Genomic DNA, 57,671 nt, shown 5'->3' with positions numbered 1-57,671 from the left:
CGCTGATGAATTTTTGCTGCTTCCTTCGGATTTCCTGACTCATACAGCTTAACCATCTCTTGCATTTCATTCCCAATAATGTGAGAGGCAACAGAAATAATACCAGTTCCTCCAATTGCTAGTACCGGTAGTGTTAAACCATCATCACCGCTGTATAAAGCAAAATCATCGCTTGTTTGTGCGATAATAGCTGTCATTGCGTCAAGATCTCCGCTTGCATCTTTTAACGCTACAACATTTGGCAGTTCAGCTAGGCGTACAATTGTATCAACAGACATATTGATCACGGATCGCCCTGGAATATTGTATAACATGACAGGCAGCTCTGTACTTTCAGCAATTGTTTTAAAATGCTGATATAAGCCTTCCTGATTCGGCTTGTTGTAATAAGGTGCTACAATCATAATCGCATCTACGCCGATTTCTTCTGCCTTTTTCGTTAATTCAATTGATGCATACGTATTGTTGCTTCCTGTACCAGCCACAACAGGTACACGGCCGTCTACTACCTTTACTGAGTGGCGGAACAGCGCCAGCTTTTCTTCTGTTGAAAGCGTAGGAGATTCACCCGTTGTTCCTGCAATAACCAACGCATCCGAACCGTTGCTGATTAAATAATTAATAAGCTGCGTTGTTTTTTCAAAATCAATATTTCCTTTATGATCAAAAGGCGTTACCATCGCTGTTGCGACTTTCCCAAAATCAATCATGTTTTCACTCCTTGAAATTGCATTATCCCTATTCATGTAATGAACCGTTAGCTTATAGCTAACGGAACATGTAGTTTATCTCTTTTGCGGTGCTTTTGACAAGTCAAAGGCGCCATGAAGAGCATTAACGGCTTTCTTTAAATCCTCTTCTTTTACAAGCACCCAAATCGTCGTATGGCTGTCAGCAGATTGTAAAATCTGAATACCTTCGCCAGAAAGAGCTGTAACAATTTTAGATGTAACACCAGGCACCCCTGCAATTCCTGCTCCAACCGTTGACACTTTGGCACAGTTGCGAATAACAGCCGGCTCATACCCTAGCGCATGAAGCACATCAATCGCTTTGTCAGTTGCTTCATCTGTTACCGTATATACAACACCCTTCGGTGAAATATTAATAAAATCTACGCTGATTTTTTCTTGTGCCATTGCTTTGAATACTTCTGCTTGCGTATCATAATGGCCTTCTTTACTAAAAACTTTAATTTGAGTGACGTTGGATACGTGCGCGATGCCTGTTACAAGGCGTTCTTGCACATCGCTTCCACGCTGCTGGGCTTCACCTTGAGATGTAACGAGCGTACCTGTTGAATCAGCATACGTGGAACGGACGCGCATCGGCACTTTGGCTTGCATGGCAATCTCTACGGCACGTGGGTGAACTACTTTTGCACCTTGATAAGCCATGTTGCATATTTCGTTATATGTGACAACGGATAGCGGTCTTGCATCTTCTACAATACGTGGGTCCGCTGTCATCACACCTTCTACATCTGTGAAAATGTCAATATAATCAGCCATAAGGGCTGCACCTAAAGCTGAAGCAGATGTATCGCTGCCTCCGCGTCCAAGCGTTGTTGTATCACCTTCAGTAGTTGCCCCTTGAAAGCCTGTTACAACCACTACATCGTATTCTTCTAATTCTTTTAACAAACGGTCGCATTTCATTTCTAGTATCTTGGCATTGGTAAAATCATCATTCGTCACAAACCCGGCCTGTGCACCGTTTAACGCTGTAGCTTTAATACCATTTTCGTTTAACAAATTCGTAAACACTACCGATGAAATTAATTCTCCGCATGCCATAAGCATATCAAGCTCACGTTTATTAAGAGACGCTTTATTTCCATCAACAAGTGAAAGCAATGTATCCGTTGCATACGGCTCACCTTTTCGTCCCATTGCCGATACAACAACGACTACTTTGTAACCCTCACTTAATGCATTATTTAAATGATAGATTGCTCTCTCTCTTCCTTCTTCGTTACGAACGGAAGTTCCTCCAAATTTTTGGACGATTATTTTCATACTTACACCTCATCATGTTCCGAGACACTCTGGTTGCGCTTATTTTACTAAGCTAAGCTTAATAAGTGATTCTGCAATTTGTACAGAATTCCAAGCTGCACCTTTTAACAAGTTATCAGAAACGATCCACATATGGAAACCGTTATCGCGATCTAAATCTTTACGAATACGGCCGACAAACACATCTCGTTTACCTACACAATCTGCTGGCATTGGATATACTTGATTTTCTGGATCATCTTGCAATACGATACCAGGTGCATCAGCCAATAAATTTTTCACATCAGCTACCGTTACACCGTCTTTTTCAATTTCAATGTACACTGACTCTGAATGACCTGTTACAACCGGTAGACGAACACAAGTAGCAGCTACTGGCAATTCAGGCATGTTCATAATTTTCTTCGTTTCATTAATCATTTTCATTTCTTCAAATGTAAAACCGTTATCTTGAAATTTATCAATTTGCGGAATGGCATTAAAAGCAATTTGATAATGTTTTTTATCTCCACCAACCGGTAAAATTTCCGGTGTAAACTCTTTTTCTTCTAAAATAGCTTTGGCTTGTTCTTTTAATTCATTAATTGCAGCAGCGCCTGCTCCAGAAACGGCTTGATACGTTGATACTAGCACTTTAGATAAGCCGTATGTTTCGCGTAATGGCTGTAATGCTGCAACCATTTGAATTGTAGAGCAGTTTGGATTAGCAATGATTCCGTTATGTGCGTGTAATGCGTCTTCATTCACTTCCGGCACAACTAACGGGACATTTTCATCCATTCGATAAGCGCTTGTGTTGTCTACAACGATTGCTCCGCGTTTTACTGCCTCTGGTGCAAGTGCTTTTGAAATGCTCCCGCCTGCACTGAATAAAGCAATATCTACGCCTTCAAAGCTATCAGGAGTTGCTTCTTGCACAACAACTTCTTCTCCGTTAAACAACACTTTTTTACCAGCTGAACGAGCTGAAGATAATAACGTTAATTTACCAACTGGAAAATTACGCTCCTGTAGGGTTTTAATCATTTGTTGTCCTACTGCACCTGTTGCTCCTACTACTGCTACATGTAATTCTCTTGTCATTTTAATACCGCCTCCAACAATTTTCAACTACTCAACATTTATCTGCATATACTGACTATTTTAACATATTATTATGCTTCATTGCGTCAAAGAAGAGAAGATTTTAAAAATCTTCTCTTCTTTGAGATTGAGAGTTCTCTTACAGCCGCAGTATTGAATAGATTCATGCACCAGCAAGAGGCATATATGTCCTATGACTCTTGACCGTCGCGGAACCTTTCAACAATAACAGGCTGAATCTGTTTATTTTCAAGCGCTGCGTAGACCGTGTCTGATAACATCGTCATACGCGCTACCATTGAATTCGGCTTAAGCACCGGGTCATCTTGACCAAATGGAATAAAATAAATATTTTTAGTCGCCATTAGCCTCATTAAGTTTACACCATTTAGCCCTAGTGCGTCATTAGTCGAAATTCCCAGTACCACCGGCTTATTATTACGAAGCGTTGCTTTAGCTGCCATGAGTACCGGAGATTCAGTCATTGCATTCGCAAACTTACTCATCGTATTCCCAGTGATTGGGGCAACCACCATACAATCAAGCGGAATTTTTGGTCCTAAAGGCTCCGCTTTTACAATTGTATTGATGACGGCGTGACCTGTTAATTCCTCAATTTTCTTCACCCAGTCTTCTCCATCTCCAAAACGAGTATTCGTGGATTGTACCGTGTAAGAAACAACCGGTAACACTTCTGCTCCCAAATTAACAAGCTTTTCAATTTCCGGCATAACCGCATCATACGTACAGTGAGATCCGGTCAAGCCGAATCCTATTCTTTTACCTTTTAATGACATTATTTTTTCTCCTCTCTCGCATCCGCAGCGTCTTTTAATAAATTCACTAATACATTAGCGACAATCTGACCTGCTGTTTTTGGAGCCACAATTCCTGGAAGACCAGGTGCTAAAATAGCTTTAATTCCTCGTTTTTCTGCATAGCGGAAATCGGTTCCTCCAGGCTTTGAAGCTAAATCAATAATGAGCGCATGGGTCGGGACATTAGATAATGTCTTAGCCGTTAAGATGGGGTATGGAATGGTGTTAATACATATATCACTATCAGCAATTTCTTTATCGAGTTCAGAAAGATAGAAAGGCTGCAAACCCATTTCAGCAATACGTGCTAAATGTTCAGATTTTCTAGCTCCTACTTTTACATTGGCGCCAAGTGCAGCAAAGGACCTCGCCACGCTCATTCCTACTCTTCCTAAACCTAGGACAGAAATATTTGAACCGTGAATGGTAAAATCCGTATGTTGAATAACAAGCATGATGGTACCTTCAACAGTAGGAATAGAGTTATAAATTGCTACATCATCACGCTCAAATAGCTGAACGAGTTTACGGTTTGTCGTTTTGACTAATTCGTTTAAATACCCATTGCTAATACCAGAATAAATAATGCAGTGCTCAGGCGTTTTTTTAAGTATTTCTTCAGTCAGCACTACTTTTTCATTTGAAAAAATAGTATCTACTTGCCCTTCGTGATTTGTTCCAGGCACTGGAAGGATGATGGCGTCAACATCTGAAAAATCCAGCTCCTCTATCTGATATTTCGTCGCACCTGTAAAACCATGATCTAGCTGATCAAAACCAATAAGAGATGTTTTTGCATCTAATTGAATTAATTTTCGAATGACTTCAAGCTGCCTAGCATCACCGCCAATTACAGCTATGTGCAAATCCGTTAACATGTTTCATTTTCACCTTCTTTAACATTAAATAGATGTATCCTTCGCTTAAACCATCGAGATGTAAAGTGCTATCATTACGCCCTAGAATGCCTTTTGCTTTTCTTCAACATACTATGTAAACACACAGGAATCGGTGAATCTTTATCCCTGAAAATAAAAGAAACGAGATGCAGGAAGCATCTCGTTTCTTATTTTGTTGACTGATTGTTTATGTCTTCTAGCTGCTGGACATTTACAATCACCATATCTGTACCAATTTTTTCGATATTCCCCCACGGCACTCGCACTTCATCTCCTTGTTTTCGAAACCCAAACCACTTCACAGATGGAATAATAAGCGCATTAATTTGTCCCGTATGTTCATTAATTTCAAGATCTGTTTGCCCTAAAATACCCAAACGCTCTGCTCGCTTAACATCTACAATTTCTTTTCCACTCAGTTCGCTTAATCTCATAGAATCCCTCCTTTCATCTAATTTATTGAACAACCATGCAAAAAATGACAAAAAAATAAGGTTGGCTCAATTATTTTAGCCAACCTTACTTTTACTGTTTAATTTCCTTTAAAACCTTTAGGTAAATCTCCACTCGGGCTTATTAGCGAAAGAGCAAATTCATCTTTGAAAATATCTCGCGCAAGACCATTTACACTATCTTTAGTCACGGCATTAACAAGATCTAAAATCTCATCTAATGAACGGTGATAGCCTAGCATTAACTCATTTTTTCCGTTTCTGCTCATACGGCTATTTGTACTTTCAAGGCTCAGCATTAAGTTTCCTTTCAGCTGCTCTTTGCTGTTAGCAAGTTCTTTATCCGTAATCCCTTTATCTTTCAAATCATAAAGCGTTTCTTGAACCGTATCATATAATACGTCGAGCTGATGGCTTCCCGTTCCCCCATAAATCGTCACAAGACCGCTGTCTCGATAAGAAGAATGATAAGAGAAAACAGAGTAAGCCAAGCCGCGCTGTTCGCGAACTTCTTGGAACAAACGACTGCTCATACTTCCACCAAGCACGTTATTTAATACGATTAAGCTATATACATCTTCTCCGCCGATTGGCAAACCTTTAAAGCCAAGGCAAAGGTGAGCTTGTTCAGTCTCCTTTTTGCGCGCAATATGATTTGTATGGAACTCTGGCTGAACATATTGATGAGCGGAGTGACTTGACGTATATGTACCAAAATAGTTTTCCACCTGCTGAATAAAACTTTCATCAATGTTTCCAGCTACTGAAATAACGATGTTTTCGGGAATATACATTTGCTCCATATACTGACGAAGCGAATCACCGTTAAATGTTTTTAACGTATCTTCCGTTCCTAAAATTGGATAGCCTAATGGATGATTGCCATATACGGCTTTTCCTAATAGATCGTGTACAATATCATCAGGTGTATCTTCATACATTTTAATTTCTTCATATACAACATTTTTTTCACGAGCTAATTCCTCTTCATCAAATGAAGAATTAAAGAACATATCCGCCAGCACATCGAGCGCTTGATCTGCATGTTCATCTAATACTTTTGCATAGTAGCACGTGTATTCTTTAGAAGTGAATGCATTTACTTGTCCGCCAATGCGGTCGAAGCTTTCTGCAATTTCACGAGCAGATCTTGTTTTTGTTCCTTTAAAAAACATATGTTCAAGAAAATGTGATACACCATTAATTTCAGGGTGTTCACTTCGAGAACCCGTTCCGATCCACACCCCAATGGCCACAGATCGAACAGTTGGGATATTTTCCAATACAATTCTTACACCATTTTTGCACGTATATCGTTTTATCAAGCTAGTGCCTCCCTTTTGCTTATCTCACTTACTTCTTAGTAGAAGAAGGTATTTTCATCATTCGTTCTTCATCTAGCATTGTTGACACATCGCTAACTTTGAGGCCTTTGCGTTCAATATCGGTTAACAATTGGTCAAGCGATTCAGCCGTTGATTCAGTCGGGTGCATCAGTACAATAGCTCCTGGGTGAATCTTTTTCATTACTCGATTAATTAACACTTCTGAACTTGGCTTTTGCCAATCGATTGTATCAACCGTCCACATGATGGTACTCATTTTTAACTGAGAAGCAAGCGTTACTACTTCGGGGCGAAAACTGCCGCTCGGCGGAGCAAACCATTTTACTTTTTGTCCCGTAGTAGACGTAATAATATCATTCGTTTTTTTAAGCTGCTGATTGATTTGACTAGCCGATAAAGTGGCCATATCAGGATGAGAATAAGAGTGGTTTCCTACTTCATGCCCTGCGTCTACAATCATTTTTGCCATATCTGGATTATTTTTAACCCATTTTCCTTCTAAAAAGAAAGTTGCTTTAGCATGGTGCTTTTTAAGCACTTCTAACATTTTAGGCAAATACTCGTTCCCCCATGCTACGTTCACTGTAAACGATACCATAGGCTTTTCATCGTGTCCACGGTAGATAGGTTCTTGTGGTAAATCCTTCAAGTGAACCTTTGGTCTAACCTGTTTGTACACTAGTTTTTTTTCATCAAATTTACCCGCAGGTTTCATATTTTTATAAGAAGCAGCAAGATCAACTTTTATGCCGTTATAGCCAGGAACCCGTTTCCAAACGGGATCGATTCGTGCATTCGCTGCCGGCTTTTCATAATCTTTTGCTTTTTCTTCAATCTTTTGATATAACGCATCATGCTGAGCTGATACAAGTTGTACATCGGATTTAAGTGCTTCTATATATGCTTCAGCAAAAGGATTATAAATAGATTTATATGTAATTGCCAGTAAAAATAGAAATGCTGTAAATTGCACAATGGTTCTCTTCACTTATCCTTCCCCCTTTACCATTTAAAATATGTATAAAGAGGACAAGGTAGAACAAACATCTACAAACGATAAAATCGCCCTACACATGGATTTTCTTCATGTATGGACGATTTCACAATATCTATATAGTAGTAAAAGAAGATTATTTTGTTTCTTTTGCTTTTTCTTCTTTTTCTTTTTGTTCTTTTAAAATTGCTTTACGAGATAAGTTAACGCGGCCTTGTTTATCAATTTCCATAACCTTAACTAGAATCTCGTCGCCAATTGATACAACGTCTTCCACTTTCCCAATACGCTCTTCTGCAAGCTCTGAAATGTGAACAAGCCCATCTTTTCCGCTGAAGATTTCTACAAATGCACCGAATTTTTCAATTCGTTTTACTTTTCCTAAGTACATTTGGCCGACTTCAACTTCGCGTACAAGATCTTCAATAATTTTCTTCGCTTTTTCATTCATTGGCTGATCAATAGAAGAAATGAAGATTGTACCATCTTGTTCGATATCAATTTTAACGCCTGTTTCTTCGATGATTTTATTGATTTGCTTACCGCTTGGTCCAATAACATCACGAATTTTATCAGGGTTAATAGCCATGGTAAGGATCTTAGGCGCATATTGAGAAAGCTCTTGACGAGGCGTAGCAATCGTTGACATCATATGATTTAAGATCTGCATACGGCCCTTTTTTGCTTGTTGAAGGGCTTCGTCTAAAATTTCACGAGATAACCCGTCAATTTTAATATCCATTTGAAGCGCAGTTACGCCATTTTCCGTACCTGCTACTTTAAAGTCCATATCTCCTAGATGATCTTCCATTCCTTGAATGTCCGTTAGAATCGAGTAGTGTTCACCTGATTTGATCAGACCCATGGCAATCCCTGCTACAGGTGCTTTAATTGGAACCCCAGCATCCATCATTGCAAGCGTACTTGCACAAATACTCGCTTGTGAAGTAGAACCGTTTGACTCTAATACTTCAGATACAAGACGAATTGTATAAGGGAAATCTTTTTCATTTGGAATAACAGGCTCAAGTGCACGTTCACCTAGCGCACCATGTCCAATTTCACGACGACCCGGTCCGCGCATTGGTCTAGTTTCACCAACACTAAATGAAGGGAAGTTATAGTGATGCATGAAGCGTTTAGATTCTTCTACACTTAAACCATCTAAAATTTGCACATCGCCAAGTGCACCTAATGTACAGATGCTAAGCGCTTGAGTTTGTCCACGCGTAAATAATCCAGATCCGTGTGTACGAGGAAGCAAGTTTGTTTCAGAAGAAAGTGGACGAATTTCGTCAATACGACGGCCATCAGGACGCACTTTTTCTTCTGTGATCAAGCGACGCACTTCACTTTTAACAAGCTTCGATAAAATTTCATTCACTTGATTTAGTACTTCTTCTTCTACATCTTGCTCTTCAAATTTTGCAGCTACTGCGCTTTTCACTTCTTTAATCGCATTTTCGCGCGCATGCTTTTCTTGAACTTGAACGGCACGGTTCATGTCACCTTCTGCAATTTCGCGAACTTGACGCTCAAGGTCAGCATCCACAGTATAAAGCGCAACTTCTACTTTTTCTTTGCCTACTGCTGCTACAATTTCTTCTTGGAACGCAATTAATTTTTTAATTTGCTCGTGTCCAAACATAATTGCTTCCAGCATTACTTCTTCCGGTACTTCATCAGCGCCTGCTTCAACCATGTTGATCGCATCTTTTGTACCAGCAACTGTCAGATGAATATCGCTTTTTTCAAGCTCATCTACCGTTGGGTTTACAACAAATTCATTGTCTACACGGCCTACGATTACGCCTGCAATAGGACCTTCAAATGGAATATCAGATACTGATAATGCTAATGAAGAACCGAACATTGCCGCGATTTCTGAAGAACAGTTTTGATCTACGCTCATTACAACGCTGACAACTTGAACTTCGTTTCGGAAACCATCTGCGAATAAAGGACGAATCGGACGGTCGATTAAACGGCTAGCCAAGATTGCTTTTTCACTTGGTCTGCCTTCACGCTTAATGAATCCACCTGGGATTTTACCGACTGCATATAAACGCTCTTCATAGTTTACTGTTAACGGGAAGAAATCTACATTTTTAGGCTCTTTTGAAGCCGTTGCTGTACTTAATACAACTGTGTCTCCATAGCGGATTAATGCTGCGCCATTTGCTTGTTTTGCCAACTGGCCAACTTCAACTTCTAGCTTTCGTCCAGCTAGATCTACGGAGAACACTCGTTTTTCTTGTTCCATATCGACGAGTACCCCTCTCTACATATAAAATATGTATGTAATCAAATGTGATAGTTTTATTATAAACGAAATATCCAAAAACAATAGCTTTTTTCACATTATGTAGCATCTTTAATGTTTCTTAAATGTACATACTAAAAAAGCGGGAATGCTCCCGCTTTCTTCTTATTATCGACGTAAACCAAGTTTGTTGATTAACTCACGATAACGAGTAACGTCTTTGTTACGTAGGTAGTTAAGTAAGTTACGACGTCGACCTACCATTTTTAAAAGACCACGACGTGAATGGTGATCCTTTTTATGAGTACGTAAGTGACCGTTTAGATTGTTAATTTGCTCTGTTAGGACAGCGATTTGAACTTCTGGAGAACCAGTGTCGTTCGCATGAGTTTTGTACTCACTAATGATTTCATTTTTACGCTCTTGTGTGATAGCCATCCTATTCACCTCCTTATTATTAAACCCCAGTTACCGAGCAAAACGTTGGTGAATCGTAATGCCAAGCAATGGTTGTTTTACATACAAGTGTTATGTTACTACTTATTAGAACAAAAAGCAAGTCGTAGCAACTATTTATATATATTTTTTTATTTCTTATGCTTTTGAATTCCTTCAAAATAAGCAAGGGCTTCTTCCTTGTCCTTTGAGATCTGACCGACAAGCTCTTCAATGCCGCTGAACTTTTTTTCTGAACGAATCATTCGGTGCCATTTCACCGTTACGTGCTGATCGTAGATTTGCTCGTCAAATGATAATAAGTGGACTTCGATTGTTGGCTTTTCTAAATTATCGTGAAAAGTCGGCTTATAGCCCACGTTGCATACTCCTGCATACCACTTGCCATGGAGCTGAAGCTCAACAGCGTACACGCCGATGCGCGGAAGTAAATACTCATCGTCTAAAGCGATGTTAGCAGTCGGAAAACCTATTTGCCTGCCTCGCTTTTCTCCATGAGTCACTGTACCTGACACTTCATAATAGCGCCCAAGCAGCTCTTTTACTCGATGCATGTCTCCATTTGCTAAATTTTCGCGAATGAGCGTTGAACTAATTTTTTCTTCGCCATTTGTTAATTTATCAATTGTTGTTTGAGTGAATTTTGATCGAGAATGAAATGGTAGTATTTCCATTGTTCCTTTACCTAACTTTCCATACGTATAGTCAAATCCAGCTACCACATGCTGCACATTCAGGCCAATAATATACTGATCAACAAACTCTTGAGGCAATAGTGCTGCAAACTGTTTATCAAAATGAACGATATATAAAAAGTCAATTCCCATTTCCTCAATGAGTTTCTTTTTTTCTTGAAGTGGTGTGATCATATCAATGTGCTGCACGTTGCGCCCAAGCACCACAGAAGGGTGAGGAGTAAACGTCATCACAGCACTAGCTATGCCTTTTTCATCGGCTAACTGTTTTGCTGAATTTATCACTTGCTGATGCCCTAAATGCACACCATCAAAATAACCAAGTGCTAACACTGATTGTTGAACAGCTTCTCGTTGAAAGTGGTGTGGATGTCGAATTTCAATCGTTTCCAAAACACAGTTCACCTTTTCCCTAACCGGTCTAGTCGATTGCCAACACTTTAACCGGCTTCATTAAATGTTTTTTCGTTGGGTGCTGAGCATAAATTGCTAAGCACTTGCCTGCAGAATTTATCATTAAAAAGAATGGTTCCTTTTTTAACTCTTCATCTTCTGTGCACGGCAATACCGCGCCATTTTTCACTTTCTCTGCTAATGTATCACTAATTTGAAGTTTCGGCAAATGATTAAGAGCTTCTTCGATCGAATGCAGTTTCTCATTGATCGTTTCTTCTTCTACCGCCCGTTCAATATCTTCAAATGTCACACAATCTTCCAGTGAAAACTGCCCTGAACCCGTTCGCTGCAAATAAGACATATGAGACGGATAGCCAAGTGCTTCTCCAATCATCACAGCAAGCGTTCGCACATATGTACCTTTGCTGCACGTTACGCGGAATTTGAAGGAAATTTGTTCTCCCTCAAATGCAGCGCGATCGTCTAGCAGTTCAAAGTTATAGATATGAATGGTTCTAACAGGGCGCTCTACTTCGATTCCTTGCCTTGCATATTCATATAGCTTTTTACCTTTGACTTTTACCGCGGAGTACATTGGAGGCACTTGCTGAAGTTCTCCTGTCATCGAAGACAGCACTTCTTCGATTTGAGCACGTGAAAAAGAATCCACTACTTTCTTTTCTTCTACAACCTCTCCGGAAGAATCTTCTGTTGTTGTAGAAAATCCGAGTGTAACTTCTCCTTCATAGGTTTTAGTAGCTCCTGTTAGATACTCTACAATTTTGGTAGCTCTACCGATACAAATAGGCAATACCCCTGTAACGTCTGGGTCTAATGTGCCTGTATGCCCTACTTTTTTAGTGCGAAGCAGCTTTCGGACTTTAAACACACAGTCGTGCGAAGTCAGGCCAGCTGGTTTATGTAAAATTAAAACACCGTCCACTCATTCTTCATCTCCTTTTCATTTAAAAAAGGGTGTCTCAGAAGCAAAAACCACTTTTGAGACACCCTTTTTTGTTTCTACATTCACTGATCTTATTCGTTCTCTTGATGGTCATCGCTTTCTTTTTTAATTTCATGAAGCAATGATTCAATTCGATTACCATAATCAATTGATTCATCAAACTCAAACGTAATTTCAGGTGTTTTACGTAAGCGAATGCGCTGACCGATTTCTGAGCGGATAAATCCTTTTGCTTTCGCAAGGCCTTTTAACGTATTCTCACGCTGTTCAGCATCTCCTAAAACAGAGATATACACTTTCGCTTGCTGTAAATCGCCTGATACTTGAACATCTGTTACAGTCACAAAACCGATGCGCGGATCCTTGATTTTACGATTTAAAATCTCGCCCATCTCTTTTTTCATTTGTTCTCCGACTCTAGTTGCTCTTATGTTCATCTGTGTCACCCCTTTTATAACCAATCAAAAGTTGTAATGGTACGTTCAATCTCTGGAAAAGAATCAATCAAGCTTAGCGCTTTTTGCAGTTCTTGTTCCGTTGTGACACGGCTAGATGAGACTGCGACAATGCTAATTTTTGTTCGTTGCCACACATCTTGAAAATCAGTTTCTGAAACTGATACGTTAAACCGCTGCTTCAAGCGCATCAAGATGCGCTGAAGCACGGCACGTTTTTCTTTAAGAGAAGCAGCATTGTAAATTAAGCATTCACACTCCACTAGTCCAATCATTTAGGATCAATTTGCTCCATTACATATGCTTCAATAATATCTCCTTCTTTAATATCATTGAAGTTTTTAATTGTAATACCACACTCATATCCTTGAGCGACTTCTTTTGCATCGTCTTTAAAGCGTTTTAGCACATCTACTTCACCTTCAAAGATAACAATTCCGTCACGGATTAAACGAATTCCACTGTTACGTGTAATTTTACCGTCCGTTACGTAACTTCCTGCGATTGTACCAACTTTTGATACTTTGAATGTTTGACGTACTTCCACTTGACCGATGATTTTTTCAGCAAACTCAGGATCAAGCATTCCTTTCATCGCAGATTCAATTTCTTCAATTACTTTATAAATAATGCGGTGAAGACGAATATCTACGTTTTCTACGTCAGCTGTACGTTTTGCTCCAGCATCCGGACGCACGTTAAAGCCGATAACGATTGCGTTAGAAGCAGTTGCAAGAATGATATCAGATTCTGTAATCGCACCTACACCCGTATGGATAATACGAACATTTACACCCTCTACATCAATCTTTTGAAGAGCAGCAGCCAATGCTTCTACAGAACCTTGTACGTCTGCTTTTACGATAAGGTTTAAGTCTTTCATTTCACCTTGTTTAATTTTTTCAAATAAATCATCTAAGCTTACGCGAGATTTTTCACCGCGCTGTTGTTCAAGCTGCTTTTGAGCACGAGCTTCTCCGATTTGACGAGCTGTTTTCTCATCTTCAAACACTAAGAAACGATCTCCAGCTAACGGAACTTCGTTTAAGCCAGTAATCTCAACCGGAGTAGATGGTCCTACTTCCTTCACACGGCGGCCAATATCATTTACCATTGCGCGAACGCGGCCAAACGTATTTCCGACTACGATTGGATCACCTACGCGTAGTGTACCAGTTTGAACAAGAAGCGTTGCTACAGACCCACGGCCTTTATCTAGCTGTGCTTCTACAACTGTACCTGCTGCACGACGGTTAGGATTCGCTTTTAACTCTTCTACTTCACTTACAAGTAAAATCATTTCAAGCAATTGATCGATCCCTTCACCTGAAATGGCTGAAAGCTTACAGAAGATTGTTTCTCCGCCCCACTCTTCAGCTACAAGGCCGTGCTCCATTAGTTCTTGCATCACGCGATCTGGATTTGCTGCTTCTTTATCCATTTTGTTAACCGCAACAATAATTGGCACTTCTGCCGCTTTTGCATGGTTAATCGCTTCAATTGTTTGAGGCATTACACCATCGTCTGCTGCAACAACAAGGATTGTAATATCCGTTACTTGCGCACCGCGAGCACGCATCGTTGTAAATGCAGCATGCCCTGGTGTATCAAGGAATGTAATTTTCTTTTCATCAACCACAACTTGATAAGCACCGATATGCTGCGTGATACCGCCTGCTTCTGCAGCCGTTACTTTTGTGTTACGGATAGAGTCAAGAAGCGTCGTTTTACCGTGGTCAACGTGACCCATGATTGTAACAACTGGAGGACGCACTTGAAGATCTTTTTCGTCATCAATGATTTCTAATGATTCAAAAGCAGTGTCATCTACTACTACTTCTTCTTCAACTTCTACACCGTATTCTCCGGCAATTAGTTCGATAGAATCTTTATCTAACTCTTGGTTAATTGTTGCCATTACACCAAGCATAAATAATTTTTTAATAATTTCAGAAGGCTCTTTGCCTAATTCTTTTGCTAACTCAGAAACCGTTAAGCTTCCGACAAACGTTACTTTTTCCGGTAACTCTTTTGCAGCTGCTGGAGCTGGTCTACCTTTTGGTGCCTGTGACTTTTGTGACTGTGGCTTTTTGTTACCTTTATTGTTTCCTTTGTTAGCTGTTGATTTTGTATTTTTATTCAATACTTTCACCCCCATAAAATTAACCGAGCATCGTTGCTAGCTTTTTAGCAAATCCCTCGTCCATAACGGCTACCACAACTCGAGCATCTTTACCAATCGCTTGACCTAGCGTGTAGCGATCGGGAACGATTTTAACCGAAACGTTATAGTAAGAACATTTATCCGTTACTTTTTTCTTTGTGTTTTCAGACGCATCGCTTGCTAAAAGTACTAACTTTGCTTTTTGTTTCCGAACTTCTCTAACCACAAGTTCTTCTCCAGAAATCAATTTGCGTGCACGGTTTGCAAGCCCTAAAAAGGAGATCCATTGTTCATTCATTAGCGTGACTGTTTCTCCTTTTCTACAAGCGCTAGCAACTCTTCATAAACCGCTTCATCTATTGACGCGCCTAAATGTGTCGAAAGCACATTTTTCTTTTTTGCCAATAAAATTGCTTCTTTATCCTTGCTTACATAAGCTCCGCGCCCGGACTTTTTACCCGTTACATCAACTGAAACGTCGCCTTCTTTTGAGCGTACAACGCGTACTAGCTCTTTTTTAGGCTTCATTTCTCCAGTGGCCACACATTTTCGCATCGGGACTTTTTTACGATTGTTCACCTTGGCTCACCTCTTATTCCATATCTTCATCTGAATCAAATGCATGTTGACTTACTAGCATATCATCGCTGTTTTTTACAACCATACCTTCTTGTTCAGCTTCTGATTGACTTTTAATATCAATTTTCCAGCCTGTCAGCTTAGCAGCTAGACGTGCATTTTGTCCACGTTTACCAATTGCAAGTGACAGCTGATAGTCAGGAACGATAACAGTTGTTGCTTTTTCATTTTCATCTACAATCACATCTACTACCTTAGATGGACTTAAAGCGTTGGCAACAAATTCAACTGGATCATTTGACCAGCGAACAATGTCAATTTTTTCACCTTTTAGTTCATTTACAACAGCCTGTACGCGCTGACCTTTTGGCCCAACACAAGAACCGACCGGATCTACTTCAGCATACTCAGAATGAACAGAGATTTTTGAACGGTCTCCAGCTTCGCGAGCTACTGATTTTAATTCAACTGTACCGTCATAGATTTCCGGTACTTCTTTTTCAAAAAGACGTTTTAAAAGACCTGGGTGCGTACGTGAAACATAGATTTGCGGGCCTTTTGTTGTTTTTTCTACTTTCGTAATATACACTTTAATACGATCATGAGGTTTATACTGCTCATTTGGCATTTGCTCGCTTTGAGGAAGCAATGCTTCAATTTTGCCAAGGCTCACATAGATGAAGCGAGAATCTTGACGCTGAACAATACCTGTCATAATATCTTCTTCGCGATCGCTGAACTCTGAATAGATAACGCCTCGTTCCGCCTCACGAACACGCTGTGTAACAACTTGTTTTGCTGTTTGAGCCGCGATGCGTCCAAAGTCTTTTGGCGTTACTTCGATTTCAACCACATCGTCTAGTTGGAAGTTAGGGTTGATTGTTTGTGCTTCTTCAACCGAAATTTCCAGGCGTGGATCATATACTTCATCAACCACATCTTTGCGAGCAAACACGCGCATTGAACCTCTTTCTAAATTTAAATCAACGCGTACGTTTTGCGCTTGGTTAAAGTTGCGTTTGTAAGCAGAAATTAGCGCTGCTTCAATTGCTTCAATAATTACATCTTTGCTAATGCCTTTCTCTTTTTCAAGAATGACTAAGGCATCAAATAACTCACTGCTCATCGTTGGATAATCCCCCTTTAATATTGGCCCCTACACATTAAAATACAATCGCTAATCGAGCAAAAGCGACTTTGTCATATGGTAAAACCACCGTTTTTGTGCGTGTTTTGATACGAATAGATAATGTGACAGTTTCTCCGTCAAATGATTGTAATTCGCCTTCAAATTCTTTTGCACCTTCAATTGGTTCATATGTTTTTATGTATACATGCTTACCAATTGCACGTTCAAAATCTTTATCTTTTTTTAATGGGCGTTCCGCACCAGGCGATGATACTTCTAAAAAATAGTTATGAGGGATTGGATCTACTGCATCCATTTTCTCACTCAATTTTTCACTTACTGCTCCGCAGTCTTCGATATCCACGCCGGTATCAGAATCGATAAACACACGTAAAAACCAATCTTTTCCTTCTTTTACGTATTCAATTTCAACAAGCTCTAAATTCATTTCCTCTAAGATAGGGGAAACCATTTCTTCCACTGTTTGTTTTACATTTTTACTCATTCTAATCCTCCCTTCGAGACATTGCATGGTATGTTTAGGTTACGCGTTTTTTATGTCTCTTATATCAAAAAAGAGTGGTTTATTTGCTATTTTTATTTTGCACTCTATAAGAGGTCTAACCTACTAGAGTGGAAATGTTGTCATTTGTGTTGCAGGATTTTAAACGTCACATAATAAATCAATCATGGTGATTGAAAATCTACAGAAAAAACGAATCATGCTAGAAGCCGATTCGTTCTCCATACTACTTACTATGTCAGTAAGTTCATATCAATAAGAAAGAGCGGGTTTCCCCACTCTTTCTCGTCCGTATCCTTAGCATTTCCACAATTACTATATCATAACCGCTTATTTTATGCAAATGTTAGAAAAGAGAAAGCTGGTTCTGATCAGGTAATGATTCAAGGCATCCATGGTTGTCTAGATACTCTAAAATCGTCTTCGATACTTTGCCTCGCTGCTGCAAGTCTTCTTTCGATAAAAACTCTCCCGTTTCACGAGCTTTTACAATGTTCAGCGCTGCATTTGTGCCAAGACCGGGAATGGCATTAAACGGTGGAACTAAAGACGTGCCGTCAATTAAAAATTCGTCTGCGCTAGATTCATATAAATCTACTTTTTTAAATGAATAGCCTCGTTCGCACATTTCTAAAGAAAGCTCAAGCACCGTTAATAAGTTTTTCTCTTTAGGAGATGCATCTAAACCTTTGGCATTGATTTCTTCCATCTTCGCTCGAATGGCAGTTGACCCTTTGATCATCGTATCAATATCAAAGTCATCTGCACGAACCGTAAAGTATGCTGCGTAATAAAGAAGCGCGTGGTGCACTTTGAAATAAGCAATACGCACGGCCATCAATACATAAGCAGCCGCATGGGCTTTAGGGAACATATACTTAATCTTTTTACAAGAATCAATATACCAGTCCGGAACACCATTTTTGATCATTTCCTCTTCAAATTCAGGTGTTAGCCCTTTCCCTTTACGTACAGACTCCATAATTTTAAAGGCAAGTGAAGGTTCAAGACCTTGATAAATCAGATAAACCATGATGTCATCACGACAGCCGATTACTTCACTTAAGTTGCAAATATCATTGCGAATTAGCTCCTGTGCATTACCAAGCCATACGTCCGTCCCGTGCGACAGTCCCGAGATTTGAACAAGCTCTGAAAACGTCGTTGGCTTCGTATCTTCTAACATTTGACGCACAAAGCGCGTTCCAAATTCAGGTATGCCAAGCGTTCCTGTTTTACACATAATTTGCTCTTCTGTTACGCCAAGTGATTCCGTTCCGCTAAAAATTTTCATCACTTCAGGATCATCCGTCGGAATCGTTTTTGGATCAATTCCACTTAAATCTTGAAGCATGCGAATCACGGTCGGATCATCGTGTCCGAGTATATCAAGTTTTAATAAATTATCATGAATCGAATGGAAGTCAAAATGAGTTGTTCTCCACTCGGAATTACGGTCATCAGCTGGAAACTGGATTGGTGAAAAATCGAAGATATCCATATAGTCCGGCACAACGATAATCCCCCCTGGATGCTGACCCGTTGTACGTTTTACGCCCGTACATCCTGCTACTAAACGATCCACTTCTGCGTTTCGTAAATGTAAATCACGGTCACCGGCATAGCCTTTTACATAGCCATAAGCTGTTTTTTCGGCTACTGTACCGATTGTTCCCGCGCGATATACATTATCTTCTCCAAACAGTACTTTTGTATAGTTGTGAGCTCGCGGCTGATACTCTCCTGAAAAGTTCAAATCGATATCGGGAACTTTGTCTCCTTTGAATCCTAAGAACGTTTCAAACGGAATATCGTGTCCATCTTTAATAAATGGTACGCCACAATCGTCGCAGCTTTTGTCCGGCAAGTCGAATCCGGAACCAACGGAACCGTCATTAAAAAACTCGGATTTCTTACATTTTGGACAAACATAATGCGGCGGCAGTGGATTTACTTCTGTAATTTCCGTCATCGTCGCAACGAATGAAGACCCTACGGAACCACGTGAACCAACTAAGTAACCATCATTCAACGATTTTTTAACGAGTTTATGCGAGATCAAGTAAATAACGGCAAACCCGTGGCCGATAATACTTTTCAACTCTTTCTCTAGACGGGCTTCTACTACTTCAGGCAGCTCTTCACCGTAGATGCTGCGTGCCATCGCATAGCTCATTTCACGCATTTCTTCGTCTGCACCTTCAATTTTTGGCGTATATAAATCATCTTTAATTGGTTTAATATCGTCAATCATATCCGCTATTTTTTGCGTATTATGAACAACAATTTCTTTCGCTTTGTTCCCGTCTAAAAATGAAAAACAATTCAGCATCTCATCCGTTGATCTAAAATGAACATCCGGCAGCTGGTGACGGTTTAACGGGTTAGCCCCGCCTTGTGAACCAATTAAAATTTTTCGGTAAATTTTGTCTTCCGGATTGAGATAGTGAACATTTCCTGTTGCTACAACCGGCTTTCCAAGCTTTTCACCAAGCTTCACAATATTGCTGATAATATCTTTTAAGGCTTTCTCATCCCGCACTAAATCCAGTTCAATTAAGTGCTTGTAGTTGTCAGGGGGCTGCACTTCGATGTAATCATAAAATTCAGCTGCTCCTTCTACTTCATCAATTCCTTTTTGCATCATGCCTTCGAATACTTCGCCTCGGTCACATGCGGTTCCAATCAAGATGCCTTCTCGATATTTATCGAGCTGAGATCTTGGAATTCGCGGAACTCGATAAAAGTAATTTAAATGAGAAATCGAAACGAGTTTAAATAGATTTTTTAAACCTACGTCGTTTTGTGCTAAAAGCGTGGCATGATAAGGACGGGCCCGCTGATATGCATTCCCTTCTCCCATATAATCATTTAAGCGATCGTGCATCGTAATTTCGCGTTCAAATGCATCTTTCAGCATTTTATTTAACAAATAGCCAGTTGTTTCCGCATCGTAAATCGCGCGGTGATGCTGCACAAGTTCAATATCAAACTTTTTAGCAAGAGTATTTAAACGATGGTTTTTCATATGCGGATACAAAAATCTTCCGAGTTCAAGCGTATCAATAACGCCATTAGCTGCTTTTTCTAATCCGATTTTTTGCAGTCCCATATTTAAAAATCCCATATCAAAGCTTGCATTATGAGCGACTAAAATACTGTCGCCCATCCACTCGTGAAAATCCCGAAGTACTTCTGAGATTTCAGGCGCATTTTGGACCATATCATCTGTAATACCCGTCAGCTCAATTGTTGTTGCAGACAGAGGATGATGAGGATTTGCAAACCGTTCAAATCGATCGATGATTTCGCCTTCTTTCATCTTCACGGCAGCAAGTTCAATAATGGTATCGTATACGGCTGACAAACCGGTTGTTTCGACGTCAAATACTACGTAAGTTGCTTCTGTCAAATCCACATGCTGCGGATTATAGGCAATTGGCACGCCGTCGTCTACTAAATTGACTTCCACTCCGTACAGTATTTTAATGCCGTTCTTTTTCCCGGCTCCATACGCTTCAGGAAACGACTGTGCAACCGCGTGATCAGTTATCGCTACAGCCGGATGTCCCCATTTTTTGGCTTGTCCGACTAAAGCTCCAACAGATGAAACGGCATCCATTTGACTCATTGGCGTATGCAAGTGAAGTTCCACACGCTTTTCATCTTCAGGCGCTGTATCCTGTCTAGCGGGACCGGTAATCTCGTTAACATCATTTCCAATCATAACTAGATCACGGACAAATGTATCGTTTTGTACACTTCCGCGAACCTTTACCCACATTCCTTTTTTAATCGCTTGAAGTAAAGGAATATCTTCTTTATCACGCGAAAACATTTTAACCATAATAGAGTTTGTATAATCTGTCACTTTAAAAATAAGAAGCGTACGTCCGCTTCGTAATTCTCTCGTTTCTGCATCAAATACGTAGCCTTCAACGGCAATTCGCTTTTCTTCATCCACAATGGAATCCAGGCGAACCGTCTCGTCTTTAATCGTATATCCAATTGTAAGCGGACCTTTTGGTAGGTCTGGTCCATCACTTTTTTCATTTTCTTTATTTTGCATTTCTGTGATGGCTTGTAATACTTTTTCTGTATCTTCTTGTTTTCGTTGCTCTACAAACTGCTGAAATGCTTCTTCTGAATGTACAACTTCCGTCATTAGCTGAAGGTTCGGAAACCCATAGGACGCATACTGATCAGCAATTAACTGACTATACTTTTTACGTAAAGCCGTTCCTTCTGCATCATGTCGTGCGTTCACAATCAATTTGGCACCGTTCAATCTCGGCATTTGATCTTGTAAAAGCGACTGTAAAAGGGGAGATATGCCCTGCATTTCTCCAATACAATGCTTCCAATATGACTGTACATGCTCTTCCGTACATTCTTTATTAACGGTTTGAATAGAAAAAGAAACACTCGCAATATGAGAAAAAGCTGAAGACATGCGAGCATGGAATAACTCATAAATCTCAAAAGGTAATAACCCTTCTAAAGAAAAATGGAAATGCCATTTTTTTTGTTCTTTCTGAATGACGAGCTTTTCAATCGCTGCGTTTTCAAAGTAAGGAACAATTTGATCACTCGTCAGCTCTAACTGCTGCAGCAGCAACTTAAAACGCTCTTTTTTTCCTAGCGTTTGTGCTTCCAAGTTTTCTGCCTCCTTTTATAAATGAGTGCAATCTATTTTAACATAAATGACTTCTATTCTGTCATATGTTCTGTTTATAAACATAAAAACAGCAGGGATACAAATCCCCGCTGCTTCATTACTTCGCTAGCAGTTCTTTCACTGTTGAAACAAGATTGTCAACTGACACTTCTAATGACTCCCCAGTTTTGCGTACTTTTACTTCTACAATTCCTTCAGATGCACGTTTACCAACTGTTACTCGAACAGGAAGACCAATTAGATCTGAATCTGCAAATTTTACTCCTGCACGCTCTTGGCGGTCGTCTAACAGCACTTCAAAGCGATTATCTAATAACTCATTATATAATTTCTCACCTAGTTCACGCTGTTCATCATTTTTCACGTTAACTGGAATAACGTGCACTTGATAAGGCGTAACAGCTTCTGGCCATAGAAGACCGTTTTCATCATTAAATTGTTCTGCAATCGCAGCTACTGTACGAGAAACACCGATACCATAGCAGCCCATAATCATTGGCTGGCTGCGTCCGTTCTCATCTAGATACGTTGCTCCCATCGCTTCACTGTAGCGTGTTCCTAGCTTAAAGACGTGTCCGACTTCAATACCTTTAGCAAACTTAATAACGCCTTGTCCATCCGGTGACTGATCCCCTTCTTGGATGAAGCGGAAATCTTCGTAAGTTGCATTAAAGTTACGCTCATTCACATTTGTGTAGTGATAACCTTCTTCATTTGCTCCGCATACACCGTTAGCAATTGCTTTTACCGCATGATCAGCTACCACTTCTACTGAATCACTTACTCCAATCGGTCCTACTGAACCAACTGCGCATTTTAATACTTCTTTTGTTTCTTCTGGAGTTGCCAGTTCAACAACGGAAGCTTCAAAATAGTTTTTCACTTTAATATCGTTTACTTCGTGATCCCCGCGAACAAGTACAAGCACAAAACGATCATCTACTTTAAATAAAAGGGACTTGATACAAGAAGTCGCTTCAACATTTAAGAAAGCAGCTACGTCTTCAATGCTATGCTGATTTGGTGTTTCCACTTTTGTTAATTCTTTTTCAGCTTCACCTGATTTTTCATACGTATTTACAACCGGTGCCATTTCAACATTTGCTGCATAAGAAGATGTATCTGAATAAGCGATTGTATCTTCCCCGATTTCAGAAAGAACCATAAATTCATGCGTATCTTTTCCGCCCATTGCACCTGAATCAGCGATAACAGCACGGAAATTTAATCCGCAGCGCTCAAAGATGCGGCTGTAGGCAGCAAACATTTTATCATATACTTCATCTAAACTTTCTTGAGAAGCATGAAACGAATATGCATCTTTCATAATAAATTCACGACCGCGTAATAAGCCAAAGCGTGGACGTTTTTCATCGCGGAACTTCGTTTGAATTTGATATAAATTTAGCGGTAAACGTTTGTATGACTTCACTTCGTCACGAAGCAAGCTTGTGATAACTTCTTCGTGTGTTGCTCCCAAAGCAAATTCACGGCCGTGACGATCTTTCATACGCATTAACTCAGGTCCGTATGAATACCAGCGGCCAGACTCTTGCCACAATTCAGCTTGTTGTAAAGCAGGCATTAATAATTCGACAGAACCTGCACGGTCCATCTCTTCACGAACAATTTGTTCAACTTTTTGCAATACGCGCTTACCAAGCGGTAAAAAGCTGTACACGCCGCTTGCATTTTGGCGCATATAACCTGCGCGCAATAGAAGCTGATGGCTTTTTATATCCGCATCAGCTGGCACTTCTCTTAATGTAGGAATCAATGTAGAACTTTGTCTCATAACCTCGCACCTCTTTGCTTACTTCTCTATCTTATTTTTTTAAGGCGGACCATGCCGCAATTTTCATATAATCAGCGAGGGAATATCCCTCGCTGAGCGTATGTCTTATAAAAAGAACTTTTGAATATCGTTCCACGTTACAACGAGCATCAGCAGCATTAATAAAGCAAAACCGATAAAATGAACAACGCCTTCTTTTTGACGATCAATTGGCTTACCGCGAATTCCTTCTACAGCGAAGAACAACAGTCGTCCTCCATCTAAAGCAGGAAGTGGAAGCAAATTGACAATCCCTAAGTTAATACTTAAAACGGCTGCCCATTTCATTAGATAATAAATGCCTGACTGTGCTACTTGATCGGTTGCTGCGTAAATACCTACAGGACCAGAAAGCATATCCAGTTTGAACTGTCCTGTCACAAGCTTCCCTAGACCCGTTAAGATTTCTTTCATCCACGTATATGTCTCAGTAGCTCCGTGCGTGATCGAACCAATGAATGACTTTTCAACCGGTGCATATACGCCAATTAATCCAATTGTCTGTTCCCCAACTTTGCGACTTTCAGGTGTAATCGGAATATCTAGCGTTTTGCCGCCGCGCTGAACCGTGAATGTAATTTGCTGTTCAGGATGTTTTTGAATTACTTTTACGACATCATCCCACGTTGAAACACTTTGTCCATCAATTGCTTGAACTTTATCTCCTTGTTTGAGTCCCGCATCAACGGCTACTCCATCTGATGTTAATTTGCCCATCACGGGTTTGTCAACAACATATCCTTGAGAAATCCCAAGAACGATAAAAATAACAAAGGCTAATATAAAGTTCATTAGCGGACCAGCGAAAATGGCTAGCGCACGCTGACCAAGAGTTTTAGAAGCAAACTGACGGCTGTAAGGTGCAATTTGAATTTCTTCTCCGTCTATAACGAAGTAAGATTCTTCTGCTACCTCGAATTTTTGCAGACGTTCATCTTCACCTTCTTCATAACCTGAAATAAATAGATTATGCTCTAAGTCTGCTTGCTCTACCTCAATAACTTTTGCATTTGGATGCTGTTCCTTGTTATTAATAATGACTTTATTTACTTTGCCTTCCTTATCAAACATGAGGCCCACCATTTGACCAGGCTTTACTTCGATCATTTCTGGGTCTTCTCCAGCCATTCGAACAAATCCACCTAGAGGCAGCAAGCGAATGGTATAAACTGTTTCATCTCGTTTAAACGAAAAGATTTTGGGACCAAACCCAATGGCAAACTCACGACATAAGATGCCTGCACGCTTTGCAAAAACTAAATGACCAAGCTCATGAAAGAATACAAGAGCTCCAAAAATGACGACAAACGCAATGACTGTGTTCAATGGGTATTACCCCCTTCATGTAATAGAGTCAAATCTCCACCCACCAGAAATAAGTGAGTGGCTTCTCTCGCACGCACATTATCGAGAGATGGCGGATCTAACAAACTCTCTTGCTTCTAAATCTACTTCTTTAATAGTAGATAAACAAGGTTTCTGTATTACAGTATGTTCATTCATTGCTTTTTCAATCACATCTTCAATTTGTAAAAATGTAATGTGACCATCTAAAAAGGCTTGAACAGCTTCTTCATTAGCTGCGTTTAAAACAGTCGGAAGTGTTCCACCCGCTTTGCCAGCCTCAAATGCAAAAGCTAAACAGCGAAAACGCTCTTCATCCATTTTAGCGAAGTGAAGCTGACCAATATCCGCCAAACTTAAACGCTTGGTGTTAGGCAAAGACATGCGTTTTGGATACGTTAACGCGTATTGAATTGGCACGCGCATATCAGGCGTTCCAAGCTGAGCAATAACGCTTGTATCCGAATACTCTACCATAGAATGAATGATGCTTTCCTTATGTAACAATACATCAATTTTCTCATAGGGAAGATCAAAAAGCCAATGTGCTTCAATCACTTCTAACCCCTTATTCATCATCGTTGCCGAATCAATTGTAATTTTAGCTCCCATCGACCAGTTTGGATGATTTAATGCATCTTCAACCGTTACTCCCTGTAGTTCTGCTCTCGTTTTATCTCGAAAGCTTCCTCCAGAAGCCGTTAAAATTAAACGGTCTATTGCTTTTTGATCTTGCCCTTGCAAACTTTGAAAAATAGCTGAGTGCTCACTGTCTACCGGTAAAATATCAGCGCCATATTCCTTGGCTGCTTCCATGACAAGGTGACCAGCGGTAACAAGTGTCTCCTTATTTGCAATAGCAATCGTTTTTCTCATTTTGATTGCTTCTAGCGTAGGAGTCAACCCTACACTTCCAAGAACAGCATTTACTAAAACTTCTGTGGATGGATGAGTCGCCACTTCCACAAGCCCTTCTTCCCCATAAACAAATCGAATAGAAGGGAATTCTGCTTGCAGTGACAGACAATCTTCTTTCTTCATCACAGAAACAAGGGCTGGCTTACACTGCTGAATAATCTTTCTTGCTTCATTAATATTTCGACCTACAGAGATTGCTGAGAGCTCAAAATGCTCCGGATGCGCTCGAACAATATCAACGGTTTGAGTACCGATTGAACCTGTAGCTCCTAACAGAGAAATTTTCTTCAAGTATATTCACTCCTATTAAAACAAAGACATCTTTTTTATAGAGATAATAAAAAAGCTAAAATTGGCATGATGAACATTAAACTGTCAAAACGGTCTAAAATCCCACCATGACCTGGTAAAACCTTTCCTGAATCTTTTACGCCATAGTGACGTTTGAACGCTGATTGTACAAGATCACCCATCTGTCCAAATAACGATACGATAATACCAATTACAAGTAGTTCGATCATAGTTTGATCAATATTTGCTAACAGCTTAAATACAATGGCTACTATAATAGCGCATACGATGCCACCGACAAAACCTTCAATTGTTTTATTGGGACTGATTTCCGGCCATAGCTTTCGTTTTCCCATTGCTCGTCCAATAAAATAAGCTCCGGAATCCGTCGCCCAAATAATAAGAAAAGCAAAGAACAAATAAGCTAAGCCGAACTCTTGACGAACCTCGATAAAATAATGAAAGCCAAAGCCAACATATACTGTCGTTAATAAAATAAACCCAACGTCATCGAAGGTAAATTTATTTTTAACTACAACCGTGTACATTAATAAAAGAAGGACAGCAGCAAGCGCTACTTCTATCTTATGTTCACTTAAGAATTGAAATGCAACATCTCTTCCATTTGGTAGTAAAAACACCCAGGTTAGCAATAAACTAATGATACTTGGAAAAGACATTGCTTTCAAATGTTTCATTTTTAAAAGCTCAATTACACCAACTGTTCCGATTACATACATGATAAGGGTAAAAGGTAACCCTCCAATTAAAACAATCGGCACAAATACCGCAAGTGCTACAATCGCGGTGATAATGCGCTGTTTCATCTTGTTTTCCACACCTTCTTATACACCACCAAAGCGGCGACCGCGCTTTTGAAACGCCTCGACTGCTTCGATTAAATGATTTTCTTTAAAATCTGGCCATAATACTTCTGTAAACCAAAACTCTGTGTAAGCTAGCTGCCAAAGCATAAAATTACTTAAGCGAAGCTCACCGCTTGTACGAATAAGCAAATCCGGATCTGGAAGGCTTTTGCTCATTAAATAGGAAGAAAATAAATTTTCTGAAATAGAAGAGGAAGCTACTTTTCCCTGTTCTACATCTTCTACCAATGACTGAATAGCGCCCATGATTTCGTGACGGCTACCGTAATTGAGCGCGAAGTTTAAAATCAGCCCTGTGTTATGCTTTGTTTTTTCAATTGCATTATCCACGGCTCGAATCGTATGGGCAGGGAGCTCACTTTTATCCCCCATAATACGAACTTGCACATTTTTTTCAATTAGCTCAGGCAGAAAGGTTGTTAAAAATTCCTCTGGCAGTTTCATTAAAAACTCGACTTCAATTTTGGGGCGCTTCCAATTTTCAGTGGAAAATGCATATAAAGTTAATACTTTAACACCTAATTCATTGGCCGATCTGGTCACATGACGTACTACCTTCATTCCTTCATGATGGCCCATCATGCGAGGAAGAGCTCGTTTTTGCGCCCAACGACCGTTCCCATCCATAATAATTGCAATATGTTCAGGAACAGGGTGCTGTTTCACTTGATCTTTTCGTTCTGACAAAGACAGTGTATTTAAATCTTGACTTTTCTTCCATGCTTGAAATTTTCTTAACATGCAAAGGTCCCCCGTTGTACGCTCTCACATAAACGTGTGGCTTATGTGAGTTTTTTCTTACTACACATTATTAACAAAAAAACCCCCTGTAAACAATAGAGGGTCTTTTACAATATATTTTACCTTGAAATGACTTAAACTGCCATAATTTCTTCTTCTTTATCTTTCGCCACTTTATCCACTTTTACAATATGATCATCTGTTAGCTTTTGAATGTCATCACTGTAGCCGCGTAAATCGTCTTCAGTAATTTCACCTTTTTTCTCTAACTTTTTGAAATCATCGTTTGCATCACGGCGTACGTTACGAACCGCAACTTTTGCTTCTTCAGCATATTTTTTCACCATTTTCACTAACTCACGACGACGCTCTTCCGTTAAAGCAGGAATCGATAAACGGATAATAGTTCCATCGCTTGTAGGTGTTAACCCTAAGTCAGATTTTAAAATAGCTTTTTCAACCTCACCAATTTGTGATTTGTCATAAGGCTGAATAACAAGCATACGAGCTTCAGGCACGCTTACTTGCGCCAATTGGTTAATTGGTGTTGGTGCACCGTAGTATTCTACCGTTACGCGGTCAAGAAGTGACGCGCTTGCACGTCCAGCACGAATTGATGCTAGTTCGCGGCTAAATGATTGAATTGCTTTTTCCATTCTTTCTTTTGCGTTTTGCAACACTTGTTTTGGCATGTTTATTTCCCCTTTACAATTGTTCCAATGTTTTCGCCTGTAACGGCACGTTTAATATTGCCTTCTTCCGTAATTGAAAAAACAATTAGCGGAATATCATTGTCCATACATAATGAAGAAGCTGTAGAATCCATAACAGCTAGTCCATCTTTTAAAACATCAATATACGTTAATGTTTCGTATTTTACAGCATCAGGTACAAGCTTAGGATCCGCATTATAAACGCCATCTACGTTGTTTTTAGCCATTAAGATCACGTCAGCTTCAATTTCAGCTGCACGCAAAGCTGCTGTTGTATCTGTAGAGAAATAAGGGTTTCCTGTACCCGCGGCGAAGATAACAACGCGTTTTTTCTCGAGATGACGAACAGCTTTTCTTCTAATATAAGGCTCTGCTACTTGTCTCATCTCGATAGAAGTCTGAACTCGTGTTTGCACACCAATGTTCTCTAAGCTATCTTGAAGAGCCAAAGAGTTCATTACTGTTGCTAGCATTCCCATATAATCAGCAGCGGCACGATCCATACCCATTTCACTGCCAATTTTACCACGCCAAATGTTTCCACCACCAACGACTACAGCAATTTCCACACCTAATTCATAAACGGCTTTTACTTGTTCAGCAACAGATTTGATGATGGATGGGTTAATACCAAAACCCTCTTCACCAGCTAATGCTTCTCCACTTAACTTTAATACGATACGATTATATTTTGCTTGACTCATGCTTACCTCCATCGTTAACGGTGAGATCTCTTTTGTAAAAAAGGGAACACACAGTGTTCCCTATACGGTCAAACCCTTACTTTTTAACTTGGTTCATTACTTCTTCAGCGAAGTTGTCTTGACGTTTCTCAATACCTTCTCCTACTTCAAAACGAACGAAGCTTTCAACAGTAGCGCCTTTGCTCTCAACGAACTGACGTACTTTTTGATCAGGATTTTTAACAAATGTTTGATCTAGTAAGCAAATATCTTCGAAAAATTTGCCAAGGCGACCTTCAACCATTTTTGCAACGATTTTTTCTGGTTTGCCTTCGTTTAATGCTTGTTGAGTTAATACTTCGCGCTCACGCTCAGTTTCTTCAGCAGAAACTTGGTCACGAGAGATGTATTTAGGGTTGATTGCAGCGATGTGCATAGCAACGTCTTTTGCAACAGCTTCTTCAGTTGTACCAGATAATACTGTTAACACACCGATACGTCCGCCAGCATGTAGATAAGCACCGAATGCATCAGCATCAGTTTTTGTTGCTACAGCAAAACGACGTAGAGATAATTTTTCTCCGATTGTAGCGATTGCAGAGTTGATGTGTTCTTCAACAGTTGCACCGTTTTCCATTTTTTGAGTAGCAGCTTCAGCAGCGTCAGCTGGTTTGTTAGCTAAGATGTGAGCAGCTAATTCTTTTGTTAATTTTTGGAAACCTTCGTTTTTCGCAACGAAATCAGTTTCAGAGTTAACTTCTAAGATAACAGCTTCGTTACCTTGAGTTTCGATGTAAGTTAGACCTTCAGCAGCAATACGGTCTGATTTTTTAGCAGCTTTTGCAATACCTTTTTCACGTAAGAAATCGATTGCTTGCTCCATATCACCGTTAGTTTCAGTTAACGCTTTTTTACAATCCATCATACCAGCGCCAGTTTTTTCACGTAATTCTTTTACCATTTGAGCAGTAATTGCCATAATGTGTAGCCTCCTTGTTTGGGTATGTAATTAATGTATATAAATGGGTTAAATCTTTTCAAAAAAAGGTGATAAAAGGCTATTCCCTCTTATCACCTTTCACGGAATTAAGCAGTAGTTGTTTCAGTTTCAACTGCTGTTTCTTCACCTTGTTTAGCTTCTAGAATAGCATCAGCAACTTTAGAAGTTAAAAGTTTAACAGCACGAATTGCATCATCGTTTGCAGGGATTACATAATCAATTTCGTCTGGATCACAGTTAGTGTCTACGATACCAACGATTGGAATGTGTAATTTTTTAGCTTCCGCTACTGCAATACGCTCTTTACGAGGGTCAATGATGAATAATGCATCTGGAAGTTGTTTCATATCTTTAATGCCGCCTAAGAATTTTTCAAGACGCTCTAACTCTTTTTTAAGTTGAACTACTTCTTTCTTAGGTAGTACTTCGAAAGTACCGTCTTCTTGCATTTTTTCGATATCTTTTAAACGTTTGATACGTTTTTGGATAGTTGAGAAGTTAGTTAATGTACCACCTAACCAACGTTGGTTAACAAAGTACATACCAGCGCGAGCTGCTTCTTCTTTAACAGAATCTTGAGCTTGTTTTTTCGTACCTACGAATAAAACAGTACCGCCGTCTGCAGCTAATTCTTTAACGAATTTGTACGCTTCTTCTACTTTCTTAACTGTTTTTTGAAGATCGATAATGTAGATGCCGTTACGCTCAGTGAAGATGTATTTCTTCATCTTTGGGTTCCAACGGCGAGTTTGGTGACCGAAATGTACACCAGCTTCTAGTAATTGTTTCATTGAAATTACTGACATGTGTTTTTCCTCCTAATGGTTTTAAGTCTCCTCCGCTCATTTCATCTTCAGCCGAAACTACAAAAAGTAGCACCATCAACCGAATCAACAAGCGTGTGTAATAACACCAAAAACAAATATAGCACACTCCTTTTTCACAAGCAAGCGTTTCATTAAGTTTATTGATGAAATTTCAATAATAATTCAATTTCAGTTTTCCCTCTGTGTAAATGTTTTGCAATTTCTTCAATTGTTAAACCTTTTCCCTTTAAATAAACAGAAAATTCTTTTATCTCTTCACCTGACAAATCTTGAATTTGGTCTGTAGTTAATTCATCAAAAGGTGTGCATATATGCTTCTGATTTTCTTCTATAGAAAGAAGTTCATGCAGCGACTGGGACGGCTCACTTTTTAGATCCAACCTTTGAACAGGCACGTCTTCTTCATCTACCAAAGGTGATTTTACGCTGCTTTTTTCCACTTCCGAAGAAAGCGAAGTCGAACGCTCTCGAAGCTGCCTTAAAAACTGTTCGTTTTGTTCTTGAAATTCAGCGAGATATGAACCCATCGCAGCTTCCATTTTATTTATATTTTGCTGGTGCAAGCGTTCAATCCTTTTCACTTTGGTCACTTGCATATATAAAAGAATAATGCAAAACAGTGATAGACCATGAATTAAAAAACTAACTGTGAGTAAAAACCCCATCCTTTTACCTCTTTGCTAAATTATTTTACTTAAACTCGTACGCATTTTAAACAGCGCTTTCGAATGAATTTGAGAAATACGTGAAGTAGATAGCCCTAACAGCTGTGCGATTTCTGTAAAAGTCAACTCTTCTTTATAGAATAATGAAACAACGAGCTGCTCTTTTTCATTTAGCTGCTCGATAACTTCAGCAAGCTCTTGATATCGTTCGTCGTTAATTAGCTCCTCTTCAGGAGAGAGCGTTTTTTCATCTTTAATCATATATTTTTGTTCTCCATCTTCATACTCTTTCGGCTGTTCTTCCATTGACAACACGTTAGCTAAAAAGCCTTCATTCATCGTATGAACGACATCTGCTTCTGTCATGCCTACTTCTTTTGCAACCTCACTTGGTGCAACTCTGCGCAAGTATCTTTGTTCAAGTGCTTCTGTTGCTTGCTCAATCCTTTTCGTCTTTTCCCTTGCGCTTCTTGATAACCAGTCTTCTTTACGAAGCCCGTCTATTATCGCCCCTCGAATTCGAAAAGACGCATATGTATCAAACTTTAAGTCTCTACCGTAATCAAACTTTTCCAAAGCATCGTAAAGACCGATTAACCCTAAACTACGAAGCTCTTCTTTATGAATATTTTTCGGCAGCCCCACGCTAATCCGCTGAACGTGATAGTTAACGAGCGGCATATACTTTTTAACAAGCATGTTTCCCGCATGTGAGTCTCTCGTCTCTCTCCATTCCTGCCAAATTTTATGTTCTTCAACTTCTTGTATACTTTTCAAGGGTCTTTCAACTCCTTTTTATAGCGCTATTAAACGGTCAGAGCGCGCTTTATATCGTTTTTATCCCTTCGTTAATCGTACGAACCTTTAAAATAGCCGTTTGAGGATCAAATTCAATTGTGCGTCCGTTGTGTCCTCCTGTAGCTTTTGCTGCAATTTCTACACTGTTTCTATGCAGCTCTCTCTCTACTGCTTGAACATTTCGAAGGCCAATTCGCATGACATCATTTCTTGGTTCAAATTGAAACATCTGCGCGCCTCCTGCTATTTTTGCTTTTAACAATTTTCTATGTGCGCCTTGTTTAATCAACATATTTATCAAATCAAAAATGGCTGTATCTGCATATTTAGCTCTATTAAAAGGACATTTAGCTCCGCTTGAATCCGGAAGCATCACATGAGCGAGCCCAGCTACTGAGTGAATAGAGTCATAAACGACAACTCCTACACATGATCCTAATCCCGCTGTTCGAAGCACTGCGGGTGCATGTGTAACATTCATCTCGGCAATTCCTACCTTAATCACTTGTTTATCATCTCTCACGATTCTTCAACTCCTAGAACCTTCAGCGTGATATCCATTATTCGTTTGACTCACTGGAGGTGGTCTTCTAAAGAGAGCACTTTAGGTAAATTTAGAAGAACAATTAAACGGCTATCTACTTTAACGACTCCGTTTAAGTATTCAACAGCTGTTCCTTCAACTGTTTCAGGCACTGAAGCAATCGTTTTTTCATCAATATCCACTACATCATTTGCCGCATCGACAATCAAACCTGCTTCTACATCATTAAGACGAACCATAATAATACGTGTCAGCTCATGGTTAAGCTGTTCTTGCAAGTTAAAACGAGTGCGCAAATCAATAATCGGTGTAATAACACCGCGAAGGTTAATAACACCTTTTACATATTCTTTTACTCCAGGAACGCGTGTTATGTGCTGAATCTTTTCAATCGACTGCACTTCTTCTACTGAGATTCCGTACTCCTCGTCTCCCAATTGAAACACAATAATTTTCATGCCTTTCTCCCTTTCTTTTCACAGCATTTGTTATTTAATCAAAGCGTTGCAATCAATGATAAGTGCTACTTGTCCATCCCCTAAAATCGTGGCTCCTGAAATAGCAAACACACCCGGCAGATAATGACCTAAAGATTTTAAAACAATTTCCTGCTGACCGATAAAAGAATCAACAATTAGCCCAGCGGTCTTTTCTCCTTTTTTCACGATGACTACTGAATAATGATCACCTTGTACCGAGTTAGGCACAGTGAATAGTTCTTTTAAATCAAGAAGAGGAATAATGGCTCCTCGAAAGTCAATAACCTTTTGACCGTGTACATGCATGACCTCTCTGGGCTGAACAATAGCTGTTTCAATAATCGAAGAAAGCGGCAAGGCATAGCGCTCTTCACTCATTTGCACGAGTAAAGCAGAAATAATAGACAGAGTGAGCGGCAGTTGAATGGAAAAACGCGAACCGTATCCTTCGTTAGAATCGATCGTTACAGAACCCCCTAGCGATTCAATCGTGTTTTTCACGACATCTAAACCTACTCCTCGTCCGGAAACATCTGAAATCTGCTCAGCCGTCGAAAAGCCCGAAGCAAAAATGAGCTCGTACACTTGTTTATCCGTCAGCGTTTCAGCTGTTTTCCCATCAATAATTCCTCGATCCAACGCTTTTTGCAGTACCTTTTCACGATTGATGCCCGCCCCGTCATCTTCTAAATCAATAAAGACATAATTTCCGCTATGATAAGCTTTAAGGCGAATCGTTCCCTTTTCATTCTTTCCGTTCTCTAAGCGTGCTTGAGGCATTTCAATTCCGTGGTCAACGGCATTTCTTAATAAGTGAACAAGCGGATCTCCAATTTCATCAATGACGGTTCGGTCCAGCTCTGTATCAGCTCCGACAATTTGAAGTTCAATTTGTTTCCCTAAATCTTTTGAAAGCTGTCTCACCATACGGGGAAAACGATTAAAAACGGTTTCTACAGGCACCATACGCATGTTTAAAATAATTGTTTGCAAGTCTCCCGAAATACGAGACATCCGCTCTACCGTTTCGTCTAATTCGCTATTATTCAATTCTTTTGATATTTGTTCTAACCTGCCTCTATCAATAACCAGTTCTTCAAACAAATTCATAAGACTGTCCAAACGGTCAATATTAACTCGAATCGTCTTGTTATTTGAGGGCGGTCTTTTCTCTTCAACAGGCAATTTGGAAGGTCCTGACATAGTAACTTCCTGTATAGCTGCCGCTACTTCTTGTGAAACAAGCTCTTCCTTTTCTTTTTCCTTTTTCACGAGAGCCTCAGTAATTTGCACGCTTTCCACTTCCGAGACTTCCATAATGCTCGCCTGCAGCTTTTCTTGCGATTCGTTTGTTACTAGTAAAACGATAAAAGATAATTCAAATTTTTCCTGTTCGATATCTTGAACAGTTGGCGCTGACTTAATGACGTCTCCTGCTTGCTCTAACACATCAAATACCATATAAGCGCGTGCAGCTTTTAATAAGCAGGTGCGTTCAAGCTGTACGGTTATTTCAAACGCGTTAAATCCTTGGTCTGCTGTTTGGCTGAGCAGCGTTTGTACTAATTCATCGTACTCAATGGAAGAAGCTGCATGCTGTGCTACAGGTTCCTCTGCTACAATACGCTGCAGCTTTTGAACAAGCAATTTGACATCAAGCTGACCATCGCCGCCTTCAGAAATAGATTGAACCATTATTTCTAGCGCATCGACTGATTCAAACAAAGCATCAAGAACTTCCGTATGAACGTCGAGTTGGTGATTTCGAACAGCATCTAACACGTTTTCCATTTTGTGAGTTAATTGTGCTAAATCATCAAATCCCATTGTTGCAGACATACCTTTTAACGTATGAGCAGACCGAAAAATTTCGTTTACATAGCCAAGATCATCGGTATTTTTTTCAAAACGCATTAGCTGGTCATTAACGTTTTGAAGATGTTCCCTGCTTTCTTCAATAAACACTTCTAGATATTGATTCATATCCATCGTAACTTTCCCTCCTATTTCTGTGCGTAGCGAGAAATAAAGCTTCCAACGTTTCGCAGCGGTTCAATATAATCAACAAGTTTTGTAGAAACGGCTGATTTGGGCATCCCATAAATGACAGCCGTTTCTTCCGATTCAGCCAATATAAGCGCATCTTTATTTTTCTTTAAATCAATAACCCCTTCTGTTCCATCGGCACCCATTCCTGTCAACACAATAGCAAGTTTTTGATAACCTGAAATTTTACTAATCGACTGAAACAAACGATCCACTGAGGGGCGATGTCCCTTTACAGGTGAAGAAGTATCTAAACAAATGCTGAGCTGTCCTTTTTTCTCTACAACCGTCATATGAAAACCTCCAGGCGCAATATAAGCACATCCTGAGCGAACGATTTCATTGTCTTTTGCTTCTTTTACTTCAATATCAGCTAGCTGATTTAGTCTAAGCGCTAATGATTTTGTGAAATTTGGAGGCATATGCTGCACAATAAAAATAGGTGCGCTTATGTCTTTTGAAACAGTTGATAATACTTCTTGCAGCGCACGCGGTCCTCCAGTAGAAGTGCCAATACAAATCATTTTGTTCACTTTCGTCCCCATCGGGAGGTTATATACACTGCTGTTTCGTACGTGCTGATGACTGCTTGAAGATATGTTGGCTTTACTAGCAAGCAATAGTTTAGAGATAAGCTCATCTTTCACTTTATGTAAGTCCAGCGAAATAGCTCCCGAAGGTTTAGCAACAAAATCAACTGCGCCGTACTGCATAGCGGTCAGCGTATTTTCAGCACCTTCTATTGTTGTACTCGATAACATGACAACAGGAAGGGGCTTCACACGCATGAGCTGTTTTAACATATCTAAGCCATTCATTTTGGGCATTTCAATATCAAGTGTCACAATGTCTGGCGACAGCTCGAGCGCTTTTTTTAACCCTTCTTCACCGTTACGTGCGGTACCCACAACGTGAAAACGACTGTCACATGCTAAAAAATCGCCGATTAGCTTTCGCATAAATGCAGAATCATCTACAATAAGCACCTTTATTTCATTCACTCTAATTTCCTACCTTTCAAGAAAAAATCGTTTGAGGCGCCGAATAAACATTCCCTCGTTTTTAGCCGTTATCCTATTGTCTTGAGGAATAAGAATACTCACCATTTCTATTAGTGATATACTCGCTTTAGATGCTGGATTTTGAAGCAAAAAAGGCATTTGGCGATTGACCGCTTTCTGGACAGCTTGATCGTTTGGTACAATACCTAATAGAGAAATAGATATGTTCAAAAACTGCTGAACAGCTCGGCTAAATCGTTCATACGTCTCATTTCCTTCTTTGTCAGAAAGCGTTTTGTTAATAATAAGACGAACCGGTGCTGATACAGAATAGGAAGCTGCTAGCTTAATAGCAGCGTAGGCATCTGTTATAGATGTAGGTTCTGGTGTTGTGACCACGATCATTTCATCTACAGCTTTTAAAAACTTAAGTACACTCTCTGACATGCCCGCTCCCATATCAAAAATCATATAATCATATTGATTTATTAACGAATTCAATTCTTGTATTAAATGAGCAAGATCTGATGGAGACCATTCAAATACAGAGGAAATTCCTGTTCCACCAGCCACATAAGCTAAATTTTGAGGACCTTTTTTAATAATTTGCTGGATGGAAAGCTTTTTTTCTAGCAAATCGACCATCGTATATGAAGTAGTTTGCCCAATCAAAATATCAATATTTCCCATCCCTATATCCATATCAAAAAGAAGAACTCTTTGCTTTTGCTTCGTTAGCGCAAGAGATAAGTTTAATGATAGATTCGACTTTCCAACTCCTCCTTTTCCGCTTAACACGGCTAGTGTTTTACAATTCCTTAAAGAGTTTTGATGCTTCTTTAACACTTTTTCTCTTAAAACTGCTGCTTGATCATTCATCTTTCCAATCTCCAAATACATCGTCAATAAACTCTTTTATTTTAAATGCCGAAACATCTTCTGGTACATCCTGCCCGTTTGTTGTAAAAGCAGCTCGCTGGCCGTAATGATATAACATATTTAAAAGCGAGCCTTTACGGGTGGTTTCATCTTGCTTCGTAAAAATCAAGTGATCAACAGGCAGACTAGCAAAACGTTCATATACAGCTTTCATATCTGATACTTTTGACGTTAGGGCTAAAACAAGAAACGTTTGCAAATCTTCTTGAAACGTAATAATTTTCTTTAAATCATTTACATATTGCTGTTCTAAAAAGTTCCGACCTGCTGTGTCAATAAAAATCACATCGTATGCTTCCGCTTCTAGCAAAGCTTTTTTAAAATCTGCTCCGTTATAACAAATCGTTAAAGGCGCATTCAAGATCGAAGCGTACGTCTTGAGCTGCTCAATCGCTGAAATTCTATACGTGTCAGTTGTAATAAATGCTATTTTTTGATTGTGTTCCAGGACACATTTTGCGGCCAATTTAGCAAGAGTTGTTGTTTTACCGACACCTGTTGGTCCTACTACACTTACATATTTTTTGAAAGGACCGCTCCATTCACTTGCTTTAAACTGATTGCCAAACCAGCTCTTCGTCCACTCCATAAGTTGATTTGAGTTAGGACGATGTAAGTAGTAGTACTCTAGCATAGGAGCCTCTATACTTTTTAAAATAGCTTCGTCTATTTCTTGCAAACGCAAATAGGCAAACACATCCTCCACTGCTTTTGGATATGAACCTGAAGAAACCTTTGGCACTTGATTCATTTGTGAGACAAGAGTATTTAACTCACTGAGCTGCTGCTTCATAAAAGATTGATTATCTTCCATACTGGGTTCTGGCGACGATGAATTCTTCTTTACGCTCAGCTTTTCTACGGAATCGACAGCTGCCAATACTTCTATTTTTGCCTTAGTAAATAGACCAAGAAACCCTCCTGTTCGAATTTGTTTTGAATGTAAAATAACCGCTTCCTCACCTAAATCTGAACGAATGGCTTTCATAGCTTGCGGCATGGATGCTACTACATATTTTTTTACTTTCATCAGATATCCACCACTCCAACACTTTGAACTTCAACATTTGCTTCTAGCTCGTTATATGATAAAACCGCCATATGGGGAAAATACCGCTCAGTGATTTGACGCACGTACATCCTCACCGCAGGAGAACATAACACAATTGGAGACTGTTCTTGAAAAGAAAGTGTTTCTGTTTGCTTGGCTATACTTTCCAGGATAGCTTGTGAAACGTTAGGGTCTAGTGACAAATAATTCCCATGCTCCGTTTGTTGAACAGCTTCCGCCATCATTTTTTCAACTTTTCCTGAAAGGGTAAGAACTCGAAGCAGACCTTCTTGGACCGTATATTGACTGGTAATTTGTCTTGCGAGTCCTTGCCGGACATATTCAGTTAACAAATCGGTGTCTGACGTCATTTTGCCGTAGTCTGCCAGCACCTCAAAAATAATGGGTAAATTTCGAATTGAGACGCTTTCTTTTAAAAGCTTTGCCAGTACCCTTTGAATGTCTCCAACAGAAAGCGGATTAGGCGTTACTTCCTCAATTAAAATAGGATACGTTTCTTTTGTGTGATCGATTAGTTGCTTTGTCTCCTGCCTTCCAATCAGCTCATGCGCATACGATTTTATAACTTCTGTTATGTGCGTAGACACAACCGACGGCGGGTCAACAACGGTATACCCGAACATCTCAGCCTGCTCCTTCGCGGACTCACTAATCCATTTTGCAGGCATTTTAAAAGCTGGCTCTAACGTATCAATTCCTTCAATCAAATCATCATCCACTCCCGGACTGATTGCTAAATAGTGATCGAGCAGCAGCTCCCCTTTTGCCACTTCATTGCCCTTTATTTTAAGACAGTATTCGTTGGGCTGAAGCTGAATGTTGTCTCTGATGCGAACAACCGGAATGACCAATCCTAGCTCAAGTGCCAGCTGTCGCCTAATCATCACAATTCGATCAAGCAGATCGCCTCCTTGATTCGTATCAGCAAGCGGAATTAATGCATACCCAAATTCAAATTCAATTGGATCAACGCTTAATAGATTGACAACACTCTCCGGACTTTTCATTTCATTGTCTTCAAGCTCTTCTTCAGTAGGCGCTATTTCTTCACGAACCGCCTGATGCTTAGCCCGAGACAAATAATAGCCTCCCACTCCTAACAAAATAGCAATAGGCATTGTAATAACATCATTAATTGGCGTAATTAAACCAAGAGCCGCAATCGTTCCTCCAGTGACATAAAGCATAACGGGAAAAGCAAACAGCTGCTGTGTAATATCTTCGCTCAAATTACCTGTTGAAGCAGCTCTAGTGACGATAATACCTGTCGCTGTTGAAATCATAAGGGCTGGAATTTGACTCACTAACCCATCGCCTACTGTTAACAAAGTAAAGGTTTGGGATGCTTCAGTGATGGACATTCCCATTTGCAGCATGCCGATAATAATCCCAAATAAGATATTAATCAGGGTGATGACAATCCCTGCAATGGCGTCACCTTTGACGAATTTACTGGCTCCATCCATTGCTCCATAAAAATCTGCTTCGCGCTGAATTTTTTCACGGCGGTCAATTGCTTGCTTTTCTGAAATCATACCTGCATTTAAATCTGCATCAATACTCATTTGTTTACCCGGCATCGCATCTAAGGTAAAGCGGGCGGCTACTTCAGAAACACGCTCCGCTCCTTTTGTAATAACGAGAAACTGAATGATAATTAAAATAATGAAGACAACAAAGCCCACCAAAGGATTGCCTCCAATAACGAAGTGGCCGAATGTTTCCACCACTCCGCCTGCTTCTCCTGTTCCTAAGATTGAACGTGTTGTCGATACATTCAAACCTAATCGAAACAGCGTAAGAACCAGCAGCAAAGACGGAAATACCGATAGCTCTAAAGGTTCTTTCATATTCATGGAAACGAGCAGTACAAGCAGTGCAAGAGAAATGTTAATCATGATTAAAATACTTAATAACCATGAAGGCAACGGAATAACAAGCATAACGATAATAAGTACAACACCTATAACAACTGGCAGTTCTCTTGCAGACATTAATTTTTCTCTCCTTACAATAGCGTAACGTTACATTTTATTTTGAATGCGGTATACGTAAGCTAATATTTCAGCCACCGCTTTAAAAAATTCTTCGGGTACTGCATCTCCTACTTTAGTTTGGTCAAAAAGTGCTCTTGCCAGCGGGCGGTTCTCTACCATGATGATTTCATGGCTTTTGGCGATTCCTTTAATCTTTTGAGCAATAAAATCTACGCCGCTGGCTACAACATAGGGAGCATCCATTTTTTCTTCATCATATTTTAAAGCAATGGCATAATGAGTGGGGTTTGTAATGATGACATCTGCTTTTGGAACTTCTTGCATCATGCGAGACATTGCCATTTCCCGCTGCTTTTGCTTTATTTTTGATTTGATTAGAGGATCGCCTTCAATGTTTTTATGCTCATCTTTGATATCTTGCTTTGACATTCGAATATTTTTCTCGAAATCAAACTTTTGGTACAAATAATCAAGCAGCGATAAAAATAAAAGCATAAGCGAGGCTGCAAGTCCCATTTGAAAAACAAGCTTAGACAGAACAACCAGCGAGTCCCCTATACTTTTTTGAGATAAATTTAATACATCTTCTATGTGAATCCATAAGATAAAAAACGTGACGGCTCCGATACACATAATTTTCAGCGTTGACTTGATTAGTTCTACCAGCGCTCTCATGGCAAAAATCCGTTTGGCTCCGCTAATAGGGTTAATCTTTTCTAACTTAGGCTGAAGAGCCTCCGTGGAAAAAAGAATACCAACCTGCATATAATTCGCTCCGAGCGCAGCAATAAAAGCTGCGAGCATAACAGGACCTGCTGCAAGGGCTATTGCAGGAAGAAGGTGCTTAAACATCGCAAATACGCGCTCTGCCGTCACTTCCTCAAGCATATACGTTTGAAAAGCTTCTCTTAACAACTTCATCATTTGCTGTAAAAACTGTTTGGCTCCAAACAAAAAATAAAGAAAAACCATTAAAAGGATGAGCGCAGTTGTAACGTCTTGACTTTTAGCTACCTGTCCTTTTTTTCTAGAGTCTTGCTTTTTTTTAGGTGTAGCTTTTTCCGTTTTTTCTCCCGCGAAAAATTGCAAATCAACTTTTACTAAAAACAAAGCTACACCCCTCCTAATATGCGGATCGTCGCGCGCATCGCTTCTATCATTTGTTCAAATATGATTTGCATCATATAAAACATGCTCCCCATCACGACAATCAGCAAAATAAAGGCAACAATAATTTTTACCGGAAACCCCACTACGAAAATATTTAACTGCGGGACGGTTCTTGCGACAATTCCAAGCGCGATATCGACTAAAAATAATGAACCTACCAAAGGCAAAGACATTTGAACAGCTACTAAAAACATCGATGAAAAAACAGTTATGATGTGTGTAGCAAATGCTTGGCTTCCCACAGGGAAAGCTACTTTGTCTAACGGAATAATTAAATAACTATTATAGATGCCGTCTATTAATAAATGATGTCCATTGGTCGATAATAAAAATAGGAGAGCAAATACATATAAATATTGACCTAGTATCGGACTTTGCGCCCCTGTCTGCGGATCTATTACGTTGGCAATCGCAAACCCAACTTGAAAATCGATGAGACCTCCGGCAATTTGAATAGCCATAATAAATACATACGCAGTCAAACCAATAAACAACCCAACAGCACATTCCTTTACTACTAAAAGTACAAACTGTGCATCTAATGAAACGACGGGTAAATCAATTGTTGTCGCAATAATGACGGATAGTGAGGCAGACAAACCTACTTTATGAACTGCGGGAATCGTTTTGTATGAAAATAGCGGAACCGTAATAAAAAAAGACGTTACGCGCACTAGCACTAGTAAAAACGCGGGATAGGATAAGATCAACTGACTCATAGCTATCCTACGTACCGATACAGATTTGAAAAAATTTCATATGTAAATGAAATCATTTTTGATAACATCCACGGACCAAAAAATACAATCCCTACTAAGACAGCTACAATCTTAGGAACAAAAGCAAGTGTTTGCTCTTGAATTTGGGTAGTTGCTTGAAAAATACTAATAATGAGCCCAACTACAAGGGCCAGCAGCAATAAAGGGCCAGATACAATTAAGATCGTATATACGCCTTTTTCTGCTAACGAAATGACAAATTCTCCATTCATTGTCTATCACCTATTGAAAACTTATTAATAATGATTTAACAACTAAATTCCAGCCGTCAACCAGTACAAATAGTAAAATTTTAAACGGGAGCGAAATCATAACGGGAGGAAGCATCATCATTCCCATAGACATCAGCACGCTTGCTATAATCATATCGATAATAAGAAAAGGAATAAAAATCATAAATCCAATTTGAAAGGCTGTCTTTAGCTCACTGATTGCATAAGCCGGAACGAGCGCGGTTAAGGGAATATCTTGAACAGAGGATGGTTTATCTATATCCGCATATTCTAAAAAAAGAGCTAAATCTTTTTGTCTTGTATGGGCACTCATAAATTCTTTCATCGGTTCAGCTGCTTTTTCATAGGCTTGATTCAGCGTGATTTTTTCTTTTAAAAGCGGCTGAAGCGCCTGTTCATTTACCTGAGAAAAAGTTGGCGCCATAATAAAAAACGTTAAAAACAGCGATAAACCAACTAATATTTGATTAGGAGGCATTTGCTGTGTCCCGAGCGATGTACGTACAAATGACAGCACAATAACAATTCGTGTAAAGCAGGTCATCATAATTAAAATTCCAGGAGCTACCGAAAACACCGTCAGCAGCAACAAAAGCTGGACAGACGTTGAAATATTTGTAGGACTGCTCGAGTTAAAGAGATTCATCACTTCATTCATCGTTCTTTTTGTTCCTTTCTAACTCTTTCAGTACGTTTTGCCTTTTTATTTTCATTTCATTCATTTCTCGCTGAAAAAGCTGCTGAAAAGAATGACTAGATTTCTCTTCTTTTTTAGAAGTCAATTTTTCTAAAAAAGACGGTAGTACGACTTTATATTCGCTCTCGTTTTTCTGTTGTTCCTCATACTGCGTGAGCAGCTGCTGTTTCTCTTGCCCTGTAATTTCTGAAAGAAGCTGCACATTCTCACCGACTCCGATAATAAAAAGCTGATTTCCAACTTTAACTACTTGTACAGATTTGCTGCTTCCAACATTTGTACCACCCAAGTTTTGTACTACTTTATTTTTTTGCAGCAGCCTTCCTTTTTTATTTACAAATTTTAAGAGCGCAAAAAGCAGCCCAATTACAAGTAAAAACGCGAATATCATCTTCACGATATCTCCAGCTGAAAGCGTAGGCGTCCCCTGGAGTTCAGTTTTTTCTTTTGAATCAGTACTCTCACTCTCTGAACACTTCTCCGTTTTTTCCAAACATTCTTTTACGGATGCAGATCTACTTTCTGCATAGACGATTTGATTTGATCCTGCTAATACGCTTATTAACAGCGCAGCAATTACGAACTTTCGCAGCAATGTCTGCCACCTCTTACTTCAATATAGTGTAAGATTAGCGGGAAAGCCCCGCCAATCTGTTGTTTATCCAATTGCTTTTGAAATTGCCTCTAATACACGATCCGCTTGAAAAGGCTTAACGATAAAATCTTTTGCCCCTGCTTGAATAGCATCAATCACCATTGCCTGCTGGCCCATGGCTGAACACATAATCACCTTAGCATCACCTTTTATGGTTTTAATTTCTTTTAAGGCCGTAATTCCATCCATTTCAGGCATTGTAATATCCATTGTGACAAGATCTGGTGCATGCTCTTTAAATAACTCCACAGCCTGCTGGCCATCTGCCGCTTCCGCTACTACTTCATATCCATTTTTCGTTAAAATATCTTTGATCATCATGCGCATGAATGCAGCATCATCTACAATTAAAATTCGATTTCCCATCTCTACTCCTCCTAAAAATCATTACTTTAGTTTGTTAATACGGTCTCTTTGACTAATAATATCGGTTACGCGAACGCCAAAATTCTCGTCAATGACGACCACTTCGCCTTTTGCTATTAATTTGCTATTAATTAAGATATCTACTGGTTCGCCTGCTAGTTTATCAAGTTCAATGATTGCACCAGAAGATAATGCCAAAATCTCTTGAACCGTTCGCTTAGTTCTTCCAAGCTCCACGGTAACTTGAAGCGGGATATCAAGCAGCATGTCTAAATTTCGTGAATCCCCTTGAGGAGAAGACATGTGCTCGAACTCTGAAAACGATGCGGGCTGAACATCAACTGGTACATGAACAGATTCTGCCTGCTGTGTTTCTTCATGCTGTATGTCTTCAGCTGCCGGCGGTTCTGTTTGCTTTCCGTTAAGATCTGATTCTTTTTCAATAGAAGCTGCCGTATCTTCTGAATTTGGAACTAAGAGCTCTTCGACCAAACTTTTTGCGAACGGTATAGATAAAAGCTGCATAATATTCGAATCGATTAATGTGCCTACCTTCAAATTAAAAGAGACCTTTACAAAGACGTCATCTTGGGGAATCAGCTCTGTACCTTCCCCTTTTTGAATATTTAAAATATCTAAACTCGGCGGAGAGATATCAATTTTCTTTTGAAATACCGTGGACATAGACGTCGCTGCAGAACCCATCATTTGATTCATCGCTTCCTGCACTGCACTCAGCTTAATTTCATCCATGATTTCCGTCGGATTCTCACCCGTTCCACCAAGCATCAAATCTGAAATAACAGCTGCATCTTCATGTTTAATAACTAACAAATTCGTACCAGAAAAGCCTTCTGTATACTGAACTTGCACAGCGACATGAGGATTTGGAAATTCATTCGTCAGCTCTTCTTTATATACGAGCGATACAAACGGTGTGGTAATATCGACTTTTTGATTCAATAAAGCCGATAGCGCTGTTGCTGAACTGCCAAACGAAATATTTCCAATTTCGCCAAGCGCATCTTTTTCCATTTCCGTAAAGTAATCGTCTACTTGACTTGACTTATTCGGCTCTGAAAACTCGTCAAGTGAAGAAGTTCCTTTTAACAACGCATCAATTTCATCTTGCGAAAGCATGTCATCGTTCATTCCTTTCGTTCCTCCTCTTAACATCATCTAGAATTTGCACAGCAACTTTCCGCCTGACTTTTCCAGGCTGTGCAATAAATTTAGGTTGTTCTCCGACGTAAATAGTTAACGGATTATGAACGCTTGTTTGCAGTCGAATAACATCTCCTGCATCTAATGCTAGGAAATCTTCAATTGAAATATCCGCTTTTCCTAGCTCGGCTACAACCTGCAATTCCGCATCATTGATTTGTTCCTTTAGCTGCTCAACCTCTTGTACATTAGGTTCTTTTTTCGAAGATTGCATCCAGTAATGAACGGACAGTTTGGACACGATCGGCTCAAGCGTCACGTGCGGAATACATAGATTGATCATGCCCGTTTCATCTCCAATTTGTACGTTTAATGAAATGACGATGACAATTTCATTTGGTGAAATTACCTGCAAAAACTGAGGGTTCACTTCAAACTCTGATGTTTCAGGTTCAATTTCCGCAATAGAACTCCAAGCTTCTCTCATACTATCTAACGTTTTCTCTAACAAGTTTCGAACCAAGCTCGTTTCAATTTCCGTTAAGTTACTAATTTCCCCACCGCTCTCGCCTTGTCCCCCGAGTAAGCGGTCAAGCATCGCATAGGCAATGTTCGGATTGACTTCCATAATGATATGCCCCTCTAAAGGAGAGACGGCTATCACATTTAAGATGGTTACTTTCGGAACAGAGCGAATGAACTCCTCATACGGAATTTGATCTACTGATACAACGGACACTTGTACAACGTTACGAAGCTGCGCCGAAAAGACATTGATGAGCATGCGCGCATAATTTTCATGAATTCGCGTCAAACTGCGAATCTGATCTTTTGAAAAACGCAGGGCGCGTTTAAAATCATATGTACGAATACGCTGTTTTTTATTTTCTTTTTTTAGCTCATCCGCATCCATCTCTCCGGTTGATAACGCGGATAATAGGGCATCAATTTCATTTTGTGATAATACATCCCCAGCCACTAGCTTCCCTCCCTTTTTCTTTACTGCAACACTTTAGACGTTGTATAAATTTTAACAACATGTCCGTTTTCCATTAATTGATCAATTTGCTTTGCAATATCTGTTTCTAACGTGCTGAGTCCTTGCGTTCCTTCAAAATCTTGAGCACTCATATCTGAGAGCCTTTTGATAATAATGTCTCTTACTTGAAAATCTCTTTTTTGAAGCTCTGCCGCTGCTTTTTTACTATCCATTTGAATTTTAAAAGAGATGCTGATGTAGTTATTGCTTTTTAGATTTGTTTTAATATCCGTTACATCTACAGAAGCTTTAATCACATCGTCGATAGATGGACCTTTTTCAGTACTTGCCTGCTCTGTATACTTTAGCGTCACGATAACAGCAATGCTTCCTATTAAAGTAAGAGAAAGCATGATAATAATCATCTTACTAATTAGCTTATTTTTAAACACACTTTATTCCTCCGTCGTTTGCTGCAGCCCTAATACGTTAATTCGCTGATAATAGCCCGTCACTTTCTCATTCACTTCTTCAACTGAATCCTTTACCACTAGCTTTTTGTTATTCGTTAGCGTAATGGTCGTATCAGGAAATGCTTCAACCTGCTCGATGTAGAGTGCGTTTAACGTAAATGTTTTGCCGTTTAGCCTTGTTAAAGTGATCATAATTAACCGGAGTAATACCTACTCCTTCCTCCCGCCTATCGTTTTAGATTCACTAGCTCTTGCAGTATTTCATCGGATGTTGTAATAATTCTTGTGTTCGCTTGAAATCCGCGCTGTGCAACAATCATATCCGTGAATTCTTCCGATAAATCAACGTTGGACATTTCAAGGGCGCTTGAAACGAAGCTTCCTGTGCCGTTGGCTCCTGGAGCTCCTACTAAAGGACCTCCTGAGTTTACGCTTTGAGCAAATAAATTCCCCCCTGCTTTTTGCAGTCCTTCATTATTTGCAAATTTAGCAAGTTCGACAGTTTGATTACTGGAGATGTTCCCGTTAGCATCTATGATGTTAACCTTTCCATCTGCTCCTATACTGTAGCTCTTACTTGTTGAAGGAATATTTATATTCCCTCCTCCAGTTTTTTGCACGTACAGTCCATCACCCGTTACCAAATTACCGCTGCTATCTAAATAAAAATTCCCCGCTCTTGTATAATAATTTGTGACTCCATCTCTTACTACAAAATAACCGTCTCCAGAAATAGCTAAATCAAGCGGACGCCCCGTTGACTGAATGCTTCCTGCCGTTTGAACTGTATCAATTGTGCCAATTTGCGAACCTAATCCGACTTGTTTAGCATTAACACCTCCACGGTTAGCTCCCGGTGCTGTTGCTCCTGCTACCTGCTGACTTACTAAATCTTGAAACGTTGTACGTCCTTTTTTATAGCCGTATGTATTAACGTTAGCAATGTTATTTCCTAGGACATCTAATTTAGTTTGAAAATTTTTCATGCCGCTGATTCCTGAATACATCGAACGTAACATAAAATCACTCCTTAAATTTGGTTGGTTAACTGCTTACTTCTAAGATATCGTTTAGCGAAAGTACCGTATGATTTTCATCATTGATTCCAAACGATACCTCATTGTTTTTGACGGATGCTGTTAAAATAACTCCTTGCTTTTTATTTCCTTCTTCATCTAACCATGCAGCGGTTTTACCAATTAATTCGCTTCCTTTTAAAATAGGAGAAGCCTGAGACTGCGTTAAAAACGTATTGAGCGATGTGCTCATATTTGTCATTTGTTCAAGGGATGAAAACTGAGCCATTTGAGCAATAAAGTCTTTGTCTTGCATTGGATTCATTGGATCTTGATTTTGAAGCTGCGCAATCAAAAGCTTCAAAAAGTCATCTTTGCCAAGCGAGCTGTTTCCCGTTTGCTTCACTGGTGTGTCCCTATTGCTTAAATACAAGTCAGACGTAATTTCATTTGTCATTGTTATCACCTATACGTTGTAGTTAATGAGCGCTGCTTCAAAAGAAGATAGAAAGGAAGCCGATTCTTCCAATTGTTGTGAATCTTGATCTTCTTCTTTTTTAAACGCTTCTTTTTCCTGTCTTTCTTTTTGCTGGCCGTTTTCATTGTTATACGACATCGCTTGTTCTGACAGTAGCACATCGATTTTATCAATTGATACATGCTGAGACGCGAGACCGTGCCGCAAAGTTGAAAGGTTGGCGTCCAATAACTCTTTTGTTTTTGCTGACGATACGACAATTCGCGCAACCGTTTCACTGTCTTTCTGAAGCATTTCAATTGAAATCGCACCTAGCTGTTTTGGAAATAACTTAATGAAAAGCTTGGATGTTCCCTCTTCAGTACTGATCGAAGCTTTACTCCATATTTTTTCAAGCTCGTTTACCAAATTGCTAGACTGTTGATAGTCAGATTTTGCTTGCCCTAGATAAATAGAGAACTGCTGAAGCTTAGGCATTTCTCCACTTCCAAAGGATGATGGCTGATTCTCTACTGTCGCTCCGGTTGTGTTTGTAACTGCAGAACTTTCGCTATTTTTTAAAGAGCTATTTGTATCTATACTTTCGCTGTGTAATACCACATCTTTTTTCCATGGAAGCTGATTGAAAAACGGTATTTTTTCTTCTTTACGAAAAGCGTTCATATTTCTCACAGAACTTTCTGAAGCTGTATGAACAGCGTCCACACCAACTTGATCAACCGATACATGCTGAGACGTGAGAGCTTGTCGTAATCTAAAAAGGTTAGCATCTAACAGCTCTTTTGTTTTCGCTGAGGATACAACCACTTGCGCAGTCGTTTCATTTTTTTGCTGAAGCACTTCAATTGAAATCGTACCTAGCTGCTTTGGCAATAACGTAACGAAAAGCTTGGATCTTCTCTCTTCAGCACTGAGCGAAGCTTTACTCCATATTTTTTGCAGCTCGTTTACTAGATCACTAGACTGTTGATGGTCTAATTTCACTTTCCCTAAATCAATAGAAAACTGCGGCACTTTTTCTTCTTTAGCAAAAGCGGTCATATCTTTTACAGAACTTTCTGGAGCTGCTTGAACAGCAACCACATCGACTTGATCAACCGATACATGCTGAGACGTGAGAGCTTGTCGTAATCTGAAAAGGCTGGCGTCTAACAGCTCTTTTGTTTTCGCTGAGGATACAACCACTTGCGCAGTCGTTTCATTTTTTTGCTGAAGCACTTCAATTGAAATCGTACCTAGCTGCTTTGGCAATAACTTAATAGAAAGCTTAGATGCTCTCTCTTCAATACTGATCGATGCTTTACTCCATATTTTTTGCAGCTCGTTTACCAAATCGCTAGACTGCTGATGGTCTGATTTTGCTTGCCTTAACTCAATAGAAAACTGCGACCCTTTTTCTTCTTTACCAAAAGCGGTCATATCTGTCATAGAACTTTCTGGAGCCGCTCCAACAGCGGCCACATCCACTTGATCAACCGATACATGCTGAGACGCAAGAGCTTGTCGTAAACTGAAAAGGCTGGCGTCTAACAGCTCTTTTGTTTTCGTTGAGGATACAACCATTTGCGCAACCGTTTCATTTTCTTGCTGAAGCACTTCAATTGAAATCGTACCTAGCTGCTTTGGCAATAACTTAATAGAAAGCTTAGATGTTCTCTCTTCAATACTGAGCGAAGCTTTACTCCATATTTTTTGCAGCTCATTTAACAGGTTGTCAGACTGTTGATGACCAGATTTTACTTGCCTTAGATCAATAGAAAATTCTTGGACCTTAGGTACTTCATTAGATTTAAAAGATGATGGATTATTTTCTAAGGTCGCCTCGGCCGTGTTAGCAGTGAAAGAAATTTCACTATCCTTTTTTGAACTATCCCTATCCATACTTTCGTTACGTAAAATCACATCTTTTTTCCATGGAAGCTGATTCAAAAGCGGCACTTTTTCCTCTTTATGAAAAGCGGTCATATCTCTTACAGAACTTTTTGGGGCTGCTTGAACAACGGCGAAGAAATCAGCTGAGCGCTTTTCATGTAAGGTATCGGTTAATACACGTGGTTGTTTATGAATTTTCTCTATTTTTTCAGCAGCAGTTTTCTGCAAACCCTCAAGCTGCAGATCCGAAAGCTTCACTGACTGCAGCTGCGGTTTTTGTAGTTCTTCCATCAGCTGAGCAAACTCTGTTTGAAAAACAGCTGACGTATTTTTACATAGTTCCAGCAAAGTAGAAATAGAAGTTAAATACTGTTCTTGACTGTCTGTTTCAGGTGAAACAGGTGCATGCTGCATGTCTGTTAACACGTGCTGCAGCTTTAGAAGCAGCTGTTCCAAATCTAGACTACCTGGAATACTACTGATCATCTCGGCTAGATGCTCGTACAAGACAGATGGTTCATCCTCTTCATCTTCTGCTTCGCTTAACTGAATTGCCATTAACCCGACCGCCTTGAAGACGTCTTGATCTACCGTTTGTTTATCGGATGATTTCTCCCCGTGCGTTAAAGGCTGCGCATCTAGCTGCTTAAGCTGCTGAACAACTTCTTCAAAAAAACCCTGAGTCTGAATAACAGCTGCTTTTTCATCGCAGTTTACCTTTGATGCAGCTGCTGGACGTAGTGAAATTTCCACTGTTTTCACCTCTGCTTTTATTCCTCAATCTGATCTGTTAATAATGTCGTATAGCGTGCAGCTACTTTTGGATCCATTTTTTCTAAGATTGCTGTTCTTGTACTCGCTTTGAACTGCTTAAGCATCGCGACCGCTTTGTCTTCTTTTAATTCGGCAAAGATAAGTGCTGCATTTTTAGGAGACATGTTTTCATAGGTAGCAATGACATCTTTTTTTGCCAGCTGATTGTTCTTTTGTTTTTTCGCTTCATCATCGGCTTTTTCTTCCATATCGCGCATTTCAATTTTTAGTTCATCCATTTGACGATCTTTTGTAGTGATCGTTTTCTCATAAGCTGCGATTTGCTTTTCTTTCGTGCTCAACTTCTTTTGAAGGCTATCAACCTGCTTTTGTATTTCTTCATTGCTTTCTTGAATATTTTCATTTTTTTGCGACTGTTCACTTGATACAAACGGAATGGCGTGTGTAATACCTGAAACTTTATCATTTACATTAACGCCTAAAAGCGTCAGAACAATATAAGCCGCCAAGATGAGGAACACTGCTGGAATAAAGATTAAAAATAAAAACACTTGGCTTTTACTGTAAGACTTTTCTTCTTCGTACTCTTCTCTTAACTCTTTTTGATTAGCCATGTTTTCCACCTAATTCCTATGCAGCATATACTGCTGTAGCGACAGCTCATCCATTTGCTTCGCTTCTAACTGTTTTTCCGCGGTTATATAAGAATCGTAGTCTCTCTTTTTTAACTTTTCATACTTCTTTACTTCTATGTTCTTTTCTTCTAGCTTCAGTTTCTTTAAGTTCATTTGCTGTCTTGCAAACATGACCTCTTGTTGCAGCCTCTCAATCACTCGTTCGGCACTTGTTAAAAACTGCTGAAATGACGTAATTTCTAAAATAGAAAGCCCTTGCTTCATTTTGCCCGTATGCTGTTCAATTAGCGTTTCTTTTTCTTTTAACTTTTTATAAAGCTTTTCACCCGCTGTTTCAAACTGCTGCAATGATTGATTATATTGAGATAGCAGTTCATCTTTTTCATTTGACTTGATTGCCATTATTTTAGATAACCTAAATTCATATGCCATATTTACTCACCTTTCACAAACAGTTCACAGAGCTTTGTTACACTTGTTTCAAATGATGGATGTTCGTTCATTTTTTGTTTTAAAAATGCATCAATGACAGGATGATAGTAGATGGCCTCATCAATGTAAGCAGAAGATCCTCTTTTGTAGGCACCTATGTTAATTAAGTCTTCAGAATTAGCATAGGTAGCCATTAATGAACGCAGTTTTTCAGCTGCTTCTCTATGCCGTTCACTTACGATATGGTTCATCACCCGACTAACGCTTTTTAAGACATTGATGGCCGGATATTGACCTTTATTGGCCAGCTCCCGGTCTAGTACAATATGTCCGTCTATAATGCCTCGCACCGTATCCGAAATGGGTTCGTTCATATCATCACCGTCTACTAATACAGTGTAAAAAGCAGTAATAGATCCATGTTGATTAGTTCCTGTACGTTCAAGCAGCCTTGGCAAGCTAGCAAAAACAGATGGTGTATAACCTTTGGTAGTCGGAGGTTCACCTACGGCTAATCCAATTTCTCTCTGAGCCATTGCTACACGAGTAACAGAATCCATCATCATCATGACGCTCAGTCCCTCATCTCGAAAGTATTCAGCAATAGAAGTAGCTGTATATGCTGCTTTCATTCGAAGGAGAGCAGGCTGATCCGAGGTAGCAACTACTACAACGGAGCGCTTTAATCCTTCCTCTCCAAGATCTCGCTCAATAAACTCTCTAACTTCTCTTCCTCGCTCACCTACAAGGGCAATGACATTGATATCTGCTTTTGTATTGCGTGCAATCATCCCGAGCAGCGTACTTTTCCCAACACCGCTTCCTGCAAAAATACCTATGCGCTGCCCTTGACCTACTGTTAGCAAACTATCAATCGTTCGTACCCCTACTTCAATCGGCTGTTCAATAGGCGGACGCTCTAAGGGATTAGGGGGGTCTTGGTCGGTTAAAACAAACGGCAAATAATGAGAAAGTTCAGACCCGTCTAAAGGGTTCCCTAGTGAATCAAGCACTTGACCTATTAACTCTTTCCCCACGCTTACCTGCAGAGGTTTTTCTGTCGTTTCCACTAGGCAGCCAGGTCCGATATATCGAACAGACGTATAAGGCATTAAAACAACGTGCTCACCGTTAAAACCAACAACTTCTGCACGAATTTTATCTCCTCGTTCACTAAGATGAATAAAGCAAACATCTCCTATTGACGTTCTAGGTCCTTTAGATTCAATCATCATTCCTACTACTCGGCTGACTTTCCCGTACCGTTTAAAAGAAGATGTGCGCGGGATTTCATGAATGAGTTGTGCGACTTTCATGTTTACTCTCCTCTAACAAACGTGCTTTTAATTTTTTCTTCATTTCCGTTAACTGACTATCAAAAGACGCAACAAGACGCCCATAAGAGGAATCGATGACACAATCCATTTCCTGAAGATTTTCATCTGCATAAATAAATAGCCCCGTTTCTCCGTTTAATAAATCGAACAGTTCTCGTTTATGTTCACATACATATGCATATTTTTTCGGAGAAACAAAAAGCTGGATTTCTTTATGTTCTCTAACTTCTTTTAAAGACCTTTCAACAAGTGATAAAAATGATTCATCTCTTTGAAGCCGCTCATTTAAAATCGCTTCAGCTAGGGTGAAACCTAATTCAAAGATGACTTCTTCAGATTGATTTATGTATTCGTAGTACTGATTCTTTGTTTCGTCAACAATGTTTCGCGACATGGCTAATACATGCTCATACTCTTGTTTTCCTTGAAGCAGCCCTTCTTCGTATCCTTCTTCATAGCCTCGCTGTTGTTCTTGTTGAAACAGCAGCACCTTCTCTTCTTCCCACTGCTTTTTCAAACGTTCAACTTCGTTTTGAGCTTGTTTGCGGTAAGCATCTGCCTCGGCCTTTATTATTTCAGCTTCACTGTGCGCTTGTTCAATAACGTGCTTTGCATTTTCTTGCTGAAGATGTTCTTCTGTGGGCTCATCTTGTACCGGAAAGCCAAATGGAATGACTTGAATGTGCTTTGCATTTTCGTCTGAAAGTTTATTCGTATAAGTTGATTTAATGATATTAGACAATAATATCGTCTCCTCCACCTCGAGCTAGTACAATTTCACCAGCATCTTCTAAACGTCTAATTGCAGCAACGATACGTGACTGAGCTTCCTCTACATCTTTCAAACGCACAGGACCCATAAATTCCATTTCTTCTTTAAACGTTTCCACCATACGGCTAGACATATTTTTAAAAATAATAGATTTTACTTCTTCACTTGCTACTTTTAAGCTCAACAATAAATCATCATTTTCTACATCTCGTATCACACGCTGAATAGAGCGGTTATCGAGCGTTACGATATCCTCAAATACAAACATTCGCTGCTTGATTTCTTCTGCTAATGCCGGATCTTGAATTTCAAGCGTATCAATAATAATTTTTTCAGTCGCTCGGTCTACTCCATTTAATACTTCAACTACTGCTTCTAAACCACCTGTTTGGGTATAGTCTTGGGTAACAGTAGCAGAAAGCTTTCTCTCTAAAATTTGCTCCACTTCATTAATGACTTCCGGAGACGTACTTCCCATCGTTGCAATCCGTCTTGCAATATCCGCTTGCCTTTCCTGAGGCAGTGATGATAAGATTTGTCCTGCCTGCGGCGGCTCTAAGTAAGATAAAATAAGGGCAATCGTCTGAGGGTGCTCATGCTGAATAAAATTTAACAACTGCATAGGATCAGCTTTTCTGGCAAAGTCAAACGGACGAACTTGCAAAGAAGAAGTTAATCGATTGATAATCATCATAGCCTGCTCTGGTCCAAGTGCTTTTTCTAACACCTGTTTCGCATAGCTTACTCCTCCTTTTTCAAGGTAGTTTTGAGCAAGCGTTATTTGTTCAAACTCATGAAGCACAGCTTCTTTTAGAGACGGCTCTACTTTTCTCACTGAAGAAATTTCAAGCGTTAGTTGCTCAATTTCATCTTCACTGAGATGTTTATAGATAGAAGCTGATACATCCGGACCGAGAGAAATCAACAAAATTGCTGCTTTTTGCTTTCCAGTTAACTCATTTTTTTGCATAGCCTTTACCATTAGCTTTCCTCCTAATCCTCACTAATCCATGTTCGCAGCAGTTTTGCAAACTCTTCCGGGTCTTGCTTCGCTAACGTTTCAAGATTGCTTTTTGTTTGCTGTTCAGCACTTAAAACAGGAGCTTTTTGTGCCGCTTCAAAAGTTTCATCGTACTCTTCATCATATTCCTCTTCATCTAAGTCTTGACGCCTTTTCCTAACCAACAGCACAATAAGAACAACAATAATAAGCAGCAGTGCTCCTCCGGTTATATACATCCACAATGGAATCGAACTTGCTGTGTTGTCAGCTGTTTCTTGTCCATTAAACGGCTGAACGGAAACGGTAATCTTATCGCTGACCGCGTTATCCGAGAGGGCTTTCGTATTTGCATCTTTTGAAATAGAAGTACGGACAATTGTACCTAACATTTTTTGAACGTCTGACTCAAGCGTATCGGAAACTTGTGATTTCCCTTTTGCATTGGACGGATCTATCATTACTTGAATGCCAAGGTCTTGAATTTTGTATGGACTTTCGACGATTTCTTTATGAATTCGATTCACTTCATAATTAATTCGTTCTTCGTTTTTTTCGTAGTCTCCGTCTCCACTTGTTGTACTAGATGAGTAATTTGTTGTATCTTCTTCTCCTGTTCCAGCAACGCCTCCATCTTGAGCGTTTTTACCAGAAAATGTTTCATTAATTTTTTCAGCGCTAACGGCAATTCCTTGCATATTATCTTTATCAACGGGCTCTACTAGCTTTTCCTCGCGATTTTCCTGTGTAAAATCAAGATCTGCTGTAACAGAAACCATTACTTTGTCTTGACCGACCAGTCTTCCTAGCATTTGCTGTACTTGACGCTGAATATCTCGCTCAACTTCTTTTTTCGCTTCGTTCTGCGAAGCAAATGAGCTAGAAGCTGAATTCGTTTCGTTACCTTTTAAATCAAAGTACTCAAAATATTGGTTCATGATGACGATATTATCGGTAGGAAGGTTTGGCACACTTTTGGATACTAAATGATAAAGAGATTTAATTTGCTGATCATCAAATTTATAACCAGCCTTTGTATTAAGCACAATCGATGCTGATGCTTCTCCCTGCTTTTCATTCGCCCAGACGCTTTCATTGGGAAGGGTAATCATCACTTTTGCATCGTTGACTCCTTGAATGTTTTTCATTAAGTTAGCCAATTCAGTTTGCATCGCATCGAGTTTTAACACATCAAATTCATTATCTGTCATACCAAAGCTCGCATTTTTCCCAAAAAACGAATAGTCGATACTTCCGCTATCAGGAATTCCTTGTGCAGCTAAATCAACTTTTAGCGAGTCAACGCTTTGTTCAGGCACCGAAATGGTTGTTCCATTATCAGAGATTTCTGAAGGAACGCTTCTAGCATCAAGCTCTGCTTTGATTTGTCCTGTTTCTTGAGCCGATAGATTGCTATAAAGAGGGACAAATTTATCCTTGTTTAAAAAAACAGATGCTAAACTAATGACTAGAATAGCCGCAAGAGGAGCAGCGATAAGGGCTATTTTTTGTCCTTTTTTGCGGTTATTCCAAAAGACTTTCATCTTATCTCGATAAAGAGCTATTCTTTCATTCATGGTATTCCTCCGGTTATTACTATTTTCATTTTCTTTAATAACCGCTCAATTACATTTGCATTCTCATCATTTCCTGATAGGCTTCAACAGCTTTATTGCGTATTTCAAGAGCCGTTTGCATCGTAATACTTGCTTTTTGAGCAGTAATCATTACATCTTGGAGTTCGACGTTTTCTCCTTTAGCAAGCTTTTCAGTCACTATATCCGAAGCGCGTTGAGTATTGTTTAACTCATTGATTGAGTCTTTTAAAAACGTTGAAAACTGTTGAGTTGTTTGTCCAGTGCTAGTAGAAGCTGCTGTTTTTGCTATTGCTATTTGATTGCTGATACCATTAATCATTTTATCGCTCCTTTATTTCCCAATTTCTAACGCCTTTGTTAATATACTTTTGTTTGTATTAAAGACCGTGACGTTTGCTTCATAAGATCGAGTAGCACTAATTAAATCCGTCATTTCTTTTAAAGGATCTACGTTCGGCATCTGCACGTACCCTTGGTCATTCGCATCTGGATGCGTCGGGTTATATACTAAATTAAAAGGAGTATTATCTTCTACGATATCTGTGACTTT

The 57,671-nt window shown here is 39.6% G+C and carries 59 protein-coding genes (2 of these 59 only partly in view); all 59 read right to left on the bottom strand.

Features of this window, described 5'->3' with window-relative positions:
- Window positions 1–710 carry the 5' portion of a 4-hydroxy-tetrahydrodipicolinate synthase gene (gene dapA / locus AC0C45_RS03935; protein WP_013084756.1) on the bottom strand. Its footprint begins 163 nt before the window's first position, so 710 of the gene's 873 nt are visible here — the first part of the coding sequence; it begins with the start codon at window positions 708–710; its stop codon lies off the left edge, out of view.
- Between the two features lie 75 nt (window positions 711–785).
- The gene (dapG, locus tag AC0C45_RS03930) at window positions 786–2,018 is read right to left on the bottom strand and encodes an aspartate kinase (RefSeq protein ID WP_034649249.1); all 1,233 of its coding nucleotides are present in this window, start codon (window positions 2,016–2,018) and stop codon (window positions 786–788) included.
- Window positions 2,019–2,057: 39 nt separating this feature from the next.
- The gene (asd, locus tag AC0C45_RS03925; protein WP_016765370.1) at window positions 2,058–3,101 is read right to left on the bottom strand and encodes an aspartate-semialdehyde dehydrogenase; all 1,044 of its coding nucleotides are present in this window, start codon (window positions 3,099–3,101) and stop codon (window positions 2,058–2,060) included.
- A gap of 191 nt (window positions 3,102–3,292) precedes the next feature.
- Window positions 3,293–3,898: a dipicolinate synthase subunit B gene (locus tag AC0C45_RS03920; RefSeq protein ID WP_034649246.1), complete on the bottom strand. Its 606-nt coding sequence runs from the start codon at window positions 3,896–3,898 to the stop codon at window positions 3,293–3,295.
- Complete coding sequence (dpaA, locus tag AC0C45_RS03915) at window positions 3,898–4,797, bottom strand: dipicolinic acid synthetase subunit A (protein ID WP_013058826.1); 900 nt, start codon at window positions 4,795–4,797, stop codon at window positions 3,898–3,900. Before dpaA ends, AC0C45_RS03920 begins: the two co-directional genes overlap by 1 nt.
- Before the next feature lie 188 nt (window positions 4,798–4,985).
- The gene (locus AC0C45_RS03910; protein ID WP_016765372.1) at window positions 4,986–5,252 is read right to left on the bottom strand and encodes a YlmC/YmxH family sporulation protein; all 267 of its coding nucleotides are present in this window, start codon (window positions 5,250–5,252) and stop codon (window positions 4,986–4,988) included.
- Window positions 5,253–5,350: 98 nt separating this feature from the next.
- Window positions 5,351–6,595, bottom strand: a complete 1,245-nt coding sequence (locus tag AC0C45_RS03905; RefSeq protein WP_028411394.1) for a M16 family metallopeptidase — start codon at window positions 6,593–6,595, stop codon at window positions 5,351–5,353.
- A gap of 28 nt (window positions 6,596–6,623) precedes the next feature.
- Complete coding sequence (locus AC0C45_RS03900; protein ID WP_016765374.1) at window positions 6,624–7,604, bottom strand: polysaccharide deacetylase family protein; 981 nt, start codon at window positions 7,602–7,604, stop codon at window positions 6,624–6,626.
- A 142-nt stretch (window positions 7,605–7,746) separates the two neighbouring features.
- Window positions 7,747–9,873 (bottom strand): polyribonucleotide nucleotidyltransferase, encoded by a 2,127-nt coding sequence (gene pnp, locus AC0C45_RS03895; protein ID WP_257061308.1) that lies wholly within the window; start codon window positions 9,871–9,873, stop codon window positions 7,747–7,749.
- A gap of 168 nt (window positions 9,874–10,041) precedes the next feature.
- Entirely contained in the window at window positions 10,042–10,311 is a 270-nt protein-coding gene (rpsO, locus tag AC0C45_RS03890; RefSeq protein WP_013058831.1) for a 30S ribosomal protein S15, read from the bottom strand.
- Between the two features lie 149 nt (window positions 10,312–10,460).
- Entirely contained in the window at window positions 10,461–11,417 is a 957-nt protein-coding gene (gene ribF / locus AC0C45_RS03885) for a bifunctional riboflavin kinase/FAD synthetase (protein ID WP_013058832.1), read from the bottom strand.
- 28 nt (window positions 11,418–11,445) lie between these two features.
- Window positions 11,446–12,363 carry a tRNA pseudouridine(55) synthase TruB gene (gene truB, locus AC0C45_RS03880; RefSeq protein WP_013084763.1) on the bottom strand — a complete coding sequence of 306 codons (918 nt, stop codon included), beginning with the start codon at window positions 12,361–12,363 and terminating at the stop codon, window positions 11,446–11,448.
- Window positions 12,364–12,455: 92 nt separating this feature from the next.
- Window positions 12,456–12,821, bottom strand: a complete 366-nt coding sequence (gene rbfA, locus AC0C45_RS03875) for a 30S ribosome-binding factor RbfA (RefSeq protein WP_013058834.1) — start codon at window positions 12,819–12,821, stop codon at window positions 12,456–12,458.
- Between the two features lie 14 nt (window positions 12,822–12,835).
- Window positions 12,836–13,114, bottom strand: coding sequence for a DUF503 domain-containing protein (locus tag AC0C45_RS03870; protein ID WP_016765375.1), 279 nt, complete (start codon window positions 13,112–13,114; stop codon window positions 12,836–12,838).
- Window positions 13,111–14,982, bottom strand: coding sequence for a translation initiation factor IF-2 (gene infB, locus AC0C45_RS03865; RefSeq protein WP_472927907.1), 1,872 nt, complete (start codon window positions 14,980–14,982; stop codon window positions 13,111–13,113). The genes AC0C45_RS03870 and infB overlap by 4 nt, the downstream gene beginning before the upstream one ends.
- Before the next feature lie 19 nt (window positions 14,983–15,001).
- A complete protein-coding gene (locus tag AC0C45_RS03860) occupies window positions 15,002–15,301 on the bottom strand; it encodes a YlxQ family RNA-binding protein (protein WP_013058837.1) in 300 nt (99 codons plus the stop codon).
- Complete coding sequence (gene rnpM, locus AC0C45_RS03855; protein ID WP_013058838.1) at window positions 15,301–15,582, bottom strand: RNase P modulator RnpM; 282 nt, start codon at window positions 15,580–15,582, stop codon at window positions 15,301–15,303. Before rnpM ends, AC0C45_RS03860 begins: the two co-directional genes overlap by 1 nt.
- A gap of 13 nt (window positions 15,583–15,595) precedes the next feature.
- On the bottom strand, window positions 15,596–16,708 hold the full coding sequence (gene nusA / locus AC0C45_RS03850; protein ID WP_013058839.1) for a transcription termination factor NusA: 1,113 nt from the start codon (window positions 16,706–16,708) through the stop codon (window positions 15,596–15,598).
- Between the two features lie 37 nt (window positions 16,709–16,745).
- Entirely contained in the window at window positions 16,746–17,216 is a 471-nt protein-coding gene (gene rimP, locus AC0C45_RS03845; protein ID WP_013084764.1) for a ribosome maturation factor RimP, read from the bottom strand.
- Window positions 17,217–17,580: 364 nt separating this feature from the next.
- A complete protein-coding gene (locus AC0C45_RS03840; protein WP_263045045.1) occupies window positions 17,581–21,891 on the bottom strand; it encodes a PolC-type DNA polymerase III in 4,311 nt (1,436 codons plus the stop codon).
- A 118-nt stretch (window positions 21,892–22,009) separates the two neighbouring features.
- A complete protein-coding gene (locus AC0C45_RS03835; protein ID WP_016765377.1) occupies window positions 22,010–23,707 on the bottom strand; it encodes a proline--tRNA ligase in 1,698 nt (565 codons plus the stop codon).
- A gap of 105 nt (window positions 23,708–23,812) precedes the next feature.
- Window positions 23,813–25,072, bottom strand: a complete 1,260-nt coding sequence (gene rseP, locus AC0C45_RS03830) for an RIP metalloprotease RseP (protein WP_171776659.1) — start codon at window positions 25,070–25,072, stop codon at window positions 23,813–23,815.
- Window positions 25,073–25,150: 78 nt separating this feature from the next.
- Window positions 25,151–26,299: a 1-deoxy-D-xylulose-5-phosphate reductoisomerase gene (gene dxr / locus AC0C45_RS03825; RefSeq protein ID WP_013058844.1), complete on the bottom strand. Its 1,149-nt coding sequence runs from the start codon at window positions 26,297–26,299 to the stop codon at window positions 25,151–25,153.
- A gap of 35 nt (window positions 26,300–26,334) precedes the next feature.
- Complete coding sequence (locus AC0C45_RS03820) at window positions 26,335–27,126, bottom strand: phosphatidate cytidylyltransferase (protein ID WP_047930771.1); 792 nt, start codon at window positions 27,124–27,126, stop codon at window positions 26,335–26,337.
- An 18-nt stretch (window positions 27,127–27,144) separates the two neighbouring features.
- Window positions 27,145–27,927, bottom strand: a complete 783-nt coding sequence (locus tag AC0C45_RS03815) for an isoprenyl transferase (RefSeq protein WP_013084770.1) — start codon at window positions 27,925–27,927, stop codon at window positions 27,145–27,147.
- Window positions 27,928–28,061: 134 nt separating this feature from the next.
- Window positions 28,062–28,619, bottom strand: a complete 558-nt coding sequence (frr, locus tag AC0C45_RS03810; RefSeq protein WP_013058847.1) for a ribosome recycling factor — start codon at window positions 28,617–28,619, stop codon at window positions 28,062–28,064.
- Between the two features lie 2 nt (window positions 28,620–28,621).
- Complete coding sequence (gene pyrH, locus AC0C45_RS03805) at window positions 28,622–29,344, bottom strand: UMP kinase (protein ID WP_013058848.1); 723 nt, start codon at window positions 29,342–29,344, stop codon at window positions 28,622–28,624.
- Window positions 29,345–29,420: 76 nt separating this feature from the next.
- Window positions 29,421–30,302, bottom strand: a complete 882-nt coding sequence (gene tsf, locus AC0C45_RS03800; RefSeq protein ID WP_013058849.1) for a translation elongation factor Ts — start codon at window positions 30,300–30,302, stop codon at window positions 29,421–29,423.
- 107 nt (window positions 30,303–30,409) lie between these two features.
- The gene (gene rpsB / locus AC0C45_RS03795; RefSeq protein WP_013058850.1) at window positions 30,410–31,129 is read right to left on the bottom strand and encodes a 30S ribosomal protein S2; all 720 of its coding nucleotides are present in this window, start codon (window positions 31,127–31,129) and stop codon (window positions 30,410–30,412) included.
- A 158-nt stretch (window positions 31,130–31,287) separates the two neighbouring features.
- Complete coding sequence (locus tag AC0C45_RS03790) at window positions 31,288–31,815, bottom strand: hypothetical protein (RefSeq protein WP_237892899.1); 528 nt, start codon at window positions 31,813–31,815, stop codon at window positions 31,288–31,290.
- Between the two features lie 15 nt (window positions 31,816–31,830).
- Window positions 31,831–32,592: a FliA/WhiG family RNA polymerase sigma factor gene (locus AC0C45_RS03785; RefSeq protein WP_257061304.1), complete on the bottom strand. Its 762-nt coding sequence runs from the start codon at window positions 32,590–32,592 to the stop codon at window positions 31,831–31,833.
- Between the two features lie 49 nt (window positions 32,593–32,641).
- Window positions 32,642–33,136, bottom strand: a complete 495-nt coding sequence (locus AC0C45_RS03780) for a chemotaxis protein CheD (RefSeq protein WP_016765382.1) — start codon at window positions 33,134–33,136, stop codon at window positions 32,642–32,644.
- A 50-nt stretch (window positions 33,137–33,186) separates the two neighbouring features.
- Window positions 33,187–33,615 (bottom strand): chemotaxis protein CheW, encoded by a 429-nt coding sequence (locus AC0C45_RS03775; protein WP_014458457.1) that lies wholly within the window; start codon window positions 33,613–33,615, stop codon window positions 33,187–33,189.
- 30 nt (window positions 33,616–33,645) lie between these two features.
- Entirely contained in the window at window positions 33,646–35,625 is a 1,980-nt protein-coding gene (locus AC0C45_RS03770; RefSeq protein WP_257061303.1) for a chemotaxis protein CheA, read from the bottom strand.
- Window positions 35,626–35,639: 14 nt separating this feature from the next.
- The gene (locus tag AC0C45_RS03765; RefSeq protein WP_047930774.1) at window positions 35,640–36,683 is read right to left on the bottom strand and encodes a protein-glutamate methylesterase/protein-glutamine glutaminase; all 1,044 of its coding nucleotides are present in this window, start codon (window positions 36,681–36,683) and stop codon (window positions 35,640–35,642) included.
- A gap of 9 nt (window positions 36,684–36,692) precedes the next feature.
- Window positions 36,693–37,562 carry a MinD/ParA family protein gene (locus AC0C45_RS03760; protein WP_047930775.1) on the bottom strand — a complete coding sequence of 290 codons (870 nt, stop codon included), beginning with the start codon at window positions 37,560–37,562 and terminating at the stop codon, window positions 36,693–36,695.
- Window positions 37,555–38,652 (bottom strand): flagellar biosynthesis protein FlhF, encoded by a 1,098-nt coding sequence (locus tag AC0C45_RS03755; protein ID WP_237892903.1) that lies wholly within the window; start codon window positions 38,650–38,652, stop codon window positions 37,555–37,557. The genes AC0C45_RS03760 and AC0C45_RS03755 overlap by 8 nt, the downstream gene beginning before the upstream one ends.
- Window positions 38,652–40,688 carry a flagellar biosynthesis protein FlhA gene (gene flhA / locus AC0C45_RS03750; RefSeq protein WP_472927906.1) on the bottom strand — a complete coding sequence of 679 codons (2,037 nt, stop codon included), beginning with the start codon at window positions 40,686–40,688 and terminating at the stop codon, window positions 38,652–38,654. Before flhA ends, AC0C45_RS03755 begins: the two co-directional genes overlap by 1 nt.
- A gap of 30 nt (window positions 40,689–40,718) precedes the next feature.
- The gene (gene flhB, locus AC0C45_RS03745) at window positions 40,719–41,801 is read right to left on the bottom strand and encodes a flagellar biosynthesis protein FlhB (RefSeq protein ID WP_047930778.1); all 1,083 of its coding nucleotides are present in this window, start codon (window positions 41,799–41,801) and stop codon (window positions 40,719–40,721) included.
- A 2-nt stretch (window positions 41,802–41,803) separates the two neighbouring features.
- Window positions 41,804–42,580 (bottom strand): flagellar biosynthetic protein FliR, encoded by a 777-nt coding sequence (fliR, locus tag AC0C45_RS03740; RefSeq protein WP_016765389.1) that lies wholly within the window; start codon window positions 42,578–42,580, stop codon window positions 41,804–41,806.
- A gap of 2 nt (window positions 42,581–42,582) precedes the next feature.
- Window positions 42,583–42,852 (bottom strand): flagellar biosynthesis protein FliQ, encoded by a 270-nt coding sequence (fliQ, locus tag AC0C45_RS03735; RefSeq protein WP_016765390.1) that lies wholly within the window; start codon window positions 42,850–42,852, stop codon window positions 42,583–42,585.
- A gap of 10 nt (window positions 42,853–42,862) precedes the next feature.
- A complete protein-coding gene (gene fliP / locus AC0C45_RS03730) occupies window positions 42,863–43,531 on the bottom strand; it encodes a flagellar type III secretion system pore protein FliP (protein WP_013084783.1) in 669 nt (222 codons plus the stop codon).
- A complete protein-coding gene (locus AC0C45_RS03725) occupies window positions 43,524–44,165 on the bottom strand; it encodes a flagellar biosynthetic protein FliO (RefSeq protein WP_016765391.1) in 642 nt (213 codons plus the stop codon). The genes fliP and AC0C45_RS03725 overlap by 8 nt, the downstream gene beginning before the upstream one ends.
- 63 nt (window positions 44,166–44,228) lie before the next feature.
- Window positions 44,229–44,591, bottom strand: a complete 363-nt coding sequence (locus AC0C45_RS03720) for a response regulator (protein ID WP_016765392.1) — start codon at window positions 44,589–44,591, stop codon at window positions 44,229–44,231.
- A 21-nt stretch (window positions 44,592–44,612) separates the two neighbouring features.
- Window positions 44,613–45,743, bottom strand: a complete 1,131-nt coding sequence (gene fliY, locus AC0C45_RS03715; RefSeq protein WP_253948207.1) for a flagellar motor switch phosphatase FliY — start codon at window positions 45,741–45,743, stop codon at window positions 44,613–44,615.
- Complete coding sequence (gene fliM, locus AC0C45_RS03710) at window positions 45,733–46,734, bottom strand: flagellar motor switch protein FliM (protein WP_472927905.1); 1,002 nt, start codon at window positions 46,732–46,734, stop codon at window positions 45,733–45,735. The genes fliY and fliM overlap by 11 nt, the downstream gene beginning before the upstream one ends.
- Window positions 46,735–46,754: 20 nt before the next feature.
- Window positions 46,755–47,186 (bottom strand): flagellar basal body-associated protein FliL, encoded by a 432-nt coding sequence (gene fliL / locus AC0C45_RS03705; RefSeq protein ID WP_025750316.1) that lies wholly within the window; start codon window positions 47,184–47,186, stop codon window positions 46,755–46,757.
- Between the two features lie 3 nt (window positions 47,187–47,189).
- Window positions 47,190–47,399: a flagellar FlbD family protein gene (locus AC0C45_RS03700; RefSeq protein ID WP_013084788.1), complete on the bottom strand. Its 210-nt coding sequence runs from the start codon at window positions 47,397–47,399 to the stop codon at window positions 47,190–47,192.
- A 35-nt stretch (window positions 47,400–47,434) separates the two neighbouring features.
- Window positions 47,435–48,226 carry a flagellar basal body rod protein FlgG gene (gene flgG / locus AC0C45_RS03695; protein WP_013084789.1) on the bottom strand — a complete coding sequence of 264 codons (792 nt, stop codon included), beginning with the start codon at window positions 48,224–48,226 and terminating at the stop codon, window positions 47,435–47,437.
- A 25-nt stretch (window positions 48,227–48,251) separates the two neighbouring features.
- Complete coding sequence (gene flgD, locus AC0C45_RS03690) at window positions 48,252–48,680, bottom strand: flagellar hook assembly protein FlgD (protein WP_013084790.1); 429 nt, start codon at window positions 48,678–48,680, stop codon at window positions 48,252–48,254.
- Between the two features lie 9 nt (window positions 48,681–48,689).
- A complete protein-coding gene (locus tag AC0C45_RS03685; protein ID WP_472927904.1) occupies window positions 48,690–51,326 on the bottom strand; it encodes a flagellar hook-length control protein FliK in 2,637 nt (878 codons plus the stop codon).
- 17 nt (window positions 51,327–51,343) lie between these two features.
- Window positions 51,344–51,961, bottom strand: coding sequence for a MotE family protein (locus AC0C45_RS03680; RefSeq protein ID WP_016765400.1), 618 nt, complete (start codon window positions 51,959–51,961; stop codon window positions 51,344–51,346).
- Between the two features lie 9 nt (window positions 51,962–51,970).
- Complete coding sequence (fliJ, locus tag AC0C45_RS03675) at window positions 51,971–52,414, bottom strand: flagellar export protein FliJ (RefSeq protein ID WP_013058874.1); 444 nt, start codon at window positions 52,412–52,414, stop codon at window positions 51,971–51,973.
- A 2-nt stretch (window positions 52,415–52,416) separates the two neighbouring features.
- Complete coding sequence (gene fliI, locus AC0C45_RS03670; protein ID WP_095378737.1) at window positions 52,417–53,730, bottom strand: flagellar protein export ATPase FliI; 1,314 nt, start codon at window positions 53,728–53,730, stop codon at window positions 52,417–52,419.
- Window positions 53,705–54,493 carry a flagellar assembly protein FliH gene (gene fliH / locus AC0C45_RS03665; protein ID WP_047930784.1) on the bottom strand — a complete coding sequence of 263 codons (789 nt, stop codon included), beginning with the start codon at window positions 54,491–54,493 and terminating at the stop codon, window positions 53,705–53,707. Before fliH ends, fliI begins: the two co-directional genes overlap by 26 nt.
- On the bottom strand, window positions 54,486–55,505 hold the full coding sequence (fliG, locus tag AC0C45_RS03660) for a flagellar motor switch protein FliG (RefSeq protein WP_025750326.1): 1,020 nt from the start codon (window positions 55,503–55,505) through the stop codon (window positions 54,486–54,488). The genes fliH and fliG overlap by 8 nt, the downstream gene beginning before the upstream one ends.
- 11 nt (window positions 55,506–55,516) lie before the next feature.
- Window positions 55,517–57,100: a flagellar basal-body MS-ring/collar protein FliF gene (fliF, locus tag AC0C45_RS03655; protein WP_472927903.1), complete on the bottom strand. Its 1,584-nt coding sequence runs from the start codon at window positions 57,098–57,100 to the stop codon at window positions 55,517–55,519.
- 49 nt (window positions 57,101–57,149) lie between these two features.
- Window positions 57,150–57,440 carry a flagellar hook-basal body complex protein FliE gene (gene fliE / locus AC0C45_RS03650; RefSeq protein WP_016765405.1) on the bottom strand — a complete coding sequence of 97 codons (291 nt, stop codon included), beginning with the start codon at window positions 57,438–57,440 and terminating at the stop codon, window positions 57,150–57,152.
- 12 nt (window positions 57,441–57,452) lie between these two features.
- Window positions 57,453–57,671: the 3' portion of a flagellar basal body rod protein FlgC gene (flgC, locus tag AC0C45_RS03645; RefSeq protein WP_014458431.1), read on the bottom strand. The gene runs 231 nt beyond the window's last position; 219 of the gene's 450 nt are visible here — the last part of the coding sequence; the start codon falls outside the window, past its right edge; its stop codon occupies window positions 57,453–57,455.

Source organism: Priestia sp. VA7 (genome assembly GCF_055710015.1).
The sequence above is the reverse complement of the archived record's forward strand: the minus strand, read 5'-3'. Positions and strand labels throughout refer to the sequence as shown.

Excerpts from the sequence above, each read along its gene's own strand:
- dapG (WP_034649249.1), bottom strand. The coding sequence starts at position 2,018 with ATGAAAATAATCGTCCAAAAATTTGGAGGAACTTCCGTTCGTAACGAA.
- asd (WP_016765370.1), bottom strand. The coding sequence starts at position 3,101 with ATGACAAGAGAATTACATGTAGCAGTAGTAGGAGCAACAGGTGCAGTA.
- AC0C45_RS03920 (WP_034649246.1), bottom strand. The coding sequence starts at position 3,898 with ATGTCATTAAAAGGTAAAAGAATAGGATTCGGCTTGACCGGATCTCAC.
- dpaA (WP_013058826.1), bottom strand. The coding sequence starts at position 4,797 with ATGTTAACGGATTTGCACATAGCTGTAATTGGCGGTGATGCTAGGCAG.
- AC0C45_RS03910 (WP_016765372.1), bottom strand. The coding sequence starts at position 5,252 with ATGAGATTAAGCGAACTGAGTGGAAAAGAAATTGTAGATGTTAAGCGA.
- pnp (WP_257061308.1), bottom strand. The coding sequence starts at position 9,873 with ATGGAACAAGAAAAACGAGTGTTCTCCGTAGATCTAGCTGGACGAAAG.
- rpsO (WP_013058831.1), bottom strand. The coding sequence starts at position 10,311 with ATGGCTATCACACAAGAGCGTAAAAATGAAATCATTAGTGAGTACAAA.
- rbfA (WP_013058834.1), bottom strand. The coding sequence starts at position 12,821 with ATGAACATAAGAGCAACTAGAGTCGGAGAACAAATGAAAAAAGAGATG.
- AC0C45_RS03870 (WP_016765375.1), bottom strand. The coding sequence starts at position 13,114 with ATGATTGGACTAGTGGAGTGTGAATGCTTAATTTACAATGCTGCTTCT.
- AC0C45_RS03860 (WP_013058837.1), bottom strand. The coding sequence starts at position 15,301 with ATGAATGAACAATGGATCTCCTTTTTAGGGCTTGCAAACCGTGCACGC.
- nusA (WP_013058839.1), bottom strand. The coding sequence starts at position 16,708 with ATGAGCAGTGAGTTATTTGATGCCTTAGTCATTCTTGAAAAAGAGAAA.
- rimP (WP_013084764.1), bottom strand. The coding sequence starts at position 17,216 with ATGAGTAAAAATGTAAAACAAACAGTGGAAGAAATGGTTTCCCCTATC.
- AC0C45_RS03835 (WP_016765377.1), bottom strand. The coding sequence starts at position 23,707 with ATGAGACAAAGTTCTACATTGATTCCTACATTAAGAGAAGTGCCAGCT.
- AC0C45_RS03820 (WP_047930771.1), bottom strand. The coding sequence starts at position 27,126 with ATGAAACAGCGCATTATCACCGCGATTGTAGCACTTGCGGTATTTGTG.
- AC0C45_RS03815 (WP_013084770.1), bottom strand. The coding sequence starts at position 27,927 with ATGTTAAGAAAATTTCAAGCATGGAAGAAAAGTCAAGATTTAAATACA.
- frr (WP_013058847.1), bottom strand. The coding sequence starts at position 28,619 with ATGCCAAAACAAGTGTTGCAAAACGCAAAAGAAAGAATGGAAAAAGCA.
- pyrH (WP_013058848.1), bottom strand. The coding sequence starts at position 29,344 with ATGAGTCAAGCAAAATATAATCGTATCGTATTAAAGTTAAGTGGAGAA.
- tsf (WP_013058849.1), bottom strand. The coding sequence starts at position 30,302 with ATGGCAATTACTGCTCAAATGGTAAAAGAATTACGTGAAAAAACTGGC.
- rpsB (WP_013058850.1), bottom strand. The coding sequence starts at position 31,129 with ATGTCAGTAATTTCAATGAAACAATTACTAGAAGCTGGTGTACATTTC.
- AC0C45_RS03790 (WP_237892899.1), bottom strand. The coding sequence starts at position 31,815 with ATGGGGTTTTTACTCACAGTTAGTTTTTTAATTCATGGTCTATCACTG.
- AC0C45_RS03775 (WP_014458457.1), bottom strand. The coding sequence starts at position 33,615 with ATGAAAATTATTGTGTTTCAATTGGGAGACGAGGAGTACGGAATCTCA.
- AC0C45_RS03770 (WP_257061303.1), bottom strand. The coding sequence starts at position 35,625 with ATGGATATGAATCAATATCTAGAAGTGTTTATTGAAGAAAGCAGGGAA.
- AC0C45_RS03760 (WP_047930775.1), bottom strand. The coding sequence starts at position 37,562 with ATGAATGATCAAGCAGCAGTTTTAAGAGAAAAAGTGTTAAAGAAGCAT.
- AC0C45_RS03755 (WP_237892903.1), bottom strand. The coding sequence starts at position 38,652 with ATGAAAGTAAAAAAATATGTAGTAGCATCCATGCCGCAAGCTATGAAA.
- flhA (WP_472927906.1), bottom strand. The coding sequence starts at position 40,688 with ATGTCTGCAAGAGAACTGCCAGTTGTTATAGGTGTTGTACTTATTATC.
- fliR (WP_016765389.1), bottom strand. The coding sequence starts at position 42,580 with ATGAGTCAGTTGATCTTATCCTATCCCGCGTTTTTACTAGTGCTAGTG.
- fliQ (WP_016765390.1), bottom strand. The coding sequence starts at position 42,852 with ATGAATGGAGAATTTGTCATTTCGTTAGCAGAAAAAGGCGTATATACG.
- fliP (WP_013084783.1), bottom strand. The coding sequence starts at position 43,531 with ATGAATGAAGTGATGAATCTCTTTAACTCGAGCAGTCCTACAAATATT.
- AC0C45_RS03720 (WP_016765392.1), bottom strand. The coding sequence starts at position 44,591 with ATGGGAAATCGAATTTTAATTGTAGATGATGCTGCATTCATGCGCATG.
- fliY (WP_253948207.1), bottom strand. The coding sequence starts at position 45,743 with ATGAACGATGACATGCTTTCGCAAGATGAAATTGATGCGTTGTTAAAA.
- AC0C45_RS03700 (WP_013084788.1), bottom strand. The coding sequence starts at position 47,399 with ATGATCACTTTAACAAGGCTAAACGGCAAAACATTTACGTTAAACGCA.
- flgG (WP_013084789.1), bottom strand. The coding sequence starts at position 48,226 with ATGTTACGTTCGATGTATTCAGGAATCAGCGGCATGAAAAATTTTCAA.
- flgD (WP_013084790.1), bottom strand. The coding sequence starts at position 48,680 with ATGACAAATGAAATTACGTCTGACTTGTATTTAAGCAATAGGGACACA.
- AC0C45_RS03680 (WP_016765400.1), bottom strand. The coding sequence starts at position 51,961 with ATGGCTAATCAAAAAGAGTTAAGAGAAGAGTACGAAGAAGAAAAGTCT.
- fliJ (WP_013058874.1), bottom strand. The coding sequence starts at position 52,414 with ATGGCATATGAATTTAGGTTATCTAAAATAATGGCAATCAAGTCAAAT.
- fliI (WP_095378737.1), bottom strand. The coding sequence starts at position 53,730 with ATGAAAGTCGCACAACTCATTCATGAAATCCCGCGCACATCTTCTTTT.
- fliG (WP_025750326.1), bottom strand. The coding sequence starts at position 55,505 with ATGGTAAAGGCTATGCAAAAAAATGAGTTAACTGGAAAGCAAAAAGCA.
- fliF (WP_472927903.1), bottom strand. The coding sequence starts at position 57,100 with ATGAATGAAAGAATAGCTCTTTATCGAGATAAGATGAAAGTCTTTTGG.
- fliE (WP_016765405.1), bottom strand. The coding sequence starts at position 57,440 with ATGATTAATGGTATCAGCAATCAAATAGCAATAGCAAAAACAGCAGCT.